Below are 56487 nucleotides of genomic sequence, written 5' to 3' on the forward strand. Positions count from 1 at the left end.
GGTGCTGGTCCAATCGACCGGCGGCGGCGGCGGCGCGGGCGGCTTCGCGGCGGGCGGCGCGGTCTCGGGCACCGGCGCTGGCGCGCTGGCGGTGGGCGTCGGTGTCGGCGGCAGTGGCGGCGGCGGTGGCCACGCGGCGCTGGCCGATCTGACCCTGACGGGCGCGACGCGCACGCAGGCGAGATTGAGCGACGCGATCACGGTCCAGTCGGTCGGCGGCGGTGGCGGCGCGGGCGGGTTCGCCGTGGGTGGCGCCCTGTCGGGCGCCGGGACCGGTGCGGGGGCGGTCGGCGTGGGCATCGGCGGTGTCGGCGGCGGCGGCGGCGCGGCAGCGGACGCCATGGCGACGATCACCGGCGACACCGTCACAGCAGGCGACATCAGCCGCGGCATCCTGGTGCAGTCAGCGGGCGGCGGCGGCGGCGCTGGCGGGTTTGCGATCGGCGGCGCGCTGTCGGGTGCGGGCACCGGGGTGCTCGCGGTGGGCGTGGGTGTCGGCGGCGTCGGCGGCGGGGGTGGCCTCGCCACGGTGGCCGACCTGATACTGCGCGGCAGTACGGTGACGCAGGGATTGCAGAGCGATGCGGTCGTCGTCCAGTCGGTCGGCGGTGGCGGCGGCGCGGGCGGTTTTGCGATCGGCGGCGCCTTGTCGGGCGCTGGAACCGGCGCTGGCGCGCTGGGCGTCGGTGTCGGCGGCTTCGGCGGCGGCGGCGGGGCAGCCGGCCTCGCCACGGCGGCGATCACCGGCGACACGGCCACCTTGAAGGACCAGAGTCGCGGTGTGCTGGTCCAGTCGGTCGGTGGCGGCGGCGGCAGCGGCGGCTTCTCGGTTGGCGGCGCCCTGTCGGGCGGGGGCACCGGCGGCGGTGCGGTCGGCGTTGGCGTCGGCGGCTTCGGCGGTGCGGGCGGCGGCGGCGCCGCGGCCCGGCTGACGCTCTCCGGCATCACGCAGACATCGGGTGCGCAGAGCACCGCGATCACCGTCCAGTCGGTCGGCGGCGGTGGCGGCACGGGCGGCTTCACGGTCGGCGCGGGCCTGTCGGCCGCGGGCACCGGCGCGCTGGCGGTCGGTGTCGGCCTGGGCGGATTCGGCGGTAACGGTGGCGCGGCGAGCGACGTACTGGCCTCTGTCACCGGCGCGACGATGACGACGGGTGCGGGCAGCGGCGGCATCCTGGCGCAGTCGGTCGGCGGCGGCGGCGGGGATGGCGGCTTTGCCGTCGCCGGTGCGATCAGCGGCGCAGGGACCGGATCGGGCGCGGTCGGCATCGGTATCGGCGGCTTCGGCGGCGGCGGCGGCCTTGCGGGCCGCGTCGACCTCACGGTCCAAGGCGACACCGGCACCGCCGGACGCGATGCGACCGGCGTCACCGCGCAATCGATCGGCGGCGGCGGCGGCAACGGCGGCTTCGCGGTCGGCGGAGCGGCATCCTTCGCGGGCAGCGGCGCGCTCGCGGTGGGCTTCGGCATCGGGGGCTTCGGTGGTGACGGCGGCAAGGCGGGTGCGGTCAACCTGACGCTCGCCGGGAGCACCAATACCGGCGGCTTGCGCAGCACGGGCGTGCTGGCGCAGTCGGTCGGCGGCGGCGGCGGCAACGGTGGTTTCGCGATCGCGGGCAGCGTGGCAGGCGCGTCGAAGGGCGCAGGGGCGCTCAGCCTGGGCGTGGGCGGTTTCGGCGGCGGCGCGAGCGATGGCGGCGACGTCCTTGCCCGGATCACCGGCACGACGATCACCGCTGGAGAGCAGAGCAACGCGATCCTCGTGCAATCGCTGGGCGGCGGCGGCGGCAATGGCGGCTTCGCGATCGCGGGCAGCGTGTCGCTGGCGAACACCGGCGCTGGAGCGGGAGCGTTCGGCGTCGGCGGCTTCGGTGGCGGCGGCGGCAATGGCGGGGCGGTCGGGCTGGTCGCTAGCAGCGCCACCGGGCGCGACGCGCTGGTCGCGCGCTCGACCGGCGAGGCGTCCACCGCGGTTCTCGCCCAGTCGCTGGGCGGCGGCGGCGGCAATGGCGGATTCTCGGTGGCCGGTGCGGTTTCCCTGACGCAGGGAACCGGCCTGACGGCGGCAGTGGGCGTCGGTGGCTTCGGGGGCACCGGCGGCATGTCCGGCGCGGTATCGGCCGATGTCACGGGCCGCGTCGAGACGGTGTCGACCCAGTCGGCCGGCGTCGCGGCGCAGTCCATCGGCGGCGGCGGCGGCAATGGAGGCCTGACGGTCGCGGCAGGCCTGACCTATGCCACAAAGGCCGCGGGCACGCTCGCGATCGGCGTCGGTGGTTTCGGCGGCGGCGGCGGTATGGCTGGCGACGTCACGCTGCGGCGCGACGGCGACACGGTCACGCAGGGCTCCGGATCGGATGGCATCACGGCACAGTCGATCGGCGGCGGCGGCGGCAACGGCGGCCTCGCCGTCACCGGCAGCATCGCGGTCACGACGACCGGCAAGGCCGGATCGGTGGCCATCGGCGTCGGTGGATTCGGCGGCGACGGCGGTCGCGCAGGCGCGGTCGACGCGACGATGACGGGCGATATCGGCACCGGCATCGGCGTCGCCACCATGGCACGCGACACGGGCCAGCCCGGTTTCAATATTTCCCCCGGCATCGGCGGCAACGGCTTCGTCGCGCAGTCGATCGGTGGCGGCGGCGGCCAGGGCGGGATCAATATCGCCGGCTCGGTCGCAATCACCACCGGCGATGGCACGGCCGGTGCGGCGACACTGGGGATCGGCGGCTTCGGCGGCAGCGGCGGCGATGCCGGGACGGTGACGGCCCGAGTCGCGGGCGCGGACGGTGGTCAGGGCATGATCGTCGCCAACGGACGGGATCATAGCGCACTGATTGCGCAGTCGATCGGCGGCGGCGGCGGCAATGGCGGCATCAACGTCTCCGGCGGGATCGCCGCGGACGGCAACCTGACACTCGGCTTTGGCGGCTTCGGCGGCGCGGGGGGCAAGGCGCAGACGGTGGACGTCACCGCGCGGTCTGACTTGTATGCGGCAGGCTCGGGCACCGCCGGGCTGGTCGCGCAGTCAATCGGCGGCGGCGGCGGCAATGGCGGCATCAACGTATCGGAAGGGATCACCTTCGGAAAGACCGCCAAGGCGCCGAACTTCGCGATGGGCGTCGGCGGCTTCGGTGGCGCCGGGAATACCGCGGGCAGCGTGGTCGTCGACCAGGCGGGCGTCATCGGCGTCGAGGGTGGCAGCACCGTCGGCATCCTGGCGCAGTCGATCGGCGGCGGTGGTGGCCGCGGCGGGCTGAACGCGACGCTGGCGGGCAGCCGGTCGGACGAGGCGACCGCCCCGACGATCGCGATCGGGGTCGGCGGCAATGGCGGCACCGGCGCGGATGCGGGCAGCGTTTCGGTGGCGAGCCGCGGCCGGATCGACGTCAACACCAACACTCCGGCAGCCAGCCTTGCGACGCCCGATCCGGACACGGCGGGCGCGCTTGCCGCACTGGGCCTGACCGCGGCACCGGTGGTGGCGACGGCTACGGCGGGTATCCTGGCGCAGTCGGTCGGCGGCGGCGGCGGTGTCGGCGGCTTCAACGGCGGCCTGGCGCTGAGCCCCAACGGCAGCGTCGCATCGATCGGTATCGGCGGCAGCGGTGGCGCGGCAGGCAATGCCGCATCGGTGTCGGTAACGCGTGGCTACAGCATCGGGGCGGGCGGCGTGCTCATCGCGGATGCGGCGGCGATCACGATGCGTGGCGACGATGCCTCCGGCCTTGTCGCGCAGTCGATCGGCGGCGGCGGCGGTCTGGCCGGTGCCAACCTGGCGGTTGCCCTGTCGCAAACGGCGGCGGCCAAGCCCGGTGAGGACCGAACGCTGGCCGCGACGATCGCGGTCGGGGGCAGTGGCGGATCGGCGGGTGACGGCGATACCGTCGCCGTCAATCAGAACGGCACGATCGTCACCACCGGCGACCGATCCGACGCGATCCTGGCGCAATCGATCGGCGGCGGCGGGGGCAACGCGAATTATTCGATCGGCGCAGGACGCTTCAAGGACGCCAGTGCACTGGCGCTGGCCGTCGGCGGCGACCCTGCCGGCGGCGGTGTCGCCAGCTCGGTGACGGTCGATCAGGCCGGCGTCTTGCAGGTGAGCGGCGCCGACTCTGCAGGCATCCGTGCGCAATCGATCGGCGGCGGCGGCGGCAACACCAGCACCAGCATGGCGATCGCCAGCGGTGCGGCCAATGTCCTCAGCATCTCGATCGGTCGGAGCGGCGGGACCGGCGGCGCGGCCGGTGCGGTGAAGGTCGGCGCGAGCGGGTCGATCCAGACCGCCGGCAACAATGGCTATGGCATCCTCGCCCAATCGATCGGCGGCGGTGGGGGCGCCAGTTCGAGCACGACGATCGGCGTGCAGGCGACGGAAGGGTCCGGCGAGTCGAAAAAACAAAGCAACGCGTCCCTTTCGATCGGCATAGCTGGCGGGTCTGGTGCGGTCGCATCGACCGTCGACGTCACCAGCGCGGCGGCAATCAGCACGAGCGGCGCGAATGCGCGCGGCATCCTGGCGCAGTCGATCGGCGGCGGCGGCGGCATCGGCGGCAGCGCTTCGGGCTCGGCCAGCGACGCGACCACATCGATCAACGCCATCCTGGGCGGAGCCGGCGGCGTCGGCGCCCGATCGGCGGCAGTGTCGGTCGCAAACACCGGCGCGATCACGACGATCGGTAACGATGCCGAGGCGATCCTGGCGCAATCGGTCGGCGGCGGCGGCGGCGTCGGCGGGATGGTGTCGTTGGTCGGCATCAACAAGCTGACGGCCGGCAAGGATGCCGATCAGACCAGCGTCAACCTGGTGGTCGGGGGCACCGGTGGTGCGGGGGCCGAGGCGGACAAGGTCGCGGTCAGCAATGCCGCGCTGCTCACCACGTCGGGCGCCAACGCCTATGGTATCCGCGCGGAAAGCATCGGCGGTGGCGGCGGGTCCGGCGGCGCAGTGGTCAACGTTCGCTTGCAGGGGCCAAGCGAAAACAGCGCGATGGACATCAACGTCGGCGGCAGCGGCGGGACCGGCGCGCGCGCGGCGACCGTGGATGTGCGCAACACCGGGGCTATCGCGACCACCGGCACCAACGCGATCGGCATCGTCGCCACCAGCATCGGCGGCGGCGGCGGATCGGCCGGCGTGGTGCTCGACCTTGCCGCCGGCCTCAGCGGCGGCAGCGCGAGCCGCGCGGTGAAGTTCAACATCGGCGGCGCGGGCGGGATCGGCGGCACGTCGTCGGACGTCAGCGTCGTCAACGCCGAGGGCGCCTCGATCGTTACCAGCGGCAGCGGTGCGCACGGCATCCTGGCGCAGTCGATCGGCGGCGGCGGCGGTCGCGGGTCGTCGGTCTTGTCCTTCACCGGCCAGGGTTCGACGAACGCGGACAGCACGATCGTCGGGCTCACCGTCGGCGGCCAGGGCGGCTCCGGCAACGCCGCGGGCAACGTCAGCGTCGTCAACGCCGGCACCATCGCCACCACCGGCAGCGACGCGCATGGCGTGTTCGCGCAGTCGGTCGGCGGTGGCGGCGGCAATGGCGGCGTCGCGTTCGTCGGCGGCTTCAGCAGCACCAGCACCGATCAGTTCAAGTCGAATCAGGTGATCGCGGTGGGCGGGGTCGGCGGCGACGGCGGCCAGGCGGGCAACGTCACGGTCAGTAACACCGGCACGATCACCGCGACGGGCAAGGGATCGTACGGCGTCTTCGCTCAGTCGGTCGGCGGTGGCGGCGGCAACGCCAATGTCGCAATCAACGCCAGCACCAGTGCGGCCGGGCTGGCAGGCAACGGCATCAACGGCCTGCTCGGCGCGGTCGGCGGCGGCAAGGGCGGCAAGGCCGGCGTGGTGACGCTCGACCAGCGGGGTTCGATCGTCGTCTTGGGCGACAACAAGAGTGCGACCTTCGTCCAGGCGATCGGCGGCGGTGGCGGTACGTTGTCGCTCGATCTGTCGGGGATCACGGACCTGCCGGGTTTGCCGCAGAGTCTGACGGCGGCGTTGCGCTCGAAGTTCGACTCCAGCCTGGGAGCGGACGCGGCGCAGGACGATGCGGCGGCACCGATCACGGTCAACGTGGTCGGCAACCAGGCCGTGGCGGGCGCCGGCGGCAGCGGTTCGGGCGTGCAGTCGATCGGTGGCGGCGGCGGCACCGCCTATCTCAACCTGGCCTTCATGCCCAAGGCGAGCGACTCGTCGGCTCAGACCGCCAGCACCGCGTCGGCGGGGGCGCCGGTACTGCAATCGGCGGTGTTGCGGGCGATGGCGACATCCACGCCGCAATTGGCATCCGACGTGACGATCCGACAGGGCGGTAACGGCGGCAGTAACAATGCGGGCGCCGCGGCGGTGATCGCGCTGACCGGGCAGGTGACGGCGATCGGCAGCGATACGCCGGGCCAGCTCGTCCAGTCGATCGGCGGTGGCGGCGGCCGGACCAGCGCGTTGCTCGACACGACGAAGGCGACGCCGGGAGCGATCGACATCGCTCTTGGCGGCACCGGCACCGCAAGCTCGCCGGGCGGCGTCGTCTCCGTGACGCAGCGCGGCTTGATCGCCACCCAAGGGCTGATCGCGCCGGGTGCGATCCTCCAGTCGATCGGCGGCGGCGGCGGCTCGGCCGGCGTACGGCTGGCGAGCGGCGCTTCGCTCGGTTCGATCGCCACGGTGGCGCTCGGCGGCAACGGTGGCAGCGGCGCCGACGGCGGGGCGATCGCCGGGACCTATGCCGGCGTGCAGACCAACGGCGATTATAGCGCCGGCCTGTTCGCCCAATCCATCGGTGGCGGTGGCGGCGACGTGCGCCTAGCCGATATCGGAACGGCGGCAACGTCGCTTGGCGGCGCGGCGGGCGTCAGTGGATCCGGGGGCAGCGTGACGATCACCAACGCCGGTCTGATCCGCACCACCGGCGTGCGTTCGCATGGGGTGTTGCTCCAGTCGATCGGCGGAGGCGGGGGTGCCGCATTGGGTGCCGGCTTCGCAGGGCTTGCGCTGCGCAGCGGCAACAGCGGCGATGGCGGCGCGGTCGCCTTCACCCAGACCGGCGACGTAGTCGTGACCGGTGACGGCGCCTATGGCGTGGTCGCCCAGTCGATCGGTGGCGGTGGCGGCTTCGTCGATGGGTTGTTCGCCGGCACCGCTGGTGGCCAGGGGCGCGGCGGCGCGGTGACGCTGAACCTCGGCGGCGACGTGTTCGCCACCGGCGCAGGATCGACCGCGGTGCTGGCGCAGAGCGTGGGCGCGAACGGAGCGGGCGACATCACCGTCGGCTCGACCGGAACGGTCCGTGGCGGCAGCGGCAGCGGTGTCGGCGTGGCTTTTGACGGTGGCGCAAACAACGTGCTGGCAATCGCCGGATCGGTGTCGGCGGTATCGAATCTGGCGATCACCGGCACCAGCGGCAACGATACGGTGAACAACGCCGGCCTGGTTTATGGCAACGTCCGTCTAGTCGGAACTGGCGGCGCCGTGGCGGGCGAGGTCAATCGCTTCAACAACGCCGTGGGCGCGACCTTCGTGCCTTTCGACACCGTCGCGCTGGGTGCCGCGGGCGTGCTCGACAACGCCGGGCGGTTAACGCCGGGCGACGTCGGTCGGCTCCAGACCGTCGCGCTGGGCGGCAGCCTCAATCAGTCGACGTGCGGCAGCTACCTCACCGATCTCGACTTCGCACCGGCACGCCAGGCGCAGTTCACCGATCGGGTGAATGCGACCGGGAGCGCGCGGCTGGCCGGCCGCGTGTCGACGGTCGTCGCAAACGTCCCCTTGATCCAGGCCGGCAACCGGACCAGCGTGCTGGTCGATGCCGCAGGCGGCGTCACCAACGGGGGTCTGGCGCTCGACGTGCCGACCTCGGCCGTCGCGGCGTTCGGGCTGGAAACCGCGGGCCAGCAGTTGTTGCTGCGCGCCAATGTCGATTTCGCCGGTGTCGGCCGTCCGCTCAACCGCAATCGGACCGCGGTGGGCGATTACGTCAACCGCATCCAGGCGGCCGGGTCGAGCGACGTGCTGGCCCCGGTCGTCACGCAACTGTTCTACACGCGCGACACGGCGACGCTGGGTCGGATCTACGACAGCTTCGGGGGCGAGGTCTACGCGGACCAGATCGCCTCGGCCAGCTACAGTGGCGAGCGGTTCGCAGGGCGGCTGTCCGATTGCGCAAGCAGCGGCATCCTCGATGCGCGGGGCGGTTGCATGTGGCTCTCGGCCGGTGGGGACCGCTTCCGCCAGAGTACGACGTTCGACAATGCCGCTTATCGTGACATGGGCACGCATATTCAGGGCGGTATCGAACATGTGCTGGGTGGCGGCGGATTGCATTTCGGCGTCGGTGGGTCCTACGAAACCGTCCAGGCCGCGATCGAGGACGGCGGTGGCCGGGGCAAGGGCGACCGCTACCAGCTCGGCCTTTCGCTCGGCTATCGCGGCCAGGCGCTCGATGTCGCGGTGTACGGCACGCTCGGTCACGCCAGCGTTTCCACCACGCGACCGGTAGCCGCGCCGGCTGCGATCGCGGCGGCTCCCACGGTGGCCTCTGCACAGCAACGGTTCGATTTCGGTCAGCTCGGCGGCGACGTCGGCTACCGCTTCGATCTCGGCGCGGTGACGGTGCGCCCGGGTGTCGAGGGCGGTTACGCCTATTGGGATCAGCAGCGGATCGTCGAACAGGGTGCCGGTCCGCTTTCGCTTGCGGTCGGTGACGTCGGGGTCGAAGGTCTGGCCTTCGTCCGTCCCAGCCTCGATGTGTCGCATGCCTTCTCGGTGTACGGCACGCCGATGCGGCTGGCGGTGCGGGGCGGCTACATGCACCGGTTCGACGATGTCGGCGTCAGCGCCGTCTTCGTCGGTGCGCCGACGAACGTGAGTCCGTTTGTCACGCGCGCGTTCCTCGACCGCGACACCGGGACGGTGGATGCCAACCTCACCGGTTCGCTCGGCCACGGCTTCTCGGCTCGGATCAGCTACGGCGGAGAGTTTGGAAAGCGGACGACGTATCACAGCCTGATGGGCAGCCTGATTGCTTCGTTCTGATGCCGCGGGCCGGTGTAATCGAGTCAAGGCAGGGGGTGTCTGTTAGAGCGGTCGTGGAGCCGAAAGCGGATGCCCCCGGCGGCCGAATTCGGCATGTGAATGGTCATCGCCGATCGGATCGCATCCGCGGGTGGGCCGGTCCTCTGCGCCAGATCTGCGGCGTTGATCTTACGCCGCGTGACCGCTCGCGGCGCTGGCGCGACGCATGTGTGATTACCTGAGTGCGGTGTTCCAAGTAAACGGCGAAGCTCCGCAGCGACTATCACCCGTCGTTGCACATGGGCTGCGATCCCGAATTCTCTTCGCTTCAAGATAATCGGTGACGGTCTCGCCAGCTTGCGTCGCTCGACGGTCCGCGTCTTCCAGACGCCGTCGATCAACGCACCAGGCAGCGCTTCTACGATGGCCTTGGGACCTGCTCGGACGACAACGCCCCGTCGATCTGCTCAATGGTCGCCGAGATTTCTCGGGTTGGCTGGGTCGACCCTGCTACGGTGTCTCACATCATATCTGATGGGGCAACCCTCAAGCCGTCCGACTACGCTGGCCTGTGTGTGAAGCCGCGGATCACCCGAGCCTGGACGAACGGCAACGCAATACGCTCGACTTCCGGAAGCGGCCGTACCGTTTTCCACCACGTGTAAGCGGAACATCCAGTCTTCTCTGGCCGATCAAGCCTCCGCCACCAGCCAATTCCGGCAACGGCGTATTCCCTTCACCCGCTCCACACTCCCCCAATTCCTGCCGTGACAGCCCGGCCGCCGCGCGTTAGCGGGGGGGATGGGGGCGGTTCGGCTTTTTCTTCGCGGTCACCGCTTTGGCGCTGCGCTGGTGGTGCTGATGGCGCTTACGGTGCGGCTGGCGGTGCCTTTGGGGTTCATGCCGGTGGCGACCGCGTCGGGCGTGGCGATCATGCCGTGCCCGGCCGCCGGCGCGGTGCCGGTGGCAATGGCGGCCATGCATCACGGGCATGGTCGGGAATCGCCCGGCAAGACCGACACTGCCTGTCCGTTCGCGGGGCTGTCCTTGCCGTCGATCGCCGGCGCGGATGCGGCGTGGGTCGTGGCGGTGGTGGTGGCCGTGCTCGCGGCGGGGTTGCGTCCGCTGGCGCGCTGGCCGAGGCGTGACGCCATCCGCTGGCGACCGCCGTCGCAGGGGCCGCCGGCGGGGGGCTGAACCTCGCCCGCCCGCTTCCCCGCGCGACCCGCTTCGCGCCGATCCAAGGTTGTTCCCATGATCCGCCTGTCTTCGCGGGCGTCCACGCTCGCACTCGTGGCGTGCGCGACGTCGGCCGCCGCCCATGCCCAAGAGGCCGCACCGAAGCCCGGCGATGTGCTGGTGATCGCCCGCCGGCAGGCGGAGGCTCCCGCGCCGACGCGTGCGAGCATCGATGCCGATATGATCGCCGAGACTGTCAACGCCACCAATGTCGAAGATACGCTTAAATACATGCCGAGCCTCGTCGTCCGCAAACGGCATATCGGCGATACGCAGGCGCCGCTTGCCACGCGCACCTCGGGGCTCGGCTCCAGCGCGCGCAGCCTCGTCTATGCCGACGGGGCGCTGCTGTCGGCGTTGATCGGCAACAACAACGGCACGGCGAGCCCGCGCTGGGGCCTGGTAAGCCCCGAGGAGATCGCGCGGATCGACGTGCTCTACGGCCCGTTCGCCGCGGCCTATCCCGGCAACGCGATCGGGGCGGTGGTCAACATCACCACGCGGCTGCCCGATCGGCTGGAGGGGACGCTCACCGCCGGCACGACGGTGCAGACCTATGACCAATATGGCACGCAAGCGACGCTGCCGAGCGGCCAGATCGGCGCGACGCTCGGCGATCGCTTTGGGCCGTTGTCGCTCTTTGCCAGCGCGGTGGAGACGACCAGCAACGGCCAGCCGCTCACCTATGTGACCGCCACGCGCCCGGCGGCGGCGGGGTCTGGGGGGGGCGCCACGACCGGCGGATATGACGCAGCCAACCGCACCGGCGCCGCGATCCGCGTGCTCGGCGCCTCTGGCATCGAGCATCAGCAGCAAGGCAATTTCAAGCTCAAGGCCGCGCTCGACGTGACCGCCAAGCTGCGGCTGACCTATGTGGGCGGCCTGTTCCTGAACGACACCGACGCGACGGCGGAGACATATCTGACGGGCGCCGCATCGGGGCTTCCCGTCTATGCCGGCAGTCTGACCATCGCGGGCTATCCCTACACGGTCGCAGCGAGCGCGTTTGCGGGCGGGGTGTATCGGTATGACGAGCGCCATTGGTCGCATGCTCTTTCGGCCCGGAGCACGGGGCAGGCATTCGACTGGGCGGTGATCGGCACGCTGTACGAATATGCGCATGACGCGCTGCGCAGCCCTGCCACCACCTTGCCCGGTGCGTCGGCGGGTGGCGCGGGAACGATCACGCGGATGGAGGGCACCGGCTGGTACACGATCGACACGAACGTGACGTGGCGGGTGGGCGGCGGCCATGTGCTGAGCGGCGGCGCGCATGACGATCGCTTCGTGGTGGAAAGCGACCGATACCGGACAACCGACTGGCTGGGGGGCGGCGAGGGGCCGATCGACCTCGCCTCGCGCGGGCGGACGCAAACCCGGGCGCTATGGGCGCAGGATGCGTGGACGCTCGCACCGCCGCTGACGCTCACCCTGGGTGGGCGCTACGAATGGTGGCGTGCCTATGACGGCTATAATTTCGCGCTGACGCCAGCGCTCGCGGTGGTGCAGCCCGAACGTCGTGCGCGCGGCTTCTCGCCCAAGGCGGCGCTGGCCTATGCGATCGACCCGCACTGGAGCGTGCGCGCGTCGTTCGGCGAGGCCTATCGCTTTCCCACGGTCGGCGAGCTGTACCAGACGGTGTCGACGGGTGCGGTGCTGAGCGTGCCCGATCCGAATTTGCGGCCCGAGCGCGCGCTGTCGGAGGAACTCGCCATCGAACGCGTCGATGCGCATGGCAGCGCACGGGTGTCGCTATTCGCCGAAACCGTGGCGGATGCGCTGATCTCGCAATCCGCGCCGCTGGTTGCGGGATCGGGGACGCTCTACGCCTATGTGCAGAATGTCGACCGAACGCGCGCGCGGGGCGTGGAGGTGGCGTTCGCGCGCACGAACTGGCCGCTGGCGGGCGTCGATCTGTCGGGCAGCGCGACCTATGCCGATGCGATCACGCGCGCGGACGCGGCGTTTCCGGCGGCGGTGGGGCATCTGCTTCCCTCCGTGCCGCGGTGGAAGGCGAGTGGGGTCGCGACGTGGCGCCCGGCCTCCGCGGTGTCGCTGACGGCGGCGGTGCGCTATGCCAGCCGCAATTACGGCACGCTCGACAACAGCGATGCGATCGGGAACACCTATGGCGGCTTCTACCGCTATTGCGTGGTCGATCTACGCGCGGTGATCCGCGCCACGGCGCGCTACAGCTTTGCGCTGGGCGTCGATAATGTCGGGAACGACCGGTATTTCCTGTTCCACCCGTTCCCGCAGCGAGCCGTATCGGCCCAGGTGACCGCGCGGTTGTAAGCGCGCCGCCGCCCAGATCGGGCGGCGGCGGCTTGGCTCAGTTGGTGGTGACGGTGGTGGTCGTCTTCTCGGTGGTGGCGACGCGCGGCTTGGCGTGGGTGACGCGGTGAACGACGCGGCGCACGGCCGGCTTGGTGGTGGTGGCGGTCGCGGCCGTGGATTTGGTCGTCTCCGTCGTCACCGTCGTGGACGGCGCCGGCGGTGCGGCGACGACGACGGGGGGCGCCGCGCGCGCGGCGGCGGCATCGGCGGCGGCGGCCGCGGCGGCCTGCTCGGCCTGATCGGCGCGCGCGTTCGCGGCGGCGGCATCGGCTTGCGCGCTGACGGCGACGCTATTGGCCTGTGTGCGTTGGGCGCGTTCGGCCATGGTGCGGTTCCGCTGCGCTTCGTTCAGCGCCATGTCGGCGAGTTCGGAGGCATGGTTCGCCTGCGCGATGGCGTCTTCCTTGTGGCCGCTCGCGAGCGATTCCTGCGCGGTGCGCAGCGCGGCCTGCGCCTGGGCCTGGAGGCGCGGCGCGTCGCCGCCCGTGCCCACCTTGGCGGACGCGTCGAGCTTGCCCGACGCTTCGGCGATCGCGGCGCGGGCGCGATCCGCCTTACCCTCGGCAAGCGCGGGTGCGGCGGTGATGGCGAGGAAACCCAGCGCGGATGCGAGAAGGGGTGCGGTCTTCATGTCATCGTCTCCTGATCGTTCTGGCAGGCCAACGATCACGTTGCGCCGGTGTTCCCCGCGACCAACGGGCGCTGGATCCTGGTCGCATATTGACTGCTGGGACAATGATTGCCAAAGCAACGAAATGCCTTTTTACGAATCCGATGGCTTCACCCCCGAGACATCGGTCGGTTACCTGACCAAACGCATCCAGCAACTGGCGGCCCAGCGGCTGGAGCCGGTGTTCGCAGCGGCGGGAACGACATACCTGCAATGGTCTGCGCTGGTCGCGATCTGGTGGGGGCGCGAGATGACCTGCGCCGAATTGGCGCGGGCCATCGCACACGACAGTGGCGCGACCACCCGGCTGCTCGACGTCCTGGAGGAGAAGGGGTGGGTCGAGCGACGCCGTAGTCTCGAAGACCGGCGCGTCGTGAAGCTGGTGCTCACCCAGGCGGGTCAGGCGGTGGCGAAGGAGTGTCGCGCCACTGTCGCCGAATGCTGGAATGGATGGCTGATCGATTGGGAAAAGGAGGAGGCGGCGATGTTGCTGACGTTGCTCCAGCGCCTGCGTACCACGCTCGAAACGACGGAGGCTCCATGCGCCTGAAGATCCTCCTCGTCGCGCTGTTGCTCGGCGGCTGCGCGATCCCGGCTTCCAAGCCCGCGCTCGCACCGACGCCTGCTACCGCGCTCGGCTTGGTGGGGGCGCCCGCGCCCGCGATCGATGCCCAGTGGTGGCGTGTCTATGACGATCCGCAGCTCGATCGGGTGGTGGACGATGCCCTCGCGGGCAATCCCACGCTCGCGACCGCACTGGCCCGCGTGCGCCAGGCGAGCGCCACGCTCGCGTCGCGCCGGTCCGATAACGGCCCGAATGCGACGTTCGATGCGAGCCAGCAATATGCGCGGCTGTCGGGCAAATACGAGATCCCGCCGCCCTTTGCCGGCACGACCCGCTTCATCTCGCAGGACCAGTTCAATCTCGACTGGACGCTCGATCTGTTCGGCCGGCAGCGCGACGCGATCGAGGCCGCGCGCGATTCCACCCGGGCGGCGGTGCTCGACGCGACCGCGGCGCGGCTGGCGCTCGCCGGATCGGTGGTCCAGGCCTATGTCGAGCTGGCACGCGCCGAACGGCAGGCGGCGATCGCGCAGGCCACCATCGGGGCGCGGGCGAATTCGCTGCGGCTGGTCGACGTGCGCGTGCGCAACCGGCTGGCGAGCGGGCTGGAGACCGAGGCGGCGCGCACCTTGCTGGCACAGGCGCGGCTGGCGCTGGTGCAGGCGCAGGCGAGCCAAGCGCTGGCGAAGAACGCGCTGGCCGCACTCGCCGGACGGGGGGCGGATTATCCCGCCACCATCGCGGCGACCCGGATGCGGCTCGACGCGCCGATGGCGCTTCCCGCGACGTTGCCCGCGGATCTGCTCGCAAGGCGCGCCGACATCGCCGCCGCGCTGGCGCGGATCGATGCCGCCGCCAAGGGGCGCGAGGTGGCGCGCAAGGCCTTTTATCCCAACGTCAACCTGATGGCGCTGGCGGGTCTGCAGGCGATCGGCATCGGCAACGTGCTGACCGGCGATGCGGTGACCGCGGGCGGCGGCGCGGCGGTGCATCTGCCGATCTTCGACAATGGCCGGCTAAAGGCGCAATTGGCGGGCGCGACCGCCTTGGTCGATCTGGCCATCGCCGATTACAACGAGCGAGTCGTGCGCGCGGTGCGCGAGGCGGCGGATGCGAGCGCGCGGATCGGTGCGCTGGACGCCGAACGTCAGCGCTCGCGCGAGGTCGTGCGCGGCTTCTCCGCCACCGGCCGGCTGAACGCGATCCGCGTGTCGAGCGGTCTCGATTCCAAGCTCGACCTCGTCGACAACGACGTCCGCACGCTCGCTGCCCAACAGGACGATGCCGATCTCGCCGCCGATGCCGCCGACGCCCGCGTGGCGCTCGTGATGGCGCTGGGTGGCGGCTATGACAATCGACAGGAAACCCCGCGATGACCGATACCGAAACATCCGCTCCGCTGCCGCCGGCCGCCAAGCCGCGCGCGCGGCGCAACGGATTGCTGCTGCTGGGTGCCGTGGTGGTGATCGGCGCGATCGTCTGGGCGGTATTCCACCTGCTGCTCGCAACCCCCGAACAGGAGACGGACGACGCCTATGTCGCGGGCGACGTGGTGGCGATTACCGCGCGCGATGCGGGGCAGGTGACCGCGATCCACGCCGACAACACGCAGGCGGTGAAGGCGGGACAGCCGCTGCTCGACCTCGACGCCGCGACCGCCAATGTGAACCTGGCTGCGGCCGAGGCTGAGCTGGCGCGTGCGGTGCGATCGACCCGGTCCGACTTCTCGAAGCTCAACCAGACCGGCGCGGCCGTCGTGCAGGCGCGTGCCGAGCTGGCGCGCACACGCGACGATCTGGCCCGTCGCCGCGGTGCCGCCGTGCAGGGTGCGATCTCGGGCGAGGAACTGGCGCATGCCGAGGATGCGGTGAAGGTGGCGCGCGCCACGCTCGATCTCGCGCTCAGTCAGCAGGCGCAGTCGCAAACCGGCGTGCAGGGCACCACCGTTTCGACCAACCCCGCCGTGCTCGCCGCGATCGCCGCCTATCGCCGCTCCGCGATCACGCTCAGCCACATGCACATCGTCGCGCCGATTGACGGCGTGGTGGCGCAGCGCACTGTGCAGCTCGGCCAGCAGGTCGCGGCGGGAACGCCGCTGATGGCGGTCGTGCCGCTCGACCGGGTGTGGGTCGATGCCAATTTCCGCGAAACGCAGCTGAAGGATTTGCGCATCGGCCAACCGGCGACCGTGGTGGCCGACATGTATGGCAGCGGTATCGCCTATCATGGCCGGGTGATCGGGCTGGGCGCTGGCAGCGGCAACGCCTTCGCGCTGCTGCCGGCGCAGAATGCCAGCGGCAACTGGATCAAGATCGTCCAGCGCGTTCCGGTGCGGATCGGGCTCGACAAGGGCGAATTACGCCGCAACCCGCTGCGCGTCGGCCTGTCGGTGAATGCGACCGTGGACACGACCGACGCCTCGGGCGCGCGGATCGGCGCGCCGGCGCAGGCTGCCTATAAGGGGCTCGCGAGCGACCAGACCGACCCCGCGGTCGAGGCGCGCATCCGCCAGATCATCGCGGCGAACCGGTGACGCGGACGGAGCGATCGATGTCCGCCCCCAATCCTCCCGCGATGCCGGCGCCGCTGCAAGGCGCCTCGCTCGCGTTGATCGCGTTCGCGCTGGCGCTCGGCACCTTCATGCAGGTGCTCGACACCACGATCGCCAACGTGTCGTTGCCGACAATCGCGGGCAATCTGGGCGTCAGCAGCGACAATTCCACCTGGATCGTCACCGCCTTTGCGGTGGCGAACGGTGTCGCGGTGCCGCTCACGGGTTGGCTGATGGGGCGGTTCGGCGTGGTGCGCACCTTCTGCACCTCGGTGTTGTTGTTCACGATCGCGTCGTTCCTATGCGGGATCGCGTGGAATCTGCCTTCGCTGATCCTGTTCCGCGTGATCCAGGGCGGCGTGTCGGGGCCGATGATCCCAGGCAGCCAGGCGCTGCTGATCGCGATCTTTCCGCCGCATAAACGCTCCACCGCGCTCGGCATCTGGTCGATGACGACGCTGGTCGCGCCGATCATGGGGCCGATCCTCGGTGGCTATATCTCCGACAATTATCACTGGAGCTGGATCTTCCTCATCAACGTGCCGGTCGGGATCTTCTGCGCGTTCATATGCTGGCGCGGCCTGAAATCGCGCGAGACGCCGCTTCGCGTGCTGCCGATCGACCGGATGGGGCTGATCCTGCTCGTCATGTGGGTGTTCGCGCTGCAATGCGTGCTCGATCTCGGCAAGAACGACGACTGGTTCCAGTCGCAGCGCATCGTGATCTTCGCGGTCGTCGCCGCGATCGGCTTCGTCGCATGGCTGATCTGGGAACTGACCGATGCCAGCCCCGCGGTGAACCTGTCACTGTTCAAGAGCCGCAACTTCGCGATCGGCACCATCGCCTTCTGCCTCGGCTATGCGGTGTTCTTCGCCAACACGCTGCTGCTGCCGCTCTGGCTGCAGACGCAGATGGGCTATACCGCGACCTGGGCCGGGCTCGTCGCGGCACCCAGCGGGGCGGTGGCGGTGTTGCTTACACCCTTCGTCGCGCGGCTGTCGGGCAAGATCGATGCGCGGATCCTGGCGACGGTGGCGTTCGCCTCGTTCGCCTATTCCTATTATCTGCGCTCGGGCTACACCACCTATGCGAGCTTCTACGATCTGGCGCTGCCGATGATGGTGCAGGGGATCGCGATGAGCACCTTCTTCCTCGCGATGCTCACCATTTCGCTCGACCGCATTCCGGCGGAGCGTCTGCCATCGGCGACGGGCATCTCGAACTTCGCGCGTATCACCGCAGGCAGCTTCGCCGCGTCGCTCATCACCACGGCCTGGGACCGGCGCGAGACGCTGCACCAGAGCCGCCTGTCGGAAGCGGTGTCGACCGGCGCGCCGTTCCAGGCCGCGCGCGATCAGTTGATGCGGATGGGAATGACGGACGTGCAGGCCGCCGGCGCGATCACGCGGCAGATGGTGGGGCAGGCGTATCTGCTCGCCTCGACCGATCTGTTCCGCCTCTCGGCTTGGCTGTGCCTGGTGCTGGTGGCGATCGTCTGGTTCACCCGGCGCGCTTCGCCCCCACAAGGGCCCGTAGCGGCGGACTGATGCGGAGGTGGCACCGTCTCTCCACCCGGTTTCTACTGGGTGGAGAGAGGGCTGTCAGGCGTTGGCGGGGGCGGCGTCCACGGCGAACAAGGTCACGCCGCGATATTTCTCGGCGGCCGGATCGAAGATCGGCTCCGGATGGAACGGATTGCCGGCAAAGCCCAGCGCGCGCAGGCCATCGAGCTTGAACGTCCCGATCTTCTTCTCGCGCGGCGGCTGGCCGTCGCGTTCGAGCGTCACCGCATCGACATAGAGCTCGTCGTGGCGCGTGTAGAGGATGTGCGGGGCCAGCTTCACGACCATCCGGTTATAGGTCGCCTCGACGCACTTGCGCAGCGCGATGGCTTCGAGAAGGAGCGCACTGGGATTGGCGGGCGCTTGGGCGGACATGGAGATCTCCGGCATTTTGTGCGTTGCAGCATAGCGCATGGGGGGGCGTCAAGTTCCATCTTGGCTGGACAAGGTTACCGTCGGATTGCAGGCGTGCAATCGATGACCGCCGTCCAGAAACTTCGCGCTTCCACTGCCCCCGACCACGACATCGTCGATGCCGCTTTCGGCGGCTTCGATCTGGCCGACCGGCGCGATTACACCGCGTTCCTGATCGCCCATGCGCGCGCGCTGCCGGCGGTGGAAGCGGCGCTGGCAGGGATCGCGGGCTTGCCTGCCACCCCCGCGCGTACTGCGCTGCTTGCCGACGATCTCGCCGCGCTGGGCGTGCCGATGCCGCCGCCGCTGCCGTTCGCGATCGGTCCGGCCGCTGCTTGGGGCGCGCTCTATGTCGCGGAAGGGTCGCGGCTGGGCGGGATCATGCTGGCCGGTCGGGTGGGGCAGGGGCTGCCGGCCGCCTATCTGTCTGCCCGGCATGGCACGGGCGCGTGGCGGGTGCTGCTTGCCGCGATCGATGCCGCGGTCCTGCGCGAGGACGCGATCGCCGCCGCCGTCGCGGGCGCACGCGCGACCTTCGCGCTCTATGCGGCGGCGGCCGGCGTCGCGCCCGATGACGGCACGACGCGGCCCGGGCGTTAGCGGCTGGGTTCCTCGATCGGCACCGTCAGGATCACGCGCAGCCCCGGCGCATTGTCGGCGAAATCGATCGTTCCGGACAGCCGCTCCACCATCGCGTTCATCATCCGGCTGCCGAAGCCTTGCCCCGTTCCGGTCTTGCCGCGCCCGTGATCGGCGACGATCAGGCGCATCCGGGTGCGATGCTGCTGCACCGCGATCGTCAGGGGGCCGCTCGCGCCGTCATAGGCATATTTGGTCGCGTTGATGACCAGTTCGGTCAGGATCAGCCCGATATTCACCGCGCGATCGGTCGGCATCAGCACGGGCGCGAGGTCGAGGCGGATGTTCCCGGCCCATTCGGCGCCGAGCGATCCCTTCATGTCGCCCACCAGCTCGTCCACGTACCGCGAGAGATCGACCGTCTGGACCTCGTCGTCGCGGTAGAGTCGGCGATGGACCAGCGCCACGGCCGAGAGCCGCGCCTGTGCTTCGGCCAAGTGATCCGCCGCCTCGCCCGGCCCCGCCGCCTTGGATTGCAGGCGCAGGAACGCGGAGACGAGCTGAAGGCTGTTCTGGACGCGGTGGTTGACCTCCTTCATCAGGATGTCCTTCTGCGCGATCAGCGCGTCCTTTTCGGCCAGCGCACGCTGCAGATCGCGGTTGAGCGCGAGCAGGCGGCGGTTGCGATAGGCGTCGGCGAAGGCGCGGCGCAGGCGTTGGGCAGCGGCCACCTCTTCCAGCGTCCAGCGCTGCGATCGGCCGCGCACGGTCTGCGTCCAGCTGTCGAAGGAGGCGCGGGGCGACAGCGTCTCGCCGGGCGTCAGGGTGACCGCCTTGTGCGGGTTTCCGGCCCATTCCACCTCTTCGACTAGCTCGGCACGAAACCACAGCAGGGTCGCACCGCCCTCGGGCAGCGGCATCGCCAGCAGCCCGCTCGCCTGCGTGCGCCATTCGGTCATGGCGGGCATCAGTGCGGACAGCTCGTGCGTGGCGAGCGGCTCGCCGGTGCCGCGGGCGCGCAGCCAGCAGGCGATGTCGTCCACCACGTCCGTATCGGGGCAACTGCCATAACGGTCGATGGTGCCGCCTTGTACGAACGCGACTCCGTCAGCGGTGAACATCCGGCACAGATCGTCGCTCATGCCCTGCACGATGTCGCGCAGCGGCAGATCGACCGCGAGCCGCGCCGTCAGCAGCGTTTCGTCGGCATGGAGGCGCAGCCGCTCGCGATAGGTTTCGGCCTCTTCCTTCGCGCGAATCTGGCGTGCGAGCCCGCCCGCCAGCGTCGCGGCGGTGGTCCGCATATCGGGCGGCAGCATTCGCGGACTATGGTGGTGGCAGGCGATCAGCCCCCACAACAGCCCGTCCTTCACGATCGAGATCGACGCGGAGGCCTTCACCCCCATGTTGCGCAGATACTGGATATGGATCGGCGAGACGCTGCGCAGCGCCGCGTCACCCAGATCGAGATCGGCGAAACCCTCCGGACGGATCGGTGCGGGCGTATAGTCGATATCGGGAATGGCGCGCGTCCGGTTGCGCACATACAGCGCGCGCGCCTGCGCCGGAATGTCGGTCGCCGGGAAATGATGGTGGAGAAAGCCGTGCAGATGCGGTGCACGATCCTCGGCCAGGACGCGTCCGGCCTCGTCGTCGAGGAACCGGTATACCATGACACGATCGAATCCGGTCAGGCTGCGAAACGCGATTGCGGCGCGTTCGCACAGCGTCTGCAGATCGTCCGCGCGTTCGAACCCGGCGGCGGCGGCATCCAGCCAGCCGAGCACCGTGGCGGCGCTTGCCGGCTCGCCGATAACGGGCTCCAGCTCGATGAGCCACCGGTCTCCCGCGCGGTGGATCGTCACCGCGAAACGCTCGGTCGTGCCTTCGACGATGGCGTGGCCGGTGATTCGGTCGCCTTCCGCCGCGGCGATGGTCGCCATGACGGCCGGACCGACCAGCGCGTCGAGCGGCCGGCCCAGCCATTCCCCGGCGAGCCGCGCTTCGATGGCGCCGGCACCGGCAACGACCGCCAAGGTGGCGGCGTCCACGACGAGCAGAAGCCCGTGCGGCTGGATCGAGCCCGGAATGTGGATGGGTTCGCGGTCGCACGCGGTGAGGTCGACGGCCGAGGCAGAGAGGTGCATATGGGTCCGTCGTTGGTCGGTTGGTCCTGCCATTGCACGCGATCCGCGGCAGATCAACAGGTTGCGGTAACGGAACTCAAGCGCCGCCCTAGGGTTGGATGGAGGTCGCCAAAGGAGCCCCGGATGTCCAACCAGCCCGTTAACCACTCGACGCCCGTTCTTTATTCGAGCGACGTCGAAACCATTCCTTCCGACGAGGCGGAGACGATCCGGCAACTGGAGGAACAGTTTCGATCGATCTTGGAGACCACCTCGCAGGATTACGATCACGCGGTGCGTGCCGTGCACGCGAAGGCGCACGGCATCGCGCGCGGCACGCTGACCATCGCGGAGGGGCTGCCCGCGGCACTCGCGCAAGGCATGTTCGCGAAACCCGGCAGCCACGAGGCCATCCTGCGCATCTCGACCAATCCCGGCGACATTCTCGATGACAGTATCGCGTTGCCGCGCGGTCTCGCACTCAAGATCCTCGACGTTCAGGGCGAGCGCCTGCCGGGATCGGAGGGCGACACGACGCAGGATTTCATCATGGTCAACGGTCCCGTTTTCGCCGCGCCCGAACCCAAAGCCTTTCTCAAGAACCTGACGCTGCTGTCCAAGACAACGGATCGGGCCGAGGGTGCGAAAAAGGCGCTCTCGGGCGTGCTGCGCGCGTTCGATGCGGTGTTGAGCAGCGTCGGCGTGGAATCGGCGACGATCCGGCAATTGGGCGGCGCCCCGCAGGTCCACCCGCTCGGCCAGACCTATTATTCGCAGACGCCGTTCCGCTATGGTGACAACATCGCCAAATTCGCGCTCTTCCCGGTGTCCGAAGGGCTGACCAGCCTCACCGACACCACCATCGATGCGAGCGGCAAGCCCGATGCGATCCGCGAGGCGGTGCGCGAGGATCTGATCGAGCAGGGCGGCACCTGGGAGTTGCGCGTGCAGCTTGCCACCGATCTCGACGCCATGCCGATCGAGGATGCTTCCAAGGAATGGGACCAGAAGGCGGGCCCCTTCGTGACCGTCGCGACTTTGGTGGTGGAGCCGCAATTGTCGTGGGAGCATGGCGTCACCGAACATACCGACGACGCGCTTTCGTACAGCGTGTGGCATGGCATCGCCGAGCATCGGCCGCTCGGCGGCGTCAACCGCGTTCGCAAGGATACCTACAAGTTCTCCGCGAACTTCCGCGGGTCGTTCAACGGCTGCCCGATGCACGAGCCGGGCCGGTTGGCCGAACTCGCGTGATTCGACTGTTCCACGTCAGCGACGTTCATTTCGGCGCGGAGGATCCTGCCGCGATCGCCTGGTTCGACGGGCTGGTCGCGGCGGAGCGTCCCGATGCGGTCATCATGACCGGTGACCTGACGATGCGCGCGACCAAGCGCGAGTTCGAGGCGGGGGGGGCGTGGCTGCGCGGGCTGGGCGTGCCGGTCACGCTCGAGATCGGCAATCACGACATCCCCTATTATTGGGATCCGTTCCGCCGGCTTTTCTCTCCCTATCAGCGTTACCACGCCGTGGAGCGGATGATCGAGCGGCCGCTCGAATTACCGGGCGTGACGATCGTGCCGCTCACGACCATCGCGCGCGCGCAGTGGCGGTGGAACTGGTCGAAGGGCCGCGTGAGCCCGGGCGCGCTGCGCCGCACGCTGGCGTTGATCGCGGCGGCGCCGAGCGGCAACCTGATCCTCGTCGCCGCGCATCACCCCCTGATCGAGGGGCCGACCAAGGGCTCCGCGCGCACCCGGCATGGCGACGCCGCGTTGATCGCGCTGGCCAAAGCCGGCGCCGATGCGGTCCTGTCGGGCCACGTCCATGATCCCTTCGACGTTCCCGTCGAGCGCGCCGGTCGCACGCTTCGCATGATCGGCGCGGGCACGCTTTCCAAACGGGTCCGCCACTCGCCCCCGGCGTTCAACGAACTCCGTATCAAGGCCGGCCGGCTGGAAACGATCGCCCGGGCGATGGAGGCGGCGGACCAACGGATGGGTTGATCCGTCAGGGCTTGCGATCCCAGCCGCGCCAACTCGGCCCGTAGCGAAATCCGACGAACGCCGCCGATCCGACGAGCGCCGCGAACAGGCCAACGAACAGCGCGTCCCAGATCATGATCGGTATGACGACTGCCAGGGGTGATCCGATCGCGAGCCGATGATCGAGCAGGTGCAGAAGCTGGCATGGGACGAAGACGGTAACGGCAAGCAAGGTCATCATGACGGCCTTCGGCCATCCCGCCGTGAAGCTCCAGCGAAGGGTAATGCGCTCGTCGTCGAGCAGCGCACCCATGAGGTAGAGCGTCAGCGCGGTGGAGATCAGGAAATCGACGATGCTTGCCGCCACCGCGATCGGGCCGCCTTGGCGAGCCAGTCCGTGGTCGGCCGCGGCGATCGCGAACGAAGCGAGTATCCCGAGCACCAGCCGCCCACCGGCACGACCACTGATCCGCGGTATGCGCGCCATCACGCCATCCACCGCCCAGAAACGCGCCACCAGCAGCGTCGTAAGCAGGAAGCCAGCGACCTTTGCATAGCCGAACGCCCACCGTGTCGGATCCATCGCCAATCCGCGAAAGGCGGCCAACGACACGAACATGCCGAGATGAATCTCCGCGGCATGCTGCACAAGCTCGGTGACGATCGCCGGGAAGACGAGCATGGGCGCAAAAACCAGCGCTCGGCCGCCAAGGCGATAGGCGAGGGCGATGCGTCTTGCGCTTCCTCCCGCCGCGCTGCGGATGATGGTCATCATGGCTCGTCCCCCGCTTCGGCCTCGACGGCCAGAATGTCGCCCGGCTGGCAGTCGAGCGCCAGGCAGATCGCTTCCAGTGTCGAGAAGCGGATCGCCTTTGCCTTGCCCGTTTTCAGGATCGACAGGTTCGCCAGGGTGATGTCCACTGCCTCGCTGAGCTCGGTCAGTGTCATGCGTCGATCATAAAGCCGTGCATCGAGATGGATGCGCACCGGCATCAGATGGTGCCCTCCAGATCGGCGCGCAGGGCGGCGCCCTGCGCAAATACCTGCGCAAGCACAAACGCAACGAGCACGCCGAGCCAGCCGGTCAATGACGGCGTCCAGTCGAGCACGCGCATATGCTCCGATTTCGCCCACCAAATCGTCAGACCCAGCATTGCATCGACTATCTGGAGCGCGAGAAGCGCCCAGCCGATGATTCGCAGCCTGCCGGCATTGGCCGCCGCGAACGGCTCGCCCCGGCGCAGCGTTCCGATCACATCGGCAAGCGCGCGGAACAGCCGCTCGGCGATAAATGCGAGCGGTGCAGAGCTGATCATCAGAACGCGGATGTAGAGCAGCGCGGCGTGACCGGTGGGGCCATATTGCCCCCGCAGATGCTCCAGCAGCGGAATCGCCCACACGAACGTAGCCGTGAGAGCGAGGATCGCGATGCCTAGAACCGCGATGTTGGCGACACGCAAGATGCCGATGATGGTGCCGAACGTTCCTGTCAGCCGCGACCGCTTCCGCATGCCTGCCTCCTGTCGCTTCAGAATGGCAGTTTATCGATAAACGGCAAGAGGATTATTGATTAGCAATATGAACATATCAGGCGATTGGTTTTCCGAGTAGCGGAGCCGCAAACAAAAAGCCGCCGCCCGGCATCCCGGGCGGCGGCTTCTAGATCCTGGCACCGCAGTGCCCGGCGGATCAGTCGTTCAGATACTCGCCGGCATCCGCATCGGTGCCGGTGCCCGAGGTGACGACCTCGGCGAGCGGATCGCTGCCGGTGCCTTCGCTGTCACGGGCCGAGCGGGCCAGCTCGGCGTCATGCTCTTCCTTGGCGCTGGCGGGTGCCACCAGCGACACTTCGGCCATGCGGCGCTGCTGCACGCGGAGTGCGGCATCGCGGCTGGAGGCGGCGACGCGGAGGCGGTTCATGCCCGCACCCGTGCCCGCCGGGATGAGCCGGCCGACGATGACATTCTCCTTCAGGCCGTTCAGCGAGTCGATCTTGCCCTGCACCGAAGCCTCGGTGAGAACGCGCGTCGTCTCCTGGAACGAAGCCGCCGAGATGAAGCTGCGGGTCTGCAGCGACGCCTTGGTGATGCCGAGCAGGACCGGCTTGCCCTGGGCCGGCGTCTGGTTCTTCTCCAGCTTCTCGTTCGTGGCGTCCATCTCCTCGCGGTCGACCTGCTCGCCCTTCAGCAGCGTGGTGTCGCCGCCATCGGTGATCTCGACCTTCTGGAGCATCTGACGGACGATCGTCTCGATGTGCTTGTCGTTGATCTTCACGCCCTGAAGACGATAGACCTCCTGGATTTCGCTCACCAGATATTCCGCCAGCGGCTCGACGCCCATGGTCTCCAGAATGTCGTGCGGATCGGGGCTGCCGCCGATCAGGTTATCGCCACGCTTGACGTAGTCGCCTTCCTGAACGTCGATCACCTTCGACTTGGGCACGAGATACTCGACGACCTCGCCGCCATCCTCGGGCTGGATGCCGATCTTGCGCTTCGCCTTATAGTCCTTGCCGAACACGACGCGGCCCGAAACCTTGGCGATGATTGCCGAGTCCTTGGGGATGCGCGCTTCGAACAATTCGGCGACGCGCGGCAGACCGCCCGTGATGTCGCGCGTCTTGGCCGATTCCCGGCTGACGCGAGCAATCACGTCGCCGCCCTGCACCTGTGCGCCGTCCTCGACCGAGAGCGTGGCGCCGGCGGCCAACATGTAGCGACCCGCTTCGCCCGACGCGTCGTCGAGCAGGGTGATGCGCGGACGCAGATCCTCCTTCGACTTGGTCGCCGCACGATATTCGGTCACGACGCGCTGGGCGATGCCGGTGGCCTCGTCGGTCTGCTCGGTGAGCGTCTTGCCCTCGATCAGATCGACGAACTTCACCGTACCCGGATTCTCGGTGATGACCGGCATGGTGAACGGATCCCACTCGGCCATCCGGTCGCCCTTGGCCAGGATATGGCCGTCGTCCATCAGCACATAGGCGCCGTACGGGATGCGGTGCGTCGAGAGTTCGCGGCCGTCCATGTCGACGATCGCGATCTCGCCCGAGCGGCTGAGCACCACGCGACGACCGCGCTGGTCCTCGATGATACGCAGATCGCGGAACTGGACCGTGCCGTCGACCGGCGCTTCCAGGTTCGACTGCTCGTTGAGCTGCGCCGCACCGCCGATGTGGAAGGTGCGCATCGTGAGCTGCGTGCCCGGCTCGCCGATCGACTGCGCCGCGATGACGCCGACCGCCTCGCCGATGTTCACCGGCGTGCCGCGGGCGAGATCGCGCCCGTAGCACTTGCCGCACACGCCGATCTTCGATTCGCACACCAAAGGCGAGCGGATCTTGACGGCCTGCGTGTTCAGCGCCTCGATCGTCACGATCATCGGCTCGTCGAGCAGCGTGCCCGACTTGATGACGACCGCGTTGGTCTTGGGATCGAGAATGTCCTCCGCCGTGGTGCGGCCCAGGATGCGCTCGCCGAGCGAGGCGATGGTGCTGCCCCCCTGGACGATCGCCTTCATCTCCAGCGCGCGCGTCGTGCCGCAATCCAGCTCGACGATCGTGCAATCCTGCGAAACGTCGACCAGACGGCGGGTCAGGTAACCCGAGTTCGCCGTCTTGAGCGCCGTATCCGCCAGGCCCTTGCGGGCACCATGCGTCGAGTTGAAATATTCGAGGACGGTCAGGCCTTCCTTGAAGTTCGAGATGATCGGCGTCTCGATGATCTCGCCCGACGGCTTGGCCATCAGGCCGCGCATGCCGGCAAGCTGCTTTATCTGCGCCTGCGAGCCACGCGCACCCGAATGCGCCATCATGTAGATCGAGTTGATCGGCTTCTCGCGACCCTTGTTGGGGCCGTCGTCGTATTTCTTGACCGCCTTGATCTCGTTCATCATCGCGTTCGCCACCTGGTCGCCGCAACGGCTCCAGGCGTCGATCACCTTGTTGTACTTTTCCTGCTGGGTGATGAGCCCGTCCTGATATTGCTGCTCATAATCCTTCACCTGGTCGCGCGTCTCGTCGACGAGCGCGATCTTGGCGTCCGGAATAATCATGTCGTCCTTGCCGAACGAAATGCCCGCCTTGAACGCGTGACGGAAGCCGAGCGACATGATCGCGTCGGCGAACAGCACGGTCTCCTTCTGGCCAGTGTGGCGATAGACCTCGTCGATCACGTCGCCCACGTCCTTCTTGGTGAGCAGGCGGTTGACGGTGTCGAACGGCACCTTCGACGATTTCGGGAGCGTCTCGCCGAGCAGCATGCGGCCCGGCGTCGTCTCGAACCGTTTCAGATACTGGTTGCCCTTCTCGTCGGTCTGCGGAACGCGGCTGACGATCTTGGTATGCAGCGTCACCGCCTTCGCCTCGAGCGCCTGATGCACCTCCGACATGTCGGAGATCAGCATGCCCTCGCCAGGCTCGCCTTCCTTCATCATCGACAGATAATACAGGCCCAGCACCATGTCCTGCGACGGCACGATGATCGGCTTGCCGTTGGCGGGCGACAGGATGTTGTTGGTCGACATCATCAGGACGCGCGCTTCCAGCTGCGCCTCGAGGCTCAGGGGCACGTGAACGGCCATCTGGTCGCCGTCGAAGTCGGCGTTGAACGCCGAGCAGACCAGCGGGTGAAGCTGGATCGCCTTGCCCTCGATCAGCACCGGCTCGAACGCCTGGATGCCGAGACGGTGGAGCGTCGGCGCACGGTTCAGCATCACGGGATGCTCGCGGATCACCTCGTCCAGGATGTCCCAGACTTCCTTGCGTTCCTTCTCGACCCACTTCTTCGCCTGCTTGAGCGTCATGCTCAGACCCTTGGCGTCGAGGCGCGCGTAGATGAACGGCTTGAACAGCTCGAGCGCCATCTTCTTCGGCAGGCCGCACTGGTGCAGCTTGAGCTCCGGTCCGGTCACGATGACCGAACGACCCGAATAGTCGACGCGCTTGCCGAGCAGATTCTGGCGGAAGCGGCCCTGCTTGCCCTTCAGCATGTCGGACAGCGACTTCAGCGGACGCTTGTTGGCGCCCGTGATCGTGCGGCCGCGGCGACCATTGTCGAACAGCGCGTCCACCGCTTCCTGCAGCATGCGCTTTTCGTTGCGGACGATGATGTCCGGCGCGCGCAGCTCCATCAGCCGCTTCAGGCGGTTGTTGCGGTTGATGACGCGGCGGTACAGGTCGTTCAGATCCGACGTCGCGAACCGGCCACCGTCCAGCGGCACCAGCGGGCGCAGCTCGGGCGGGATGACCGGCACGACCTCGAGGATCATCCACTCGGGGCGGTTGCCCGAATCGATGAAGCTCTCGACGACCTTCAGCCGCTTGATGATCTTCTTGGGCTTCAGCTCCGACTTGGTCGTCGCCAGCTCTTCGAGCAGCTGCGTGCGCTCGCCCTCCAGGTCGAGATCCTGGAGCATGATGCGCACGGCCTCGGCGCCGATCCCGGCGGTGAAGGCGTCCTCACCATATTCGTCCTGCGCGTCGAGGAGCTCGTCCTCGGTCATGAGCTGATATTTCTCGAGCGCGGTGATGCCCGGCTCGATGACGATATACGCCTCGAAATACAGCACGCGCTCGAGCTGCTTCAACTGCATGTCGAGCAGCAGGCCGATGCGCGAGGGCAGCGACTTCAGGAACCAGATGTGCGCGACGGGGGCGGCGAGCTCGATGTGACCCATCCGCTCGCGGCGCACCTTCGAGACGGTGACCTCGACGCCGCACTTCTCGCAGACGATGCCCTTGTACTTCATGCGCTTGTACTTGCCGCACAGGCACTCGTAATCCTTGATCGGACCGAAGATGCGCGCGCAGAACAGGCCGTCGCGCTCGGGCTTGAACGTGCGATAGTTGATGGTCTCGGGCTTCTTGATCTCGCCGAACGACCAGCTGCGGATCTTGTCCGGCGATGCGATGCCGATCTGGATCTGGTCGAAGGTTTCCGGCTTGGCCACCGGATTGGCGAAGGGCGTCATCTCGTTCATGTTTCAATTCCCTCTAGGGGTAAATTCCGTGCGCGCGGGGGCAGGGGGCGGCCATCCGACCGCCCCCGTTCCCTCATTCCGCCGCGATCTGGATGCCGTCGCTGTCATAGCCGAGTTCGGCGGTCGTCAGCTCGACGTTCAGGCCCAGCGAGCGCATTTCCTTGACGAGCACGTTGAAGCTCTCGGGGATGCCGGCCTCGAACGTGTCGTCGCCCTTGACGATCGCCTCGTAGACCTTGGTGCGGCCGACCACGTCGTCCGACTTCACCGTCAGCATCTCCTGCAAGGTGTAGGCGGCGCCATACGCCTGCAAGGCCCAGACCTCCATTTCGCCGAAACGCTGCCCACCGAACTGCGCCTTACCACCCAGCGGCTGCTGCGTGACGAGGCTGTACGGCCCGATCGAACGCGCGTGGATCTTGTCGTCCACGAGATGGTGGAGCTTCAGCATATAGATGATGCCCACCGTCACCTTGCGATCGAACATGTCGCCGGTGCGCCCGTCGAACAGATCCGACTGGCCCGACGTGTCGAGACCCGCCAGTTCCAGCATGTCGGACACGTCGGCCTCGCGTGCACCGTCGAACACAGGTGTGCCCATCGGCACGCCGCGCTTCAGGTTCTCGGCCAGTTCGACGATCTCGTCGCCGTCGCGCGCGTCGATCTCGGCGGTGTAGTTGTCGCCGTAGATCGTCTTGAGGCGATCCTTCACCGCATCGGGCATCGCACCCGGCTTGGCGTCGGGGTTCGCCTCGCGCCAATCCTCGAGCTGGGCCGCGAGCTGCTGGCCCAGACCACGTGCGGCCCAGCCCAGATGCGTCTCGAAGATCTGCCCGACGTTCATGCGCGATGGCACGCCCAGCGGATTGAGCACCAGATCGACCGGCGTACCGTCGGCGAGGAACGGCATGTCCTCCGCCGGCAGGATGCGGCTGATGACGCCCTTGTTGCCATGACGGCCGGCCATCTTGTCGCCCGGCTGCAGCTTGCGCTTCACCGCGACGAACACCTTGACCATCTTCAGCACGCCGGGCGGCAGCTCGTCGCCACGCTCCAGCTTCTCGCGCCGATCGTGGAACTTGTCGGTGATGAGCTTGGCGGCATCATCATATTGCTGCTTCACCGCTTCCAGATCGCTCTGGACCTTGTCGTCGGCGACCGCGAACTTCCACCAGTCATGGCGGTCCACGCTCTCCAGCAGGTCCATATCGATCACGACGCCCTTCTTTACGCCCTTGGGCGCCGCGGTCGCGGTCTGGTCGAGCAGCATCTCGCGCAGGCGGCTCCAGGTCGCCCGATTGAGGATGGTGCGCTCGTCGTCCGAGTCCTTCTTCAGGCGCTCGATCTCCTCGCGCTCGATCGCCATCGCGCGTTCGTCCTTGTCGATGCCGTGGCGATTGAAGACGCGCACGTCCACCACCGTTCCGGCAACGCCCGGCGGCAGGCGCAGCGAGGTGTCGCGAACGTCCGAGGCCTTTTCACCGAAGATCGCGCGGAGGAGCTTTTCCTCCGGCGTCATCGGCGATTCGCCCTTGGGCGTGATCTTGCCGGCGAGAATGTCGCCCGGCTCGACCTCAGCACCCACATAGACGATGCCCGCCTCGTCGAGGTTGCGCAGTGCCTCCTCGCCGACGTTCGGGATATCGCGCGTGATGTCCTCCGGCCCGAGCTTGGTGTCGCGGGCCATCACCTCGAACTCGTCGATATGGATCGACGTGAACACGTCGTCCTTCACGATCCGCTCGCTGATGAGGATCGAGTCCTCGTAGTTGTAGCCGTTCCACGGCATGAACGCGACGAGCGCGTTGCGCCCCAGCGCCAGCTCGCCGAACTCGGTCGAGGGACCATCGGCGATGATGTCGCCGGCCGCGACCACGTCACCCACCTTCACCAGCGGGCGCTGGTTGATGCAGGTCGACTGGTTCGAACGCTGGAACTTCATCAGCGTGTAGATGTCCACGCCCGACTTGCCCGCATCGACCTCGCCGGTGGCGCGGATCACGATGCGCGCGGCATCGACCTGGTCGACGATGCCGGCGCGCTTGGCGCCGATCGCCGCACCCGAATCGCGCGCCACCGTTTCTTCCATGCCCGTGCCGACGAACGGCGCCTCGGCCTGGACGAGCGGCACCGCCTGACGCTGCATGTTCGAACCCATCAGCGCGCGGTTGGCGTCATCGTTTTCCAGGAACGGAATGAGCGATGCGGCGACCGAGACGAGCTGCTTGGGCGAAACGTCCATCAGCGTGATGTTGTCGGGCAGCGCCATCAGGAATTCGCCCGCCTGACGCGACGAAACCAGTTCCTCGGCAAAGCCGCCATCGGCGGTCAGCTCAGCGTTGGCCTGCGCGATCGTGTGCTTGGCCTCTTCCATCGCCGACAGATACACCACGTCGTCGGTGACCTTGTGGTCCACGACCTTGCGGTACGGCGTCTCGATGAAGCCATATTTGTTGACGCGGCTGAACGAGGCCAGCGAGTTGATGAGACCGATGTTCGGACCTTCCGGCGTTTCGATCGGGCAGATGCGGCCATAATGCGTCGGATGCACGTCGCGCACCTCGAAGCCCGCACGCTCACGCGTCAGACCGCCCGGCCCGAGCGCCGAAACGCGACGCTTGTGCGTCACTTCGGACAGCGGATTGGTCTGGTCCATGAACTGCGAGAGCTGCGACGAGCCGAAGAACTCACGAACCGCGGCAACTGCCGGCTTCGCGTTGATGAGATCGTTCGGCATCACGGTGGACACGTCGACCGACGACATACGCTCCTTCACGGCGCGCTCCATGCGCAGCAGCCCGACGCGATACTGGTTCTCCAGCAGCTCGCCCACCGAACGCACGCGGCGGTTGCCGAGATTGTCGATGTCGTCGATCTCGCCCTTGCCGTCCTTCAGGCCGACGAGCGTCTTCACCACCGCAAGGATATCTTCGGTGCGAAGCGTCGTCACCGTATCCTCGGCATCGAGGTCGAGGCGCATGTTGAGCTTCACGCGGCCCACCGCCGAAAGGTCGTAGCGGTCCGGATCGAAGAACAGGCCGGCGAACAGCGCCTCGGCCGTCTCGAGCGTCGGCGGCTCGCCGGGGCGCATCACGCGGTAGATGTCGGAGAGCGCCTGCTCGCGCTCCTCGGCCTTGTCCACCTTCAGCGTGTTGCGGATCCATGCACCGGTCGAAACGTGGTCGATGTCGAGCAGCTCGATCCGGTCGATCCCGGCCTTGTCAAGCAGTTCGAGATTCTCCTGGCCGATCTCGTCGCCGGCCTCGACATAGATCTCGCCGGTCTGCTCGTTGATGAGGTCATAGGCCGAATAGCGACCATAGATCTCCTCGGTCGGGATCAACAGGTCGGTCAGCCCGTCCTTGGCCGACTTGTTGGCGGCGCGCGGGCTGATCTTCTGGCCGGCCGCGAACACGACCTCGCCCGACTTCGCATCGACGATGTCGAACAGCGGCTTCACACCGCGCCAGTTTTCGGCGGCGAACGGGATGATCCAGCCGCCCTGGCCGCGCACATAGGTGACGCGGTTGTAGAATTCGTTGAGGATATCCTCGCCCGTCATGCCGAGCGCATAGAGCAGCGCCGTCACCGGCAGCTTGCGCTTGCGGTCGATGCGGACGTTGACGATGTCCTTGGCGTCGAACTCGAAATCGAGCCACGAACCGCGATAGGGGATGACGCGCGCGGCGAAGAGATACTTGCCCGACGCGTGGGTCTTGCCGCGATCGTGATCGAATAACACGCCCGGCGAGCGGTGCATCTGGCTGACGATCACGCGCTCGGTGCCGTTGATGAAGAACGTGCCGTTCTCGGTCATGAGCGGCATGTCGCCCATGTAGACGTCCTGCTCCTTGATATCGATGACCGACTTGGCCTCGGTATCCGGATCAACCTCGAACGCGGTCAGGCGCAGGGTGACGCGCATCGGCGCGGCGTAGGTGATGCCACGCTGACGGCATTCCTCGACATCGAACTTCGGCGGCTCGAGCACGTAATCGTCGAAGTCGAGATAGGCGGTGCCGGCGAAATCTTGGATCGGGAACACGCTGCGCAGCGTCTTTTCGAGGCCCGAGACATGGCCGATCGACTTGTCGGAGCGGAGAAACTGTTCGTAGCTCTCGCGCTGGACCTCGATCAGGTTCGGCATCTGCACGACTTCGTGGATGTTGCCGAACACCTTGCGGATGCGGCGCTTGGCCGTGCTCTGCTCGGGGCGCCGCGCGGTCCCGCTTTCGATTGCCTTGGTAGCCATAGGATCGTTTTGCCTCGTCAGCCGTCTAATCTCTGCCCGGAGACCTCCGGGGCGGGGCGTGCGAAGACGCCGAAAAGCCGCTCGCATACGGGATGCGGCGGCGTTCGGCGTCCGGAAACCCCGGCATCCCATTCGATCGATCGGCTGCGCGACGGCCGCTCATTTCCCGGATGCTGTGGCGAGCCAGCGATATAGGTGCCGTGTTGCCGGCTGTCAAACGCGGGCATCTGCTGGTAGCGCCCCGTGCGTGCTTCACCGCCGCCACGGCGCGGCTCGTCGCAACCCGGCTTGCACCACTGGTCGCGCCGTGGCCGCAGAAACGATCATCAGGGAATTCGCGATCATGACATTCGAGAGGCGCCGTGCGGTATCGGCCGCGCCAATCCTCGCCGTGGCGTTGGCGGCACTTGGCGGACGGGCCGGCGCGCAGGACGTCGTGCGGACCATACCCAATCTCGGCAATTTCAGCCTCACGCCGTCCCAACCCCAGGCGAGCCCGACGCCCTATGCGACGCCGGTGCCGCTCGCATCGCCCTTGTCGCTGCCGGCGATCACGCCAACGCCTCAGCGGCGGGCGACCGCCACGCCCAAGCCCGCGCCATCCCCCCGTGCCGCGCCATCCCCCCGTGCCACGCCGACGCCGCGTGCCACCCCGACCCCCGATGTCCCCCCGACGTCCACGCCGGCACCGGTTCCGACGCCGTCGTCCGCCGCGGCAGCACAGCCTGCTGCCGTCGCGACGCCGACGCCAATGCCGACGCCGGGCATCACGCCGCTACCGCCTGCGTCACCGCAGCAGGTGGCATGGCCATGGCCATGGCTGGCCGGTGTCGGCGCGCTGGCGGTTGCGCTAGGCGGGGCGGGGCTGTGGTCGCGGCGCCGCGGGGCGAAGGCGGAAACCGGTGAGGGCGGCTCGGATGCGGTGGCCGTGGCGCCGCTCACGCCGATCGTCCCGCGCGGCAGGCTCGCGCTTGCGTTGCGGCCGACGCGCGCGGGGCTCAACATGCTGAGCGCGACCGTCGACTGCGAGGTGACCGTGACGAACCGGGGCGACGCTCCCGCCACCGATATCCGCCTGAGGGCCCAGTTGCTCAGTGCATCCTCGGGGCAAGAGGCGGCGGTGAGCGGGTTTGCGGCCGAGCCGATCGCACGTCCGACCGCGCCGACCTTCGCCCTGGCCCCAGGCGAGGAGCGTCGGCTTCGGATCGTCATGGCGCTGCCGCGCGACGCGATCGAGGCGCTGAGCGCGAACGGTCGCCCCATGTTCATCCCCCTCGCCGCGTTGAACGTGATCTATGCGGCGGGACACGGGGGCCTCGGCCAGACGGTGCAGGCATTCGCGGTGGGCGTGGAGCGCGTGGATTCGTCCAAGCTCGCGCCCTTCTGGCTCGATGTCCCGCCGCGGATGCAGGATGCGGTTGCCGCGCGCTCCCACGCGGTCTTGCTCGAGCGCTGATTGGAGGCGGCTGCCCGGCGCCGCATCACCCCGAAATTCGGGCGGTCGCGACGGCGTTCTGGAACAGCGTGTCGAGCGCGGTGTAGATATCCTGATCGGTCGACACCTTGGTATAGAGCCCGGGCGACGCGCAGGCCTGAAGCGCGGGTTCGATCTGGTTGAGATAGGGCGCGACGTTGGCCTGCGACCAGCTGTCGTTGGCCAGCGCCTGGGGAAGATATTCGGTATAGAGAACCGCGATCCGAATTCCCCGGCTCTTGATCGTGGTGCACTTGGCAGTGTCGAACCCGATTTCCGGACGGCCGCCGGGGCGGGACTCGTCACGCATGCCGTCCGTGATGAGGAACATGATGGCTTGGGGTTGAGCGCCGTTCAGCCCCGTTCCCGGCGACGGGTTGATGACTTTGTTCATCTGGTCGAAGGCGTCGCTGCTGCCCGTGTCCTGATCGTTATAGCCGACATCGGTGTTCTTGCAGGCTTGGGTCGGGCAACCGTTGCTGTAGTAATTGCTCGGCTTCAGGTTGGTCGTCGTGGTCGCGGCCAAGGACAGATTGGCCGTGAGCGACTGAATCATCGAAAATCCGCCGGCGCCATGAAACGAATGGATCGCCATCCGGTAGTTCGCGCCGTTTTTGCTCGACGTGCTCTGCGCATCCGCCGTCAGCTTCGAGACGGCGGTGCCTTCGTCGTCGATGCGCAGTGTGAGGCCGTAGGATTTGGCCACGCCATACAGATCCTGCATGTTGCCGTTCGCATCCTTCCCCTTCAGATCGTTCGTCGAATGGCAGGCGAACTGGCATCCGTTGCCGTTGCTCGCGCCCACCTTACTCAGCCCGGCCGTCGTGGTGGGAAGCGCCATCGATCCTGATACGTCGAGCAGCATGTAGAAATCGATGTTGGGCGCGGTGGCGTTGGTGGTCTGGGAGGTGCCGTGGATGGTCAGCAACGGCAAGCCCAGAATATTGGCGAAGATGTTCGACGACGTGGCGACATAGCTGACGGTCGCGGTGCGACGGCCGGTCGAATCCGTCGGTGCGCTGGTCGACAGGCTTGTCAGCTTGACCGAGCCGTTGTTGAGAACGCTCTGGCTCTGGATCTGGAACATCTGGGTGGCGTAACCCGCGGCGCTGTTGTCATCCAAGCTCATCACCGTCTTGCTGACCGCCACCAGCGCAGCGGCATCGGCGACCGCGTTGAGCTTGGTCTGCGATTTCATCGCGCGGGCGTAATCGATGCCCATGCCCGTGGCGAACGTCAGCGGGATGAGCGCGAAGGCGAAGATCATGAAGACGTTGCCGCGGCGATCGTGCCGCAGCCGCTTCGCCAGATGGAGGAGCGGGCGCATGATCGTCATCTTCAGCAATCCGGGCAAGTGATGCTGTTGGAATTGCGCGGCAGCATGTACAGCGAATCCGACAGGTTCATGGCGTTGACGAAACCGAAATTGACCGACGGCGTGTAGGCATAGGAGGTTTCGGCGAACAGGAAGTATGTGCCCGGTATCCGCATCGCGAGCGGGATCGTGGCGACGGAACCGGGTTTGTAGGCCGTGCCGTTGGCCGCCCGGCTCCACTGGACCGTTGTCCTCAGATTATAGTCGGTGCCGACCTCGGTGATCCGGATGACCGCATTGCTGGCCGCGTAGGGGGCGAGCACCTGCGTCGCGGCGGACAGGTTGCTGTCCACTTCGCTGGCGGTCGTCGAGCCCGATTGGTTCTGTGCGATCAGATCGGCGATCGCGCGCGTTGCGATAGTGATCTTGCGGCTGCATGCGATGCCATCGCCCAGCTGGAACCCACCGAGATAAAGCGTCAGCAGGATCGGCAGGACGATCGCGAATTCGATGAGCGCGAGGCCGCGCGTGTCTGTGGCGAGCTTGCGCGACGTCACGAATAGCTCTCCGTCTTGGCGACCGAGGTGGCGACGATCAGTCGCTGGCCGTTGCCCACGTTGACGAGCCCCAGCTGCATCGGCGCCGCCTGGATCGGCCAGAGATACATGAGCCGCACGAGCACGACGGCGCCCTGGCTGCCGAGGCTGTAGCTGAGCGTGTTGTTGGGGTTGCCGTTCGCATCGAACGTGATCGTCGGCATACTGGTGTCCATGGCGTTCCAGCTGGTCGCGCTGCGCACGTCAACCAGCAGCTTGGCGCACGACATATAGCCGGGCAGCGTCGCGCATGCGGCGTTGCGGAACCGGGTCTGGAGCTGCGCTGGGCTCATGCCGCTGCTGGAACCGGTCGCGTCGGCGGCCTGCGCCTTTCCGGTGACGACGCTGCGTGCGGCGGCTTCGACGCTCGTCTCGAGCGCCTCCTGGCTGAAATAGATCAGGCTGGTCTGGAGAATGGCCATCAGAACCGCGAAAAAGGGTGTCACCACCAGCGCGAATTCGATGATCGTGGCGCCGTCGTGCGCGGGTACGATGCTGCGCCAGCCGCGCCGCGGCTTGCCCGATCGCTGTGCTGCCGATGCCATCACACGTCTCCCTGCGGAGACCGGTAGATCGCAGTGGCTAATTTTGCGTGAAGGTGGCGGCGTAACTTACGAAAAAGGGCCGGGATCGCTCCCGGCCCTCATTCGTCGATCCTGTCGATCGTCGCGGCTTAGGCGCCGGCGACCTCGGTCGTGTCGACCTTGATGCCCGCGCCCATCGTCGACGAGATCGCGACCTTGCGGACATATTTGCCCTTCGCGCCCGACGGCTTGGCCTTCACCACCGCATCGACCAGCGCGTCGAAATTCGCGCGCAGATCCTCGGCCGGGAAGCTCGCCTTGCCGATGCCCGAATGGATGATGCCGGCCTTCTCGACGCGATATTCGATCTGGCCGCCCTTGGCGTCCTTGACCGCCTGCGCGACGTTCATCGTCACCGTGCCGAGCTTCGGGTTCGGCATCAGGCCCTTGGGGCCCAGCACCTTGCCGAGACGCCCGACGATGCCCATCATGTCGGGCGTCGCGATGCAGCGGTCGAAATCGATCGTGCCACCCTGGATGGTCTCCATCAGGTCCTCGGCCCCCACGACGTCGGCACCGGCGGCCAGCGCCTCCTCCGCCTTCGCGCCGCGGGCGAACACGCCGACGCGGACGGTCTTGCCGGTGCCCTTGGGCAGGTTGACCACGCCGCGCACCATCTGGTCCGCATGGCGGGGATCGACGCCTAGGTTCAGCGCCACTTCGATCGTCTCGTCGAACTTCGACGTGGCGCCCGAACGCGCCAGCGCGATCGCCTCGTCGACGCCGTGAAGCTTCAGCGAGTCCACGGTGATCGTCTTCTGCTTCTTGGTCAGCTTGGCCATGGGATCAGCCCTCCGTCACTTCGAGGCCCATCGCGCGGGCGCTGCCTTCGATGATCTTGGTCGCGGCCTCGATATCGTTGGCGTTCAGGTCCTTCATCTTGGCCTGGGCGATCTCGCTCAGCTTGCTGCGCGCGATCGTGCCCGCCGACACCTTGCCCGGCTCCTTGGAGCCCGACTTCAGGCCGGCGGCCTGCTTGATGAGGAACGAGGCCGGCGGCGACTTCGTCTCGAACGAAAAGCTGCGATCGGCATAGACCGTGATCCGCGTGGGGATCGGCGTTCCCTTGGTCAGCTCGGTGGTGCTCGCGTTGAACGCCTTGCAGAACTCCATGATGTTCACGCCGCGCTGACCCAGTGCGGGGCCGATCGGCGGTGCGGGCTTGGCGTCGCCGGCCGGCACCTGGAGGTTGATGTAACCCGTAATCTTCTTTGCCATGTCACTCTCTTTCGAGGGGCGATGCCCCGATCAAGTCGAGCGGTTCGAACGGGCACGCCGACGGCACGCCCTCCCGCGATGTTTTTCCGTCAGCGTCTGCTTGGGGAGCGGCGGCCGATAGCTGAACGGCGAGCGGCTGTAAAGCCGCCCGCCGTTTGATTGGGGGTACGCCTGCTGACCTGACCGCTCAGGCCGCGCCTTACTTGCTGCGCTCGACCTGCTCGAATTCGAGCTCGACCGGGGTGGCACGACCGAAGATGCTGACCGAAACCTTCACGCGGCTGCGGTCGAAATCAAGTTCCTCCACGGTGCCGTTGAAGCTCGCGAACGGGCCGTCGAGCACCTTCACGGCGTCGCCGATCTCGTAATCCACCTTCACCTTGTGCTTGGGTGCGGCGGCCGCCTCTTCCTTGGAATTCAGCATCCGCGCGGCTTCGGCTTCGCTGATCGCCTGTGGCTTGCCCATGCTGCCGAGAAAGCCCGTCACCTTGGGCGTGTTCTTTACTAGGTGATAGACATCGTCGTTCATGTTCAGCTTGGCGAGGACATAGCCCGGCATGAACTTGCGCTCGACCGCGATCTTCTTGCCGCGACGGGCCTCGGTGATCGTTTCGGTGGGCACTTCGATCTGCTCGACCAGCTGGTCGAGGCCGAGCCGCGTCGCGTCGGCCATGATCTGGTCGCGAACCTTGCCTTCGAAACCCGAATAGGCGTGAATGATGTACCAGCGCGCCATGGGAACCTTTTCTACTGGGCCAGCTTGAGCAGCGCGGCGACGATCGCTTCGAAGATCGTGTCCACACCGAGGAAGAACACGGCCAGGATCGTCGTCATCACGACAACCATCACGCCGGTCATCACCGTCTCGCGCCGCGTCGGCCAGACGACCTTCGCGGTTTCGGCGCGAACCTGCTGGATGAATTCGAGGGGTGTCGTCTTCGCCACGTGTCTGTGAGCCCGCCAAACGGATGAGGATATCGAGCATGGAACCCCGCCCCGCCGCCCTCTTGGGCGGAGGCGCTAGGCCGTCCTCGCTATCGGATGGTTTGCGCATCTAGCTTCGCACGCCAGGGAAGGCAAGGGGGTGCGGAGCGCCGGCAGCGGCGGTGGCAGGGGAGCTCGGACTCGAACCGAGGGCCTTCGGTTTTGGAGACCGACGCTCTAACCAACTGAGCTACACCCCTGTGCGGGGCTGCCCATAACGCCGGACGATGCCGCGGGCAATATGAAAGACTAGCGTTTCGCCTGCGAATCGATCATCGGGCGATCATGCCACGTTCTTTCTTGCTCGCCGTCCTGGCGCTTCCCCTGGCCGCCCTGCTGGCCGGCGCCGACACCCCGGCCGCGAGCCCCGATTTCGGCCCGATGCTGGAGCGTTTCACCTATCCCTGGCCCGTCCAGACGATGACCGTCGACGTGGTGGGGGCGCCAGTGCAGATGGCGTTCATGGACGTGGCGGCGGCACGGCCGAACGGCCGCACCGTCGTGCTGCTGCACGGCAAGAATTTCTGCGGCGCCACCTGGGAGCATAGCGTCCGCTCGCTCACCGATGCGGGCTACCGGGTGATCGTGCCCGACCAGCTGGGCTTCTGCAAATCGTCCAAGCCGCGGGCGGCGCAATACAGCTTCGAACTGCTGGCGACGCTTACCCACCGGCTGCTCGAATCGCGGGGGGTAACGCGCGCCACGATCGTCGGCCATTCGTTCGGCGGCATGCTCGCGATGCGCTACGCCATCCTCTTTCCGGATGCGGTCGAGCGACTCGTGCTCGTCAACCCGCTCGGGCTGAAGGACCGTTCGGAAGAGGGGCTGCCCTATGTCGATGTCGACACGCTCTGGGCGGGCGAGCGCCGGACGAGCTATGCCTCCATCAAGGCGTATCAGCAGGAGAATTACTATCACGGCACCTGGAAGCCGGCCTATGATCGCTGGGTGTGGATGCTGGCCGGCATGTATGCGGGTGCCGGACGCGACATGGTGGCGCTGGCCCAGGCGAAAACCAGCGAGATGGTGAAGACGCAGCCGGTCGCGCACGAGCTCGGCCGGATCGCGCCGCCCACCACGTTGCTGATCGGAACGCTCGACCGCACCGCGTTCGGGCGCGCGCAGACGCCGCCGACGCTCCGGCGTTTCCTACTGGCCATCCCGTTGATCGCGCCCGATGCGGCGCGGCAGATGAAGAACGCCGTCGTCATGCCGCTCGACGGACTGGGCCATGCGCCTCAGGTCGAGGATCCCGCGCGGTTCGATGCCGCGCTGCTCGGCGTGTTGAAGGGGCGCCAGGGACGGTAGGGCAGGGGGCGTATCCGGCCATTGTCGTTGGCCGCGACCGGTGCGGGGGGCGGAATGAGCGTCGCACCTGCCGCGATCAACGCCAGCGTGGCGTAGACGGGTCGGTCCCCGATCGCGAGAACGAGCGCCGCGACGACCGCCATGCCCAGCGCGGGTCGCCGCTCGACAATCGCGATCCCGATGGGCAGGACAAGGAGGGGCGCCATCGCGGGCGCAAGCAGCGCCAAGGCCAGACTGGCGCGCAGTGCATAGCGCGAATCGGGTGGCGACGCGGGCTTCGCGACGATGGTCGCGGTCAGCCAGGCGAGCGTTCCCGCCAGCAGGGCGACCAGCAGCGCGAACACGCTTCGGCCACCGTCCGGCGCCTGTGCGGCGAGGGGCCAGAGGCCGATCGCCGGCGATCGCGCGCCGGTTGCCACAAAGCCGCTTATGGCGATCAGCGCCCCGAGCGGTATGGCCATGGTGGACAGGGTGTCAGGCTGGCGCGTTATGCCGCGCTCGCCACCCATCGCGCATGCGATCGTCCAGCCGCGCTTCGAAGCGGTGATCGGCAGCGGAAGAGGATAGGGGATGCGCATGGCGATCCCTCTGCACGCCGCCGGGTTGCGAGGCGGTTAAGCCGATGCCGCGCCAGTTGACCGATCGGGACGGCATGCGTATAGGCGCGCCCTGTTCGACGGGACCGTTCCCGCCAGACATGCATGAACATTGCTGGATGCATTCCAGGGCTTGAGGGAGTCGAACGACGCCCGATGGTCCTTTTTGTATTCTCAGGCGCCGCGTGGCTCCAGCAAAGTAACCAATGGAAAGGTGAAGGCTTCAATGCCGACGATCAACCAGCTGGTCCGCAAGGGCCGCGAACCGCAGAAGGCCAAGTCCAAGGTCCCTGCGATGGAGCAGAACCCGCAGAAGCGCGGCGTTTGCACCCGTGTCTATACGACGACGCCGAAGAAGCCGAACTCGGCGCTGCGCAAGGTGGCCAAGGTCCGCCTGACGAACCAGCGCGAAGTCATCAGCTACATCCCGGGCGAGGGCCACAATCTTCAGGAGCACTCGGTGGTCCTGATCCGTGGCGGCCGTGTCCGCGATCTTCCCGGCGTCCGCTACCACGTCCTGCGCGGTGTGCTCGATACACAGGGTGTGAAGGACCGGCGCCAGTCGCGTTCCAAGTACGGTGCGAAGCGGCCCAAGTAAGCCGCTCCCGTTCTTCCAGCTGATTTGAAAGGTTAGCCCAGCATGGCTCGTCGTCGTCGTCCCGAAAAGCGGGAAATCCTGCCTGATCCCCGTTTTGGTGATGAGGTTCTCTCCAAGTTCATGAACTCCGTCATGTATGACGGCAAGAAGTCGGTCGCCGAACTGATCGTCTATGGTGCGATGGAAACCGTCGAGACCCGCGCCAAGCGCGAGCCGCTCGGCGTGTTCCACGACGCGCTGAACAACATCAAGCCCGGCATCGAGGTCCGCTCGCGTCGCGTCGGCGGTGCCACCTATCAGGTGCCCGTCGAGGTGCGTCCCGAGCGCGCTCAGGCGCTGGCGATCCGCTGGCTGATCTCGGCGGCGCGTGCCCGCAGCGAGAACACGATGGCCGCACGGCTGTCGGGCGAGCTGATGGACGCCGCCAACAACCGCGGCAACGCGGTGAAGAAGCGCGAAGACACGCACCGCATGGCGGAAGCGAACCGCGCCTTCTCGCACTACCGCTGGTAACCGGGCCGCTGGTGGCTTTTCACCGGTAGCTTAACCACCTATATATTGGGGAGCCGGCCGTCAGGCCTGCTCCCCATATCTTCAAGGAAGCACGATCATGGCCCGCAGCCATCCGCTCGACCGTTACCGCAATATCGGCATCATGGCACATATCGATGCCGGCAAGACGACGACGACCGAGCGAATCCTGTATTACACCGGCAAGTCCTACAAGATCGGCGAAGTGCACGAAGGCACCGCGACGATGGACTGGATGGAGCAGGAGCAGGAGCGCGGGATCACCATCACGTCGGCTGCGACCACCTGCAAGTGGCGCGCCGAAGAGGGTAAGGGCGAAGAGCACCTTATCAACATCATCGACACGCCCGGACACGTCGATTTTACGATCGAGGTCGAGCGATCGCTGCGCGTGCTCGATGGTGCGGTCGCCTGTTTCGACGGCGTCGCCGGCGTCGAGCCCCAGTCGGAGACGGTGTGGCGTCAGGCCGACAAGTATGGCGTTCCGCGGATGTGCTTTATCAACAAGCTCGATCGCACCGGTGCCGATTTCTACTTTTGCGTGAATTCGATCATCGAGCGCCTGGGCGCGCGGCCGGCGGTGCTGTATCTGCCGATCGGCATCGAGGGCGGCTTCAAGGGTCTCGTCGATCTCGTCGAGAATCGTGCGATCATCTGGCTCGAAGAGAGCCTCGGCGCGAAGTTCGAATTCCAGGACATCCCGGCGGACATGGCCGACAAGGCCGCCAAGTATCGCAGCGACCTGATCGAAATGGCCGTCGAGCAGGACGATGCCCTGATGGAGGCCTATCTCGAAGGCAATGAGCCGAGCGTCGCGGACCTGAAGAAGCTGATCCGCAAGGCTACGCTCAGCATGGCGTTCGTGCCGGTGGTGTGCGGCTCCGCGTTCAAGAACAAGGGCGTCCAGCCCCTGCTCGACGCCGTGGTCGACTATCTCCCGAGCCCGCTCGACGTTCCCGCGATCCAGGGTCTGAAGCTCGACGGCGTCACGCCGGACGAGCGTCCCTCGTCGGACGACGTGCCGTTCTCGGCGCTGGCGTTCAAGATCATGAACGATCCCTTCGTCGGCACGCTGACCTTTGCGCGCATCTATTCGGGCAAGCTGGAGACGGCGAGCCAGGTGACCAACTCGGTCAAGGACAAGAAGGAAAAGGTCGGTCGCATGCTGCTGATGCATGCGAACAGCCGCGAGGACATCCAGGAGGCATTCGCCGGCGACATCGTCGCGCTGGCGGGTCTCAAGGACACGACCACGGGCGACACGCTTTGCGCGATGAACGCGCCGATCATCCTCGAGCGCATGGAATTCCCGGAGCCCGTGATCGAGCTCTCGGTCGAGCCCAAGACCAAGGCCGACCAGGAGAAGATGGGCGTCGCGCTCAATCGTCTCGCCCGCGAGGATCCGTCGTTTCGCGTGTCGTCGGATGCCGAATCCGGTCAGACCATCATCAAGGGGATGGGCGAGCTCCACCTCGAGATCCTGGTCGACCGCATGAAGCGCGAATTCAAGGTCGAGGCGAATGTCGGCGCGCCGCAGGTGGCGTATCGCGAGTATCTGAAGAAGCCTGTGGACGTCGACTACACCCACAAGAAGCAGTCGGGCGGCACGGGCCAGTTCGGCCGCGTGAAGGTCAAGGTCACGCCGGGCGAGCGCGGTTCGGGCATCATCTTCAAGGATGAGATCAAGGGCGGCAATATTCCCAAGGAGTATCTGCCTGCGATCGAGAAGGGCTTCCGCGAAACTGCGGCGACCGGTTCGCTGGTCGGCTTCCCGATCATCGACTTCGAGATCGTGCTGTATGACGGCGCGTACCACGACGTCGACTCGTCTGCGCTGGCGTTCGAAATCTGTGCGCGTGGCGCGATGCGTGAAGTGGCGCAGAAGTCGGGCATCACGCTGCTCGAGCCCGTCATGAAGGTCGAGGTCGTCACTCCGGAGGATTATCTGGGCGACGTCATCGGCGACATGAACAGCCGCCGCGGCCAGATCCAGGGTACTGACAGCCGCGGTAACGCGCAGACGGTCGAGGCGATGGTGCCGCTGGCCAACATGTTCGGCTATGTGAACTCGCTTCGCTCGTTCACCCAGGGGCGCGCGCAATACTCGATGCAGTTCTCGCATTACGACGAAGTTCCGCAGAACGTGGCGGACGAGGTCAAGGCGAAGCTGGCGTAAGCTCAGGGCGATCGGGGCCGAGGCGACTCGGTCCCGATCCGTCCAAAGCCGCCCTTCACGGCAAAATCGCGAAGGGCTGGCGTTCCCCATCATCACCCGCTATTGGGCCGCGTTCGCGTGAGCCCCTAAGCGGCACCGACATTCGACTCAGAAGGTAGGACATCATGGCCAAGGCAAAATTCGAGCGGAACAAGCCGCACCTCAACATCGGCACGATCGGCCACGTCGATCATGGCAAGACCTCGCTGACGGCCGCTATCACCAAGGTGCTGGCCGAGACGACCGGCGGCACCGCCGTCGATTTCGCTAACATCGACAAGGCGCCGGAAGAGCGCGAGCGCGGCATCACGATCTCGACCGCACACGTCGAGTATGAGACGACCGCGCGCCACTATGCGCACGTCGATTGCCCGGGCCACGCCGATTACGTGAAGAACATGATCACCGGCGCCGCGCAGATGGACGGCGCGATCCTGGTCGTGTCGGCCACCGATGGCCCGATGCCGCAGACCCGCGAGCACATCCTCCTCGCCCGCCAGGTCGGCGTGCCCGCGATGGTCGTGTTCATGAACAAGGTCGATCTGGTCGACGACGAGGAAATCCTCGAGCTGGTCGAGCTGGAAATCCGCGAGCTGCTCAGCTCGTACGACTTCCCGGGCGACGATATTCCGATCGTCAAGGGTTCGGCCACCTGCGCGCTCTCGGGTTCGAACGACACGTTCGGCAAGGAAGCCGTGCTCGAGCTGATGAAGCAGGTCGACGAGTACATCCCCCAGCCCGAGCGTCCGCTCGACAAGCCGTTCATGATGCCGATCGAGGACGTGTTCTCGATCTCGGGTCGCGGCACGGTCGTCACCGGCCGCGTCGAAACCGGCATCGTCAAGGTCGGCGAGGAAGTCGAGATCGTCGGTATCCACCCGACCGTCCGCAAGACCACGGTCACGGGCGTCGAGATGTTCCGCAAGCTGCTCGATCAGGGCCAGGCCGGCGATAACGTCGGCGCACTGATCCGCGGCGTTGCCCGTGACGAGGTCGAGCGTGGCCAAGTGCTCTGCAAGCCCGGCACGATCAAGCCGCACACCGACTTCCAGTCGGAAGTGTACGTGCTGTCGAAGGACGAGGGTGGCCGTCACACGCCGTTCTTCGCCAACTATCGTCCGCAGTTCTACTTCCGCACCACGGACGTCACCGGCACGGTCGAGCTGCCCGAGGGCACCGAGATGGTGATGCCGGGCGACAACGTCGCACTCGGCATCAAGCTGATCGCGCCGATCGCCATGGACGTGGGCCAGCGCTTCACGATCCGCGAAGGCGGTCGTACCGTCGGCGCAGGGGTTGTCAGCGGCATTTCCAAGTAATATAGGCGCAAGCCTGTCGGGGGGTCGGCATCGGGCAACCGGTGTCGACCCTTCGCTTTTAATGTAAGCATCACGAGTTTCTGGCTCCTTCGTCGTCGGCATCGCCGATCGGGGAGGCGCCCGCTCTTTCGCATCGGTAGGGATCCATGGACAGCAACATCCGCATTCGTCTGAAGGCGTTCGATCATCGCGTGCTCGATCAGGCGACCGGCGACATCGCCGACACCGCCCGTCGCACGGGTGCCCTTATCCGCGGTCCGATCCCGCTGCCCACGCGCATCGAGAAGTTCACGGTCAACCGTGGCCCGCACATCGACAAGAAGTCGCGCGAGCAGTTCGAGGTCCGTACCTACAAGCGCATGCTCGACATCGTCCAGCCGACCCCGCAGACCGTGGACGCGCTCATGAAGCTCGACCTCGCCGCGGGCGTTGACGTCGAGATCAAGCTCGCCTAAAGGGCTGCGACGCGCTGCGGTCGACTCCGGTCCCGCGGCGCTGTGGCATTTTAGAGATACCGCCGGCGCTCTTCGCCGGGGCAGCGTCTCCCGTCATGTTTCTGAACTTCCCGGTGTCCGGGAACTTGGAGGCAACCAGCCCGGGACGGGGGCACGCTTCGCATTTCCGGGCTGGACGGGCATCATCGGATCGGTCCGGTGGCGCCCGGCACGCATGTCGCAATCCCGCGATGTGCCTCTGTGAGGAGTGTGGATCATGCGCACCGGCGTGATCGCGAAGAAGATGGGGATGACCCGCCTGTTCCAGGACGACGGTCGGCACGTGCCGGTCACCGTTCTGCAACTCGATGGCGTGCAGGTCGTCTCCGTTCGCGAAGAAGATCGTGACGGCTATACCGCCGTTCAGCTTGGCGCAGGCAGCGCCAAAGCTAAGAACCTTTCCAAGCCGCAGCGCGGCCATTTCGGCAAGGCCGAAGTCGAGCCCAAGGCGATCATGGCCGAATTCCGCGTCGACGCGGACGGCCTGCTCGCGGTCGGTGCCGAGATTTCGGCGGCGCATTATGTCGCCGGCCAGCTCGTCGACATTCAGGGCCGGACGCAGGGCAAGGGCTTCCAGGGTGGCATGAAGCGTTGGGGCTTCGGCGGTCTGCGCGCGACGCACGGCGTGTCGGTATCGCACCGTTCGCTCGGTTCGACCGGTCAGCGCCAGGATCCCGGCAAGGTCTTCAAGAACAAGAAGATGGCCGGTCATATGGGCGACAAGAACCGTACCCAGCAGAATCTCGAGATAGTCTCGACCGACGTCGAGCGCGGCCTGTTGTTCGTCAAGGGCTCGGTTCCCGGCTCCAAGGGCGGTTGGCTGATCGTCAAGGATGCGGTGAAGGTCGCGCGTCACGCCGACGCGCCGTTCCCCGCCGGCCTTCGCGATCCGCGCCACGCCAATGAAGAGCATGTGATCGCCGCTGTCGAAGGTGACGCGGTTCATGAGCTCGCGCCGCTGCCGAGCGCCGAAGAGGTCGAGGCCGGCGTCGCCGCTGCCGACGCTGCGGGCGCCGGCATGGTCGACCCGGGCAGTATCCCCCCGGCCGACAACGGCCCCACCACCGGCCAGGAGGGCTGATCGTCGTGAAGATCCAATCCAAGTCCTTCTCGGGCGGCAACGGCACCGAGATCGAGCTCAACGACGAGGTCTTCGGCCTCGATCCGCGCGCCGACATCCTGCACCGCGTCGTCACCTGGCAGCTCGAAAAGCGCCGCGAGACGGCCCGCGGCACGCGCGAGCGTTCCGACGTCGCACGGACCGGCAAGCGTTTCGGTCGGCAGAAGGGTGGCGGTACCGCCCGTCACGGCGATCGCCGCGCCCCGATCTTCATCGGCGGTGGTAAGGCGCACGGCGCGCGTGTCCGCGATTTCAATCCGTCGCTGAATAAGAAGGTTCGTGCGCTTGGTCTGAAGATGGCGCTCAGCAGCCATGCGAAGGCCGGCACGCTGGTTGTCATGGATAGCCTGGGCGTCGCCGAGAACAAGACCAAGACGCTGATGGCGGATTGGGCACAGCTTGGCTTCGGCAAGACCGCGCTCGTCATCGACGGCGACATGGTCGACACGAGCTTCGCGCTAGCCGCGGGCAACCTGCACACGATCAACGTGATGCCGGCGGCCGGTGCCAATGTGTACGACATTCTGAAGCATGACACGCTGGTGCTGACGCGCGCCGCGGTCGAGAAGCTGGAGGCCCGCTTCCATGGCTAAGCCGCAAAAGGCGATCGACGTCCGTCATTATGACGTGATCGTCGCGCCGCACATCACCGAGAAGGCGACGTTGCTCAGCGAGCACAACGCCGTCGTGTTCCGCGTCCACAACGACGCGACCAAGCCGCAGATCAAGGCTGCCGTCGAGGCTCTCTTCGACGTCACCGTGACGGGCGTGAACACGATCGTCCAAAAGGGCAAGACGAAGAAGTGGAAGGGCGCAAACTACACGCGCTCCGACATGAAGAAGGCGATCGTCACGCTCAAGGACGGCCAGTCCATCGACGTTACGACGGGGATCTGAGGGTCATGGCACTCAAGCATTACAATCCGACCAGCCCGGCGCGCCGCGGCCTCATCCTCATCGACAAGTCGTCGCTGTGGAAGGGCAAGCCCGTCAAGGCGCTGACCGAAGGCAAGCGCAAGACCGGTGGCCGCAACAACAAGGGCCATGTGACCAGCCGCGGCATCGCGGGCGGCCACAAGCAGCGCTACCGCTATATCGACTTCAAACGTCGCAAGTGGGACAGCGAAGGCACCGTCGAGCGGCTGGAATATGATCCCAACCGCACCGCGTTCATCGCGCTCGTCAGCTACACCGACGGCGAGCAGGCCTATATCATCGCGCCGCAGCGGCTTGCCGTCGGCGACAAGGTTATCGCCGGCAAGAAGACCGACGTGAAGCCGGGCAACGCCATGGAGCTGGGCCAGATGCCCGTCGGCACCATCGTCCACAATGTGGAGATGAAGCCGATGAAGGGCGGCCAGATCGCGCGTTCGGCCGGCACCTATGTGCAGGTCGTGGGCCGCGATCGCGGTATGGTGATCGTCCGCCTCAACTCGGGCGAGCAGCGCTACATCCACAGCGAGTGCATGGCGACGGTGGGCGCGGTGTCGAACCCCGACAACCAGAACCAGAACCTCGGCAAGGCGGGACGTTCGCGCTGGATGGGCATCCGTCCGCTGACGCGCGGCGTCGCCAAGAACCCGGTCGACCATCCGCATGGCGGTGGTGAAGGCCGCACCTCGGGCGGCCGTCATCCGGTCACGCCGTGGGGCAAGCCGACGAAGGGTGCGCGCACCCGTCACAACAAGTCGACCGACAAGATGATCATCCGGTCGCGTCACGCGAAGAAGAAGGGCTAAACGAATGGCTCGTTCCGTCTGGAAGGGTCCGTTCGTGGACCTCCACCTGCTCAAGAAGGCAGAAACCGCGCAGGACACCAACGCGCGCGCGCCGATCAAGACCTGGTCGCGCCGCTCGACGATCCTGCCGACCTTCGTCGGGCTCACGTTCAACGTCTATAACGGTCGCAAGTTCGTGCCGGTCTCGGTCAACGAGGACATGGTGGGAATGAAGCTCGGCGAGTTCGCGCCCACGCGCTACTTCCCCGGCCACGCCGCCGACAAGAAGGGCAAGCGCTGATGAGCAAGCAAGCAAGCCCGCGCAAGGTCGGCGACAAGGAAGCCTTGTCGGTGGGCACGCAGATCCGCGGTTCGGCGCAGAAGCTGAACCTGGTCGCGGCAATGATCCGCAACAAGCCGGTCGGCGATGCGCTGAACATTCTCCAGTTCTCGACCAAGGCCATGGCCGTTGACGTGCGCAAGGTGCTCGCCTCGGCGATCGCCAACGCGGAGAACAACCACAATCTCGACGTCGACGCGCTCGTCGTCGCCGAGGCCTCGGTAGGCAAGGGCATCGTCATGAAGCGCTTCGCGACCCGCGGCCGCGGCAAGTCGACGCGCATCCTGAAGCCGTTCAGCCGCGTCCGCATCGTCGTGCGCGAGCAGGAAGAGGAAGCGTAATGGGTCAGAAGAGCAATCCGATCGGGCTTCGGCTGCAGATCAACCGCACCTGGGACAGCCGCTGGTTCGCCGAGGGCGCCGATTATGGCCGCCTGCTGCTGGAGGATCTGAAGATCCGCCAGTTCATCATGAAGTCGCTGCCGCAGGCCGCGATCTCCAAGGTGGTGATCGAGCGTCCGGCCAAGCTGGCGCGCATCTCGATCTTCGCCGCGCGCCCCGGTGTCATCATCGGCAAGAAGGGTGCGGACATCGAGAAGCTGCGCTCGACGATCGGCAAGATGACGGCTTCGACCGTGTCGCTGAACATCGTCGAGATTCGCAAGCCGGAGGTCGATGCCAAGCTCGTCGCGCAGGGCATCGCGGATCAGCTGGAGCGCCGTATCGCGTTCCGCCGTGCGATGAAGCGTGCGGTCCAGTCCGCGCTGCGCCTCGGTGCCGAGGGCATCCGCGTCGCTTGCGGGGGGCGTCTCGGCGGTGCGGAAATCGCCCGCTCCGAGAGCTATCGCGAGGGCCGGGTGCCGCTGCACACGTTGCGTGCGAACATCGATTATGCCGAAGCCACCGCGCACACCTCCTATGGGGTTTGCGGCGTCAAGGTCTGGGTCTTCAAGGGCGAGATCCTCGGCCATGACCCGATGTCGCAGGACCGGCTCATGATGGAGGCACAGACCTCCGGCGTGCGTCCGCCGCGCGACGACCGTCGCTAACTGGCGCCGCTAAGGGGCAGGAACAGACATGCTACAACCAAAAAAGACCAAGTTCCGTAAGGCGTTCAAAGGACGCATTCACGGCGACGCCAAGGGCGGCACCAGCCTGAACTTCGGCTCCTACGGGCTGAAGGCGATGGAGCCGGACCGGATCACCGCACGTCAGATCGAGGCGGCCCGCCGCGCGATCACGCGCCACATCAAGCGCCAGGGGCGTTTGTGGATCCGGATCTTCCCGGACGTTCCGGTCTCGTCGAAGCCGGCCGAAGTCCGCATGGGCAAGGGCAAGGGTTCCCCGGAGTTCTGGGCCGCTCGCGTGAAGCCGGGCCGGATTCTGTTCGAGCTCGACGGCGTCGAGGGCAAGATCGCCGCGGAGGCGTTCGAGCGGGCGGCGATGAAGCTGCCGATCAAGGTAAAGGTGATCGCCCGTCTCGGCGACACCTCGCATCTGGGAGGCGAGTGACATCATGGCTCGTATTGACGACATGAAGACGAAGAGCGACGACCAGCTGTCGGAGTCGCTTGGCCAGCTGAAGCGCGAGCAGTTCAACCTGCGCTTCCAGGCCGCCACGAACCAGCTCGAAAAGCCGAGTCGCGTTCGTGAAGTCCGCCGCGACATCGCGCGCATCAAGACATTGCAGGCTCAGCGCACCAGCGCTGACGCTGCCAAGTAAGGACGAGAGACATGCCGAAGCGCGTGCTTACCGGGGTGATCGTCTCGGACAAGACCGACAAGACGGTGGTTGTGAACGTCGAGCGCAAGGTTCGCCATGCGCTTTACGGCAAGATCATCCGCCGTTCGAAGAAGTATCATGCCCATGACGAGGGCAACGAATTCAAGCAGGGCGAGACGGTGCGGATCGAAGAGACCGCGCCGATCTCCAAGCTGAAGACGTGGAAGGTGATCGAGCGGGTGAACACCCACGCGACGCCGGAACGGGCTTCGGCCGAGGGCTGAAGCCGGATCGGGAGGGCAGGGTGTTCGCACCCGCCCTCTTGCGTCGATTGCGCGGAGTGGCTAAAGGGCCGCTCCCCCCGCTGCGGTTCGTCCGCGGCGGGGTGATTTTTTGAGGCGGGTGCCGGTCAGAAATCGGCCCCAGATGAGAGAAGGGATACGGATCGATGATCCAGATGCAATCCAATCTCGACGTCGCTGACAATAGCGGCGCGAAGCGGGTGCAGTGCATCAAGGTGCTTGGCGGTTCCAAGCGCCGGACGGCAAGCGTTGGCGACATTATTGTCGTCAGCATCAAGGAAGCGCAGCCCCGCGGCAAGGTGAAGAAGGGTGACGTGCATCGCGCCGTCATCGTCCGCACCGCCAAGGACATCCGCCGCGCCGATGGCTCGGTCATTCGCTTCGACGGCAACGCCGCCGTCCTGGTCAACAAGAACGAGGAGCCGATCGGCACCCGTATCTTCGGACCCGTGGTGCGCGAACTGCGCGGCAAGAAGCACATGAAGATCATCTCGCTCGCGCCGGAGGTGCTGTAATGGCCGCCGCTCGTATCAAGAAGGGCGACCGTGTCGTCGTCCTGTCCGGCAAGGACAAGGGCAAGACCGGCAACGTGACCGTGTCGATGCCCAAGGACGGCAAGGTCGTGGTCGAGGGCGTCAACATCGCCGTTCGCCATACCAAGCCGACGCAAGGGGCCCCCGAGGGTGGCCTGGTCCGCAAGGAAGCGCCGCTTCACATCTCGAAGGTCGCGCACGTGACCGCCGACGGCAAGCCGACGCGCGTCCGCTTCGAAACGCAGGACGGCAAGAAGGTTCGCGTCGCCGTCAAGACGGGGGATAAGATCGATGGCTGATTACAAGCCCCGCATGAAGGCGATGTACGACGACTCGATCGCCAAAGCGATGACCGAGAAGTTCGGCTACAAGAACGTCATGGAGGTTCCCCGCCTCGACAAGATCGTCTTGAACATGGGCGTCGGGGAAGCCACCCAGGACAAGAAGAAGGTCGACCAGGCGGCGTCCGAGATGGAGCTGATCGCCGGGCAGAAGCCAGTCGTGACGAAGGCCAAGAAATCGATCGCGCAGTTCAAGCTGCGCGAGGGCATGCCGATCGGCGTGAAGGTCACCCTTCGCCGCGAGCGGATGTACGAGTTTCTCGACCGTTTCATCACGATCGCACTGCCCCGCGTGCGTGATTTCCGCGGGCTGAACCCCAAGAGCTTCGACGGTCGCGGCAACTATGCCTGCGGCCTCAAGGAGCAGATCGTGTTCCCGGAGATCAACTATGACCGGATCGACAAGGTCCGCGGCATGGACGTGATCGTGACGACGACGGCGAAGACGGACGACGAGGCGCGCGAGCTGCTCCGTCTGTTCGGCTTCCCCTTCCCGATCGAAGAGGGCGCCGAGGAAAAGAAGGCGGCCTGAACAATCCCCGCCACCACGGCCCCCGGCCGGGGTGGCGGCCATAGGAAAGAAAGAACTTAAGTCGATGGCGAAACTGAGTTCGGTGAACAAGAACGAGCGCCGCAAGGCGATGGTCAAGCAGTACGCGCCCAAATACGCGAAGCTGAAGGCCATGGCGGCGGACACCACGCTCGACGAGGGCGAGCGCCTGATCGCGCGCCTCAAGATGGCGGAATTGCCGCGCAACGCGAATCCCACGCGGATCCGCAACCGCTGCGAGCTGACCGGGCGCCCGCGCGCCTATTACCGCAAGTTCCGGCTGTGCCGTATCCAGCTGCGCGATCTGGCCAACAAGGGCCTGATCCCCGGCGTCACGAAGTCGAGCTGGTAAGGAAGCATCATGGCAGTGACCGATCCCCTGGGTGACCTGCTCACCCGCATCCGCAACGGCCAGCGCGCGAAGAAGGACAGCGTCCTGACGCCCGCGTCGAAGCTGCGCGTCCGCGTGCTCGACGTGCTGCAGCGCGAAGGCTATATCCGTGGTTACAGCGAAGAGCAGATGGGCCCCGCGGCCGGCATCCGCATCGAGCTGAAATATTTCGAGGGTCAGCCCGCGATCAAGCATGTCGCGCGCGTCTCCAAGCCCGGTCGCCGGGTGTACAGCGGCTCGCAGGAGCTGCCGCGCATCATGAACGGCCTGGGCATCACTATCGTCTCGACGCCCCGCGGCGTGCTTTCGGATGCCGAAGCGCGTGAGCAGAATGTCGGCGGCGAAGTCCTCGCGGAGGTGTTCTGATGAGCCGCATCGGTAAGAAGGCGGTGCCGGTTCCGGCCGGCGTCACCGCGAACATCGCCAATGGCACGCTGAGCGTGAAGGGCCCCAAGGGCACGCTTCAGCTCGCGATGCGCGACGAGATCACCTACACGATCGAGGATGGCGGCATTTCGGTGCAGCCCGCCAACGACGGCAAGCAGGCACGTGCCTTCTGGGGCATGCAGCGCACGCTGGTGCAGAACCTGGTGACGGGCGTGACGGACGGCTTCACCAAGAAGCTGCTCATCACCGGCGTCGGCTATCGTGCCGCCGCGCAGGGCCGCAACCTGAAGCTGCAGCTCGGCTACAGCCATGACGTCAACATCGACGTGCCTGAGGGCCTCGAGGTGAAGACGCCGGACAACACCACCGTCGAGATCAGCGGCTCGGACAAGCAGAAGGTCGGCCAGCTGGCCGCCGAGATCCGTCGCTGGCGCAAGCCCGAGCCTTACAAGGGCAAGGGCATCAAGTACGACGGCGAGTTCATCTTCCGCAAGGAAGGGAAGAAGAAGTGATGACCAAGGGACTGTCTCTTTTCGCCAAGCGGCGTCGCCGCAACCGCACCGCGCTTCGTGCGCGCGCCGGTACGCGTCCGCGCCTGTCGGTGCATCGCTCGGGCAAGCACATTTACGCGCAGGTGATCGACGACGTCGCCGGCACGACCGTGGCCTCGGCTTCGACGCTGGAGAAGGACGTGCGCGGCACGACCGGCGCCAATATCGCAGCCGCGACCGAGGTCGGCAAGCGTGTCGCCGAGGCGGCCAAGGCGGCGGGCGTGACCCAGGTCGTGTTCGATCGCGGTGGCTTTCTCTACCACGGTCGCGTGAAGGCTCTGGCTGACGCTGCGCGCGAAGCCGGATTGGAGTTCTAAGAATGGCCGATACCAACGATATCCAGTCGCAGCCCGGCAATCCTGCCGCGGTCGAGGCTCCCGCCGGTGATGCCGGCGCTAACACCGGCGCTCCCGCTGGTGGCGGTTATCAGGGTCAGGGCGGCGGTGGCCGCGGCCGTGGCGGTCCGGGCGGTGGTGGCCGTGGTGGCCCCGGCGGCAACCGGGGCGGTGGCCCCGGCGGCAACCGTGGCGGTCGTGACGGTGGTCGCGGCGGTCGTGACAATCGCGGCCGTGGTGGCCCCGGTCAGGACGATGGCGGCGAAGAGCTGATCGAGAAGCTCGTCCACATCAACCGTGTTTCCAAGACGGTGAAGGGCGGCAAGCGCTTCGGCTTCGCGGCGCTGGTCGTCGTGGGCGACGGCAAGGGGCGGGTCGGCTTCGGTCATGGCAAGGCGCGCGAAGTGCCCGAGGCCATTTCCAAGGCGACGGCTGCCGCCAAGAAGAAGATGGTTCGCGTTCCGCTGAAGGAAGGCCGCACGCTGCATCACGACGGCAACGGCCATTTCGGCGCGGGTCGCGTGACGCTTCGCTCGGCGCCGCAGGGCACGGGCATCATCGCCGGCGGCCCGATGCGCGCCGTGTTCGAATCGCTGGGCGTGGCTGACGTGGTGACCAAGTCGGTTGGTACGTCGAACCCCTACAACATGATCCGTGCGACGTTCGAGGCGCTGGGCGACCAGACTTCGCCCAAGGCCGTTGCGCTGCGTCGTGGCAAGAAGATCGCCGACCTGCTCGGCCGCGGTGGTTCGCAGACCGCCGAGGCGGATGCGGCGGCCATCGCGGAGTAACTGACATGGCGACGATCAAGATCACCCAGACCGGGTCCCCCATCCGCCGCAAGGCCGACCAGCGCGCGACGCTGATCGGCCTCGGCCTCAACAAGATGCACAAGACGCGGGAGCTGGAAGACAGCCCCGAGGTTCGCGGGATGATCCGCAAGGTGCAGCATATGGTGTCGGTCGAGGGCTGAGCCTTCGCCGATCCCGGTGACAAACACGGGGAAGGGGGCTATGGGCCCCCTTCTTTTATCCAGCGCGTAACAAGCGAAAGCGAGTGCATAGATCATGAAACTGAACGAACTCCGCGACAACCAGGGTGCCCGCAAGTCCAAGATGCGCGTCGGGCGCGGCATCGGCTCGGGCAAGGGCAAGACCGGCGGCCGCGGCCAGAAGGGCCAGAAGAGCCGCGAGGGCGTGTCCATCGCCGGCTTCGAGGGCGGTCAGATGCCGCTCCACATGCGTCTGCCCAAGCGTGGCTTCAACAACATCTTCGCCAAGGATTATGCCGAGGTGAATCTGGGCGCGATCCAGAAGGCAGTCGATTCGGGCAAGCTCGAGGCCGGCGCCACGCTCGATCACGACGCGCTGAAGGCCGCTGGCCTGGCACGCGGCGGCAAGGACGGCGTGCGCCTGCTCGGCAAGGGCGAGCTGACCGCCAAGTTCAGCTTCACCGTCGCCGGTGCGTCGAAGGGCGCAATCGAGGCGGTCGAAAAAGCCGGTGGTTCGGTCGACGTGATCCATGTCGTGCCCGCCGCCGAGAAGGCCGCCGCCAAGAAGGGCGTGAAGTACAAGGAGCGCGCCGCGCACAAGGCCTCGTTCAAGGCCTGACCGGTTCGGCCCGCTTTTGCGGGCCGGCGAGCAGCGGCATTAGACAAGCCCGACGGCATGACTATATGAGCGGCGGGGGCGGTTGA

Annotated in this window: 53 protein-coding genes and 1 tRNA gene; 37 read left to right on the forward strand and 17 right to left on the reverse strand. The window is 66.9% G+C overall.

The genetic code is table 11. The features are described from left to right. Positions 1 to 91 precede the first annotated feature (91 nt). The 3 genes from OXQ95_RS12920 to OXQ95_RS12930 all read left to right on the forward strand — a co-directional run bounded on the left by OXQ95_RS12920 (position 92) and on the right by OXQ95_RS12930 (position 12547). Positions 92 to 9034 (forward strand): autotransporter outer membrane beta-barrel domain-containing protein, encoded by an 8943-nt coding sequence (locus OXQ95_RS12920; protein ID WP_267381907.1) that lies wholly within the window; start codon positions 92 to 94, stop codon positions 9032 to 9034. 840 nt (positions 9035 to 9874) lie between these two features. Further along, positions 9875 to 10210 carry a hypothetical protein gene (locus OXQ95_RS12925; protein WP_267381908.1) on the forward strand — a complete coding sequence of 112 codons (336 nt, stop codon included), beginning with the start codon at positions 9875 to 9877 and terminating at the stop codon, positions 10208 to 10210. A 57-nt stretch (positions 10211 to 10267) separates the two neighbouring features. After that, positions 10268 to 12547: a TonB-dependent receptor gene (locus OXQ95_RS12930; protein ID WP_267381909.1), complete on the forward strand. Its 2280-nt coding sequence runs from the start codon at positions 10268 to 10270 to the stop codon at positions 12545 to 12547. 37 nt (positions 12548 to 12584) lie between these two features. Here OXQ95_RS12930 and OXQ95_RS12935 read toward each other — a convergent pair whose 3' ends face one another. Further along, positions 12585 to 13220: a hypothetical protein gene (locus OXQ95_RS12935; RefSeq protein ID WP_267381910.1), complete on the reverse strand. Its 636-nt coding sequence runs from the start codon at positions 13218 to 13220 to the stop codon at positions 12585 to 12587. 124 nt (positions 13221 to 13344) lie between these two features. Between OXQ95_RS12935 and OXQ95_RS12940 the strand changes: the two genes are divergently transcribed. From OXQ95_RS12940 to OXQ95_RS12955, 4 genes are read left to right on the forward strand one after another with little or no spacing between them, the layout of a single operon-like run. Further along, positions 13345 to 13809 carry a MarR family transcriptional regulator gene (locus tag OXQ95_RS12940; RefSeq protein WP_242098318.1) on the forward strand — a complete coding sequence of 155 codons (465 nt, stop codon included), beginning with the start codon at positions 13345 to 13347 and terminating at the stop codon, positions 13807 to 13809. Next, entirely contained in the window at positions 13800 to 15200 is a 1401-nt protein-coding gene (locus OXQ95_RS12945; protein WP_267381911.1) for an efflux transporter outer membrane subunit, read from the forward strand. Before OXQ95_RS12940 ends, OXQ95_RS12945 begins: the two co-directional genes overlap by 10 nt. After that, the gene (locus OXQ95_RS12950; protein ID WP_267381912.1) at positions 15197 to 16357 is read left to right on the forward strand and encodes an efflux RND transporter periplasmic adaptor subunit; all 1161 of its coding nucleotides are present in this window, start codon (positions 15197 to 15199) and stop codon (positions 16355 to 16357) included. The genes OXQ95_RS12945 and OXQ95_RS12950 overlap by 4 nt, the downstream gene beginning before the upstream one ends. A 17-nt stretch (positions 16358 to 16374) precedes the next feature. Beyond that, entirely contained in the window at positions 16375 to 17922 is a 1548-nt protein-coding gene (locus OXQ95_RS12955) for a DHA2 family efflux MFS transporter permease subunit (RefSeq protein ID WP_242098315.1), read from the forward strand. A gap of 54 nt (positions 17923 to 17976) precedes the next feature. Here the strand turns inward: OXQ95_RS12955 and OXQ95_RS12960 are convergent, their stop codons facing one another. Continuing rightward, positions 17977 to 18312, reverse strand: coding sequence for a WYL domain-containing protein (locus OXQ95_RS12960; RefSeq protein ID WP_242098314.1), 336 nt, complete (start codon positions 18310 to 18312; stop codon positions 17977 to 17979). Between the two features lie 102 nt (positions 18313 to 18414). Between OXQ95_RS12960 and OXQ95_RS12965 the strand changes: the two genes are divergently transcribed. Next, positions 18415 to 18951 (forward strand): biliverdin-producing heme oxygenase, encoded by a 537-nt coding sequence (locus tag OXQ95_RS12965; RefSeq protein ID WP_267381913.1) that lies wholly within the window; start codon positions 18415 to 18417, stop codon positions 18949 to 18951. Here OXQ95_RS12965 and OXQ95_RS12970 read toward each other — a convergent pair. Beyond that, the gene (locus OXQ95_RS12970; protein WP_267381914.1) at positions 18948 to 21077 is read right to left on the reverse strand and encodes a histidine kinase dimerization/phosphoacceptor domain -containing protein; all 2130 of its coding nucleotides are present in this window, start codon (positions 21075 to 21077) and stop codon (positions 18948 to 18950) included. The genes OXQ95_RS12965 and OXQ95_RS12970 overlap by 4 nt on opposite strands. A gap of 123 nt (positions 21078 to 21200) precedes the next feature. On the opposite strand from OXQ95_RS12970, the gene OXQ95_RS12975 reads away from it, so the two are divergent. Beyond that, positions 21201 to 22310: a catalase family protein gene (locus OXQ95_RS12975; RefSeq protein WP_267381915.1), complete on the forward strand. Its 1110-nt coding sequence runs from the start codon at positions 21201 to 21203 to the stop codon at positions 22308 to 22310. Further along, positions 22307 to 23059 carry a metallophosphoesterase gene (locus OXQ95_RS12980; protein WP_267381916.1) on the forward strand — a complete coding sequence of 251 codons (753 nt, stop codon included), beginning with the start codon at positions 22307 to 22309 and terminating at the stop codon, positions 23057 to 23059. Before OXQ95_RS12975 ends, OXQ95_RS12980 begins: the two co-directional genes overlap by 4 nt. 4 nt (positions 23060 to 23063) lie before the next feature. Here OXQ95_RS12980 and OXQ95_RS12985 read toward each other — a convergent pair whose 3' ends face one another. From OXQ95_RS12985 to rpoB, 5 genes are all read right to left on the reverse strand, one after another. Then, positions 23064 to 23813 (reverse strand): hypothetical protein, encoded by a 750-nt coding sequence (locus OXQ95_RS12985; RefSeq protein ID WP_267381917.1) that lies wholly within the window; start codon positions 23811 to 23813, stop codon positions 23064 to 23066. After that, entirely contained in the window at positions 23810 to 24031 is a 222-nt protein-coding gene (locus tag OXQ95_RS12990) for a helix-turn-helix transcriptional regulator (protein WP_242098308.1), read from the reverse strand. The genes OXQ95_RS12985 and OXQ95_RS12990 overlap by 4 nt, the downstream gene beginning before the upstream one ends. Next, positions 24031 to 24549: a DUF2975 domain-containing protein gene (locus OXQ95_RS12995; protein WP_267381918.1), complete on the reverse strand. Its 519-nt coding sequence runs from the start codon at positions 24547 to 24549 to the stop codon at positions 24031 to 24033. Before OXQ95_RS12995 ends, OXQ95_RS12990 begins: the two co-directional genes overlap by 1 nt. Positions 24550 to 24727: 178 nt before the next feature. Then, the gene (rpoC, locus tag OXQ95_RS13000) at positions 24728 to 29017 is read right to left on the reverse strand and encodes a DNA-directed RNA polymerase subunit beta' (RefSeq protein WP_242098306.1); all 4290 of its coding nucleotides are present in this window, start codon (positions 29015 to 29017) and stop codon (positions 24728 to 24730) included. 73 nt (positions 29018 to 29090) lie between these two features. Continuing rightward, on the reverse strand, positions 29091 to 33269 hold the full coding sequence (gene rpoB, locus OXQ95_RS13005; RefSeq protein WP_267381919.1) for a DNA-directed RNA polymerase subunit beta: 4179 nt from the start codon (positions 33267 to 33269) through the stop codon (positions 29091 to 29093). Between the two features lie 343 nt (positions 33270 to 33612). On the opposite strand from rpoB, the gene OXQ95_RS13010 reads away from it, so the two are divergent. Continuing rightward, a complete protein-coding gene (locus OXQ95_RS13010; protein WP_267381920.1) occupies positions 33613 to 34725 on the forward strand; it encodes a hypothetical protein in 1113 nt (370 codons plus the stop codon). Between the two features lie 25 nt (positions 34726 to 34750). Here the strand turns inward: OXQ95_RS13010 and OXQ95_RS13015 are convergent, their stop codons facing one another. The 8 genes from OXQ95_RS13015 to OXQ95_RS13050 form a co-directional block, all read right to left on the reverse strand. Continuing rightward, positions 34751 to 36070 carry a pilus assembly protein TadG-related protein gene (locus OXQ95_RS13015; RefSeq protein ID WP_267381921.1) on the reverse strand — a complete coding sequence of 440 codons (1320 nt, stop codon included), beginning with the start codon at positions 36068 to 36070 and terminating at the stop codon, positions 34751 to 34753. An 11-nt stretch (positions 36071 to 36081) separates the two neighbouring features. Next, positions 36082 to 36615: a TadE/TadG family type IV pilus assembly protein gene (locus OXQ95_RS13020; protein WP_267381922.1), complete on the reverse strand. Its 534-nt coding sequence runs from the start codon at positions 36613 to 36615 to the stop codon at positions 36082 to 36084. Further along, positions 36612 to 37199, reverse strand: a complete 588-nt coding sequence (locus OXQ95_RS13025) for a TadE/TadG family type IV pilus assembly protein (RefSeq protein ID WP_267381923.1) — start codon at positions 37197 to 37199, stop codon at positions 36612 to 36614. Before OXQ95_RS13025 ends, OXQ95_RS13020 begins: the two co-directional genes overlap by 4 nt. 128 nt (positions 37200 to 37327) lie before the next feature. Next, entirely contained in the window at positions 37328 to 38020 is a 693-nt protein-coding gene (gene rplA / locus OXQ95_RS13030; protein ID WP_242098301.1) for a 50S ribosomal protein L1, read from the reverse strand. Positions 38021 to 38024: 4 nt separating this feature from the next. Beyond that, the gene (gene rplK, locus OXQ95_RS13035) at positions 38025 to 38456 is read right to left on the reverse strand and encodes a 50S ribosomal protein L11 (protein WP_242098300.1); all 432 of its coding nucleotides are present in this window, start codon (positions 38454 to 38456) and stop codon (positions 38025 to 38027) included. A 199-nt stretch (positions 38457 to 38655) separates the two neighbouring features. Further along, positions 38656 to 39192, reverse strand: a complete 537-nt coding sequence (gene nusG, locus OXQ95_RS13040; protein WP_242098299.1) for a transcription termination/antitermination protein NusG — start codon at positions 39190 to 39192, stop codon at positions 38656 to 38658. A gap of 11 nt (positions 39193 to 39203) precedes the next feature. Further along, positions 39204 to 39401, reverse strand: a complete 198-nt coding sequence (gene secE / locus OXQ95_RS13045; RefSeq protein WP_242098298.1) for a preprotein translocase subunit SecE — start codon at positions 39399 to 39401, stop codon at positions 39204 to 39206. 162 nt (positions 39402 to 39563) lie between these two features. Then, positions 39564 to 39640, reverse strand: a tRNA-Trp gene (locus OXQ95_RS13050). 85 nt (positions 39641 to 39725) lie between these two features. On the opposite strand from OXQ95_RS13050, the gene OXQ95_RS13055 reads away from it, so the two are divergent. Then, the gene (locus tag OXQ95_RS13055) at positions 39726 to 40748 is read left to right on the forward strand and encodes an alpha/beta hydrolase (RefSeq protein ID WP_267381924.1); all 1023 of its coding nucleotides are present in this window, start codon (positions 39726 to 39728) and stop codon (positions 40746 to 40748) included. Here OXQ95_RS13055 and OXQ95_RS13060 read toward each other — a convergent pair. After that, complete coding sequence (locus tag OXQ95_RS13060; protein ID WP_267381925.1) at positions 40679 to 41326, reverse strand: hypothetical protein; 648 nt, start codon at positions 41324 to 41326, stop codon at positions 40679 to 40681. The two genes, OXQ95_RS13055 and OXQ95_RS13060, sit on opposite strands and share 70 nt — an antisense overlap. A 244-nt stretch (positions 41327 to 41570) precedes the next feature. On the opposite strand from OXQ95_RS13060, the gene rpsL reads away from it, so the two are divergent. The 25 genes from rpsL to rplO all read left to right on the forward strand — a co-directional run bounded on the left by rpsL (position 41571) and on the right by rplO (position 56401). Continuing rightward, a complete protein-coding gene (gene rpsL / locus OXQ95_RS13065; RefSeq protein WP_029936467.1) occupies positions 41571 to 41942 on the forward strand; it encodes a 30S ribosomal protein S12 in 372 nt (123 codons plus the stop codon). Between the two features lie 42 nt (positions 41943 to 41984). After that, the gene (rpsG, locus tag OXQ95_RS13070) at positions 41985 to 42455 is read left to right on the forward strand and encodes a 30S ribosomal protein S7 (protein WP_242098295.1); all 471 of its coding nucleotides are present in this window, start codon (positions 41985 to 41987) and stop codon (positions 42453 to 42455) included. A 97-nt stretch (positions 42456 to 42552) separates the two neighbouring features. Beyond that, positions 42553 to 44649, forward strand: a complete 2097-nt coding sequence (gene fusA / locus OXQ95_RS13075; protein WP_267381926.1) for an elongation factor G — start codon at positions 42553 to 42555, stop codon at positions 44647 to 44649. Between the two features lie 164 nt (positions 44650 to 44813). Beyond that, on the forward strand, positions 44814 to 46007 hold the full coding sequence (gene tuf / locus OXQ95_RS13080) for an elongation factor Tu (RefSeq protein WP_242098293.1): 1194 nt from the start codon (positions 44814 to 44816) through the stop codon (positions 46005 to 46007). Positions 46008 to 46153: 146 nt separating this feature from the next. Continuing rightward, positions 46154 to 46462 carry a 30S ribosomal protein S10 gene (rpsJ, locus tag OXQ95_RS13085; RefSeq protein WP_007406109.1) on the forward strand — a complete coding sequence of 103 codons (309 nt, stop codon included), beginning with the start codon at positions 46154 to 46156 and terminating at the stop codon, positions 46460 to 46462. A gap of 256 nt (positions 46463 to 46718) precedes the next feature. After that, the gene (rplC, locus tag OXQ95_RS13090; protein ID WP_242098292.1) at positions 46719 to 47582 is read left to right on the forward strand and encodes a 50S ribosomal protein L3; all 864 of its coding nucleotides are present in this window, start codon (positions 46719 to 46721) and stop codon (positions 47580 to 47582) included. 5 nt (positions 47583 to 47587) lie between these two features. After that, positions 47588 to 48214: a 50S ribosomal protein L4 gene (gene rplD / locus OXQ95_RS13095; RefSeq protein WP_267381927.1), complete on the forward strand. Its 627-nt coding sequence runs from the start codon at positions 47588 to 47590 to the stop codon at positions 48212 to 48214. Continuing rightward, complete coding sequence (locus OXQ95_RS13100) at positions 48207 to 48518, forward strand: 50S ribosomal protein L23 (protein WP_242098290.1); 312 nt, start codon at positions 48207 to 48209, stop codon at positions 48516 to 48518. The genes rplD and OXQ95_RS13100 overlap by 8 nt, the downstream gene beginning before the upstream one ends. A 5-nt stretch (positions 48519 to 48523) precedes the next feature. Then, on the forward strand, positions 48524 to 49360 hold the full coding sequence (gene rplB, locus OXQ95_RS13105; RefSeq protein WP_267381928.1) for a 50S ribosomal protein L2: 837 nt from the start codon (positions 48524 to 48526) through the stop codon (positions 49358 to 49360). Positions 49361 to 49364: 4 nt separating this feature from the next. Beyond that, positions 49365 to 49640: a 30S ribosomal protein S19 gene (rpsS, locus tag OXQ95_RS13110; RefSeq protein ID WP_242098288.1), complete on the forward strand. Its 276-nt coding sequence runs from the start codon at positions 49365 to 49367 to the stop codon at positions 49638 to 49640. Continuing rightward, complete coding sequence (rplV, locus tag OXQ95_RS13115) at positions 49640 to 50020, forward strand: 50S ribosomal protein L22 (RefSeq protein WP_242098287.1); 381 nt, start codon at positions 49640 to 49642, stop codon at positions 50018 to 50020. The genes rpsS and rplV overlap by 1 nt, the downstream gene beginning before the upstream one ends. Then, entirely contained in the window at positions 50020 to 50727 is a 708-nt protein-coding gene (rpsC, locus tag OXQ95_RS13120; protein ID WP_242098286.1) for a 30S ribosomal protein S3, read from the forward strand. The genes rplV and rpsC overlap by 1 nt, the downstream gene beginning before the upstream one ends. Before the next feature lie 28 nt (positions 50728 to 50755). Then, complete coding sequence (rplP, locus tag OXQ95_RS13125) at positions 50756 to 51190, forward strand: 50S ribosomal protein L16 (protein ID WP_242098285.1); 435 nt, start codon at positions 50756 to 50758, stop codon at positions 51188 to 51190. 4 nt (positions 51191 to 51194) lie between these two features. After that, entirely contained in the window at positions 51195 to 51401 is a 207-nt protein-coding gene (rpmC, locus tag OXQ95_RS13130; RefSeq protein WP_276589085.1) for a 50S ribosomal protein L29, read from the forward strand. Between the two features lie 11 nt (positions 51402 to 51412). Beyond that, entirely contained in the window at positions 51413 to 51685 is a 273-nt protein-coding gene (gene rpsQ, locus OXQ95_RS13135) for a 30S ribosomal protein S17 (RefSeq protein ID WP_242098284.1), read from the forward strand. 164 nt (positions 51686 to 51849) lie between these two features. Then, a complete protein-coding gene (gene rplN, locus OXQ95_RS13140) occupies positions 51850 to 52218 on the forward strand; it encodes a 50S ribosomal protein L14 (RefSeq protein ID WP_242098283.1) in 369 nt (122 codons plus the stop codon). Next, entirely contained in the window at positions 52218 to 52535 is a 318-nt protein-coding gene (gene rplX, locus OXQ95_RS13145) for a 50S ribosomal protein L24 (protein ID WP_242098282.1), read from the forward strand. Before rplN ends, rplX begins: the two co-directional genes overlap by 1 nt. Beyond that, complete coding sequence (gene rplE, locus OXQ95_RS13150) at positions 52528 to 53109, forward strand: 50S ribosomal protein L5 (RefSeq protein ID WP_242098281.1); 582 nt, start codon at positions 52528 to 52530, stop codon at positions 53107 to 53109. Before rplX ends, rplE begins: the two co-directional genes overlap by 8 nt. Positions 53110 to 53173: 64 nt before the next feature. Then, the gene (gene rpsN, locus OXQ95_RS13155) at positions 53174 to 53479 is read left to right on the forward strand and encodes a 30S ribosomal protein S14 (protein ID WP_242098280.1); all 306 of its coding nucleotides are present in this window, start codon (positions 53174 to 53176) and stop codon (positions 53477 to 53479) included. Positions 53480 to 53488: 9 nt separating this feature from the next. Further along, entirely contained in the window at positions 53489 to 53884 is a 396-nt protein-coding gene (rpsH, locus tag OXQ95_RS13160) for a 30S ribosomal protein S8 (RefSeq protein WP_242098279.1), read from the forward strand. Next, positions 53884 to 54417, forward strand: coding sequence for a 50S ribosomal protein L6 (gene rplF, locus OXQ95_RS13165; RefSeq protein WP_242098278.1), 534 nt, complete (start codon positions 53884 to 53886; stop codon positions 54415 to 54417). The genes rpsH and rplF overlap by 1 nt, the downstream gene beginning before the upstream one ends. Then, positions 54417 to 54773 carry a 50S ribosomal protein L18 gene (gene rplR, locus OXQ95_RS13170; protein WP_242098277.1) on the forward strand — a complete coding sequence of 119 codons (357 nt, stop codon included), beginning with the start codon at positions 54417 to 54419 and terminating at the stop codon, positions 54771 to 54773. The genes rplF and rplR overlap by 1 nt, the downstream gene beginning before the upstream one ends. Before the next feature lie 2 nt (positions 54774 to 54775). Continuing rightward, positions 54776 to 55582 carry a 30S ribosomal protein S5 gene (rpsE, locus tag OXQ95_RS13175; protein ID WP_267381929.1) on the forward strand — a complete coding sequence of 269 codons (807 nt, stop codon included), beginning with the start codon at positions 54776 to 54778 and terminating at the stop codon, positions 55580 to 55582. Positions 55583 to 55587: 5 nt separating this feature from the next. Next, positions 55588 to 55764 carry a 50S ribosomal protein L30 gene (rpmD, locus tag OXQ95_RS13180; RefSeq protein WP_242098275.1) on the forward strand — a complete coding sequence of 59 codons (177 nt, stop codon included), beginning with the start codon at positions 55588 to 55590 and terminating at the stop codon, positions 55762 to 55764. 94 nt (positions 55765 to 55858) lie between these two features. Further along, on the forward strand, positions 55859 to 56401 hold the full coding sequence (gene rplO / locus OXQ95_RS13185; RefSeq protein ID WP_242098274.1) for a 50S ribosomal protein L15: 543 nt from the start codon (positions 55859 to 55861) through the stop codon (positions 56399 to 56401). Positions 56402 to 56487 lie beyond the last annotated feature (86 nt).

Source organism: Sphingomonas sp. GC_Shp_6, assembly GCF_026540835.1.
In the GTDB taxonomy this organism is placed as follows: Bacteria; Pseudomonadota; Alphaproteobacteria; order Sphingomonadales; family Sphingomonadaceae; genus Sphingomonas.

What these genes read in the sequence shown, in the direction of transcription:
- OXQ95_RS12925 (WP_267381908.1), top strand. Translation starts at nt 9,875, where the DNA reads ATGGCGCTTACGGTGCGGCTGGCGGTGCCTTTGGGGTTCATGCCGGTG.
- OXQ95_RS12930 (WP_267381909.1), top strand. Translation starts at nt 10,268, where the DNA reads ATGATCCGCCTGTCTTCGCGGGCGTCCACGCTCGCACTCGTGGCGTGC.
- OXQ95_RS12935 (WP_267381910.1), bottom strand. Translation starts at nt 13,220, where the DNA reads ATGAAGACCGCACCCCTTCTCGCATCCGCGCTGGGTTTCCTCGCCATC.
- OXQ95_RS12940 (WP_242098318.1), top strand. Translation starts at nt 13,345, where the DNA reads ATGCCTTTTTACGAATCCGATGGCTTCACCCCCGAGACATCGGTCGGT.
- OXQ95_RS12945 (WP_267381911.1), top strand. Translation starts at nt 13,800, where the DNA reads ATGCGCCTGAAGATCCTCCTCGTCGCGCTGTTGCTCGGCGGCTGCGCG.
- OXQ95_RS12950 (WP_267381912.1), top strand. Translation starts at nt 15,197, where the DNA reads ATGACCGATACCGAAACATCCGCTCCGCTGCCGCCGGCCGCCAAGCCG.
- OXQ95_RS12955 (WP_242098315.1), top strand. Translation starts at nt 16,375, where the DNA reads ATGTCCGCCCCCAATCCTCCCGCGATGCCGGCGCCGCTGCAAGGCGCC.
- OXQ95_RS12960 (WP_242098314.1), bottom strand. Translation starts at nt 18,312, where the DNA reads ATGTCCGCCCAAGCGCCCGCCAATCCCAGTGCGCTCCTTCTCGAAGCC.
- OXQ95_RS12965 (WP_267381913.1), top strand. Translation starts at nt 18,415, where the DNA reads ATGACCGCCGTCCAGAAACTTCGCGCTTCCACTGCCCCCGACCACGAC.
- OXQ95_RS12970 (WP_267381914.1), bottom strand. Translation starts at nt 21,077, where the DNA reads ATGCACCTCTCTGCCTCGGCCGTCGACCTCACCGCGTGCGACCGCGAA.
- OXQ95_RS12975 (WP_267381915.1), top strand. Translation starts at nt 21,201, where the DNA reads ATGTCCAACCAGCCCGTTAACCACTCGACGCCCGTTCTTTATTCGAGC.
- OXQ95_RS12985 (WP_267381917.1), bottom strand. Translation starts at nt 23,813, where the DNA reads ATGATGACCATCATCCGCAGCGCGGCGGGAGGAAGCGCAAGACGCATC.
- OXQ95_RS12990 (WP_242098308.1), bottom strand. Translation starts at nt 24,031, where the DNA reads ATGCCGGTGCGCATCCATCTCGATGCACGGCTTTATGATCGACGCATG.
- OXQ95_RS12995 (WP_267381918.1), bottom strand. Translation starts at nt 24,549, where the DNA reads ATGCGGAAGCGGTCGCGGCTGACAGGAACGTTCGGCACCATCATCGGC.
- rpoC (WP_242098306.1), bottom strand. Translation starts at nt 29,017, where the DNA reads ATGAACGAGATGACGCCCTTCGCCAATCCGGTGGCCAAGCCGGAAACC.
- rpoB (WP_267381919.1), bottom strand. Translation starts at nt 33,269, where the DNA reads ATGGCTACCAAGGCAATCGAAAGCGGGACCGCGCGGCGCCCCGAGCAG.
- OXQ95_RS13010 (WP_267381920.1), top strand. Translation starts at nt 33,613, where the DNA reads ATGACATTCGAGAGGCGCCGTGCGGTATCGGCCGCGCCAATCCTCGCC.
- OXQ95_RS13015 (WP_267381921.1), bottom strand. Translation starts at nt 36,070, where the DNA reads ATGCGCCCGCTCCTCCATCTGGCGAAGCGGCTGCGGCACGATCGCCGC.
- OXQ95_RS13025 (WP_267381923.1), bottom strand. Translation starts at nt 37,199, where the DNA reads ATGGCATCGGCAGCACAGCGATCGGGCAAGCCGCGGCGCGGCTGGCGC.
- rplA (WP_242098301.1), bottom strand. Translation starts at nt 38,020, where the DNA reads ATGGCCAAGCTGACCAAGAAGCAGAAGACGATCACCGTGGACTCGCTG.
- rplK (WP_242098300.1), bottom strand. Translation starts at nt 38,456, where the DNA reads ATGGCAAAGAAGATTACGGGTTACATCAACCTCCAGGTGCCGGCCGGC.
- nusG (WP_242098299.1), bottom strand. Translation starts at nt 39,192, where the DNA reads ATGGCGCGCTGGTACATCATTCACGCCTATTCGGGTTTCGAAGGCAAG.
- OXQ95_RS13055 (WP_267381924.1), top strand. Translation starts at nt 39,726, where the DNA reads ATGCCACGTTCTTTCTTGCTCGCCGTCCTGGCGCTTCCCCTGGCCGCC.
- OXQ95_RS13060 (WP_267381925.1), bottom strand. Translation starts at nt 41,326, where the DNA reads ATGCGCATCCCCTATCCTCTTCCGCTGCCGATCACCGCTTCGAAGCGC.
- rpsL (WP_029936467.1), top strand. Translation starts at nt 41,571, where the DNA reads ATGCCGACGATCAACCAGCTGGTCCGCAAGGGCCGCGAACCGCAGAAG.
- rpsG (WP_242098295.1), top strand. Translation starts at nt 41,985, where the DNA reads ATGGCTCGTCGTCGTCGTCCCGAAAAGCGGGAAATCCTGCCTGATCCC.
- fusA (WP_267381926.1), top strand. Translation starts at nt 42,553, where the DNA reads ATGGCCCGCAGCCATCCGCTCGACCGTTACCGCAATATCGGCATCATG.
- tuf (WP_242098293.1), top strand. Translation starts at nt 44,814, where the DNA reads ATGGCCAAGGCAAAATTCGAGCGGAACAAGCCGCACCTCAACATCGGC.
- rpsJ (WP_007406109.1), top strand. Translation starts at nt 46,154, where the DNA reads ATGGACAGCAACATCCGCATTCGTCTGAAGGCGTTCGATCATCGCGTG.
- rplC (WP_242098292.1), top strand. Translation starts at nt 46,719, where the DNA reads ATGCGCACCGGCGTGATCGCGAAGAAGATGGGGATGACCCGCCTGTTC.
- OXQ95_RS13100 (WP_242098290.1), top strand. Translation starts at nt 48,207, where the DNA reads ATGGCTAAGCCGCAAAAGGCGATCGACGTCCGTCATTATGACGTGATC.
- rplB (WP_267381928.1), top strand. Translation starts at nt 48,524, where the DNA reads ATGGCACTCAAGCATTACAATCCGACCAGCCCGGCGCGCCGCGGCCTC.
- rpsS (WP_242098288.1), top strand. Translation starts at nt 49,365, where the DNA reads ATGGCTCGTTCCGTCTGGAAGGGTCCGTTCGTGGACCTCCACCTGCTC.
- rplV (WP_242098287.1), top strand. Translation starts at nt 49,640, where the DNA reads ATGAGCAAGCAAGCAAGCCCGCGCAAGGTCGGCGACAAGGAAGCCTTG.
- rpsC (WP_242098286.1), top strand. Translation starts at nt 50,020, where the DNA reads ATGGGTCAGAAGAGCAATCCGATCGGGCTTCGGCTGCAGATCAACCGC.
- rplP (WP_242098285.1), top strand. Translation starts at nt 50,756, where the DNA reads ATGCTACAACCAAAAAAGACCAAGTTCCGTAAGGCGTTCAAAGGACGC.
- rpmC (WP_276589085.1), top strand. Translation starts at nt 51,195, where the DNA reads ATGGCTCGTATTGACGACATGAAGACGAAGAGCGACGACCAGCTGTCG.
- rpsQ (WP_242098284.1), top strand. Translation starts at nt 51,413, where the DNA reads ATGCCGAAGCGCGTGCTTACCGGGGTGATCGTCTCGGACAAGACCGAC.
- rplN (WP_242098283.1), top strand. Translation starts at nt 51,850, where the DNA reads ATGATCCAGATGCAATCCAATCTCGACGTCGCTGACAATAGCGGCGCG.
- rplX (WP_242098282.1), top strand. Translation starts at nt 52,218, where the DNA reads ATGGCCGCCGCTCGTATCAAGAAGGGCGACCGTGTCGTCGTCCTGTCC.
- rplE (WP_242098281.1), top strand. Translation starts at nt 52,528, where the DNA reads ATGGCTGATTACAAGCCCCGCATGAAGGCGATGTACGACGACTCGATC.
- rpsN (WP_242098280.1), top strand. Translation starts at nt 53,174, where the DNA reads ATGGCGAAACTGAGTTCGGTGAACAAGAACGAGCGCCGCAAGGCGATG.
- rpsH (WP_242098279.1), top strand. Translation starts at nt 53,489, where the DNA reads ATGGCAGTGACCGATCCCCTGGGTGACCTGCTCACCCGCATCCGCAAC.
- rplF (WP_242098278.1), top strand. Translation starts at nt 53,884, where the DNA reads ATGAGCCGCATCGGTAAGAAGGCGGTGCCGGTTCCGGCCGGCGTCACC.
- rplR (WP_242098277.1), top strand. Translation starts at nt 54,417, where the DNA reads ATGACCAAGGGACTGTCTCTTTTCGCCAAGCGGCGTCGCCGCAACCGC.
- rpsE (WP_267381929.1), top strand. Translation starts at nt 54,776, where the DNA reads ATGGCCGATACCAACGATATCCAGTCGCAGCCCGGCAATCCTGCCGCG.
- rpmD (WP_242098275.1), top strand. Translation starts at nt 55,588, where the DNA reads ATGGCGACGATCAAGATCACCCAGACCGGGTCCCCCATCCGCCGCAAG.
- rplO (WP_242098274.1), top strand. Translation starts at nt 55,859, where the DNA reads ATGAAACTGAACGAACTCCGCGACAACCAGGGTGCCCGCAAGTCCAAG.